The organism is Alteromonas sp. S015, from assembly GCF_036864485.1.
In the GTDB taxonomy this organism is placed as follows: domain Bacteria; phylum Pseudomonadota; class Gammaproteobacteria; order Enterobacterales; family Alteromonadaceae; genus Alteromonas.
The window spans coordinates 115,343-173,013 of sequence record NZ_JAZETO010000001.1 but is presented as its reverse complement, the minus strand read 5'-3'; the positions used below and the strand labels follow the sequence as shown (position 1 = coordinate 173,013).

The 57,671-nt window shown below is 44.6% G+C and carries 48 protein-coding genes and 1 pseudogene (1 of these 49 cut by a window edge); 27 read left to right on the top strand and 22 right to left on the bottom strand.

The window, feature by feature from the left end:
* Positions 1-25: 25 nt before the first annotated feature.
* Positions 26-1,363: a DUF2252 family protein gene (locus V7R42_RS00730; RefSeq protein ID WP_334018346.1), complete on the bottom strand. Its 1,338-nt coding sequence runs from the start codon at positions 1,361-1,363 to the stop codon at positions 26-28.
* Positions 1,364-1,668: 305 nt separating this feature from the next.
* Here V7R42_RS00730 and ahpC point away from each other — a divergent pair, with 305 nt between their 5' ends.
* The 4 genes from ahpC to V7R42_RS00710 all read left to right on the top strand — a co-directional run bounded on the left by ahpC (position 1,669) and on the right by V7R42_RS00710 (position 6,351).
* Entirely contained in the window at positions 1,669-2,226 is a 558-nt protein-coding gene (gene ahpC / locus V7R42_RS00725) for an alkyl hydroperoxide reductase subunit C (RefSeq protein ID WP_425291745.1), read from the top strand.
* A gap of 181 nt (positions 2,227-2,407) precedes the next feature.
* A complete protein-coding gene (gene ahpF, locus V7R42_RS00720; protein ID WP_334018345.1) occupies positions 2,408-3,997 on the top strand; it encodes an alkyl hydroperoxide reductase subunit F in 1,590 nt (529 codons plus the stop codon).
* 322 nt (positions 3,998-4,319) lie between these two features.
* Positions 4,320-4,856, top strand: coding sequence for a hypothetical protein (locus V7R42_RS00715; RefSeq protein ID WP_334018344.1), 537 nt, complete (start codon positions 4,320-4,322; stop codon positions 4,854-4,856).
* Between the two features lie 10 nt (positions 4,857-4,866).
* Positions 4,867-6,351, top strand: a complete 1,485-nt coding sequence (locus tag V7R42_RS00710; protein ID WP_334018343.1) for a PepSY-associated TM helix domain-containing protein — start codon at positions 4,867-4,869, stop codon at positions 6,349-6,351.
* A 314-nt stretch (positions 6,352-6,665) separates the two neighbouring features.
* Here V7R42_RS00710 and V7R42_RS00705 read toward each other — a convergent pair whose 3' ends face one another.
* Positions 6,666-7,244, bottom strand: coding sequence for a demethoxyubiquinone hydroxylase family protein (locus V7R42_RS00705; RefSeq protein WP_334018342.1), 579 nt, complete (start codon positions 7,242-7,244; stop codon positions 6,666-6,668).
* A gap of 215 nt (positions 7,245-7,459) precedes the next feature.
* Between V7R42_RS00705 and V7R42_RS00700 the strand changes: the two genes are divergently transcribed.
* The 3 genes from V7R42_RS00700 to V7R42_RS00690 all read left to right on the top strand — a co-directional run bounded on the left by V7R42_RS00700 (position 7,460) and on the right by V7R42_RS00690 (position 10,860).
* Positions 7,460-8,530: a strictosidine synthase family protein gene (locus V7R42_RS00700; RefSeq protein WP_334018341.1), complete on the top strand. Its 1,071-nt coding sequence runs from the start codon at positions 7,460-7,462 to the stop codon at positions 8,528-8,530.
* 252 nt (positions 8,531-8,782) lie between these two features.
* Complete coding sequence (locus tag V7R42_RS00695) at positions 8,783-10,456, top strand: S41 family peptidase (protein WP_334018340.1); 1,674 nt, start codon at positions 8,783-8,785, stop codon at positions 10,454-10,456.
* Positions 10,456-10,860, top strand: coding sequence for a hypothetical protein (locus V7R42_RS00690; RefSeq protein WP_334018339.1), 405 nt, complete (start codon positions 10,456-10,458; stop codon positions 10,858-10,860). The genes V7R42_RS00695 and V7R42_RS00690 overlap by 1 nt, the downstream gene beginning before the upstream one ends.
* 90 nt (positions 10,861-10,950) lie before the next feature.
* On the opposite strand, the gene V7R42_RS00685 is transcribed toward V7R42_RS00690, so the two are convergent.
* On the bottom strand, positions 10,951-13,299 hold the full coding sequence (locus V7R42_RS00685) for a YgiQ family radical SAM protein (RefSeq protein WP_334018338.1): 2,349 nt from the start codon (positions 13,297-13,299) through the stop codon (positions 10,951-10,953).
* Positions 13,300-13,527: 228 nt separating this feature from the next.
* Here V7R42_RS00685 and V7R42_RS00680 point away from each other — a divergent pair, with 228 nt between their 5' ends.
* A complete protein-coding gene (locus tag V7R42_RS00680; protein WP_334018337.1) occupies positions 13,528-13,992 on the top strand; it encodes an EVE domain-containing protein in 465 nt (154 codons plus the stop codon).
* Between the two features lie 123 nt (positions 13,993-14,115).
* Here V7R42_RS00680 and V7R42_RS00675 read toward each other — a convergent pair whose 3' ends face one another.
* Positions 14,116-14,526, bottom strand: coding sequence for a hypothetical protein (locus V7R42_RS00675; RefSeq protein WP_334018336.1), 411 nt, complete (start codon positions 14,524-14,526; stop codon positions 14,116-14,118).
* Positions 14,527-14,693: 167 nt separating this feature from the next.
* Here V7R42_RS00675 and V7R42_RS00670 point away from each other — a divergent pair, with 167 nt between their 5' ends.
* The 8 genes from V7R42_RS00670 (at position 14,694) to V7R42_RS00635 (ending at position 25,755) form a co-directional block, all read left to right on the top strand.
* Complete coding sequence (locus V7R42_RS00670) at positions 14,694-17,033, top strand: TonB-dependent receptor (RefSeq protein WP_334018335.1); 2,340 nt, start codon at positions 14,694-14,696, stop codon at positions 17,031-17,033.
* A 15-nt stretch (positions 17,034-17,048) separates the two neighbouring features.
* Positions 17,049-19,202, top strand: coding sequence for an FAD-dependent oxidoreductase (locus V7R42_RS00665; RefSeq protein WP_334018334.1), 2,154 nt, complete (start codon positions 17,049-17,051; stop codon positions 19,200-19,202).
* A 5-nt stretch (positions 19,203-19,207) separates the two neighbouring features.
* Positions 19,208-20,197 (top strand): DUF547 domain-containing protein, encoded by a 990-nt coding sequence (locus V7R42_RS00660; RefSeq protein WP_334018333.1) that lies wholly within the window; start codon positions 19,208-19,210, stop codon positions 20,195-20,197.
* Entirely contained in the window at positions 20,184-21,587 is a 1,404-nt protein-coding gene (locus V7R42_RS00655) for an ABC transporter substrate-binding protein (protein WP_334018332.1), read from the top strand. Before V7R42_RS00660 ends, V7R42_RS00655 begins: the two co-directional genes overlap by 14 nt.
* Complete coding sequence (locus V7R42_RS00650) at positions 21,587-23,386, top strand: ABC transporter permease (RefSeq protein WP_334018331.1); 1,800 nt, start codon at positions 21,587-21,589, stop codon at positions 23,384-23,386. The genes V7R42_RS00655 and V7R42_RS00650 overlap by 1 nt, the downstream gene beginning before the upstream one ends.
* Before the next feature lie 55 nt (positions 23,387-23,441).
* Positions 23,442-24,071: an ATP-binding cassette domain-containing protein gene (locus tag V7R42_RS00645; protein WP_334018330.1), complete on the top strand. Its 630-nt coding sequence runs from the start codon at positions 23,442-23,444 to the stop codon at positions 24,069-24,071.
* Between the two features lie 76 nt (positions 24,072-24,147).
* On the top strand, positions 24,148-24,813 hold the full coding sequence (locus V7R42_RS00640; protein WP_334018329.1) for a CDP-alcohol phosphatidyltransferase family protein: 666 nt from the start codon (positions 24,148-24,150) through the stop codon (positions 24,811-24,813).
* A 72-nt stretch (positions 24,814-24,885) separates the two neighbouring features.
* Entirely contained in the window at positions 24,886-25,755 is an 870-nt protein-coding gene (locus V7R42_RS00635; RefSeq protein WP_334018328.1) for a sterol desaturase family protein, read from the top strand.
* Between the two features lie 60 nt (positions 25,756-25,815).
* On the opposite strand, the gene V7R42_RS00630 is transcribed toward V7R42_RS00635, so the two are convergent.
* Positions 25,816-26,589: a DNA/RNA non-specific endonuclease gene (locus V7R42_RS00630; protein WP_334018327.1), complete on the bottom strand. Its 774-nt coding sequence runs from the start codon at positions 26,587-26,589 to the stop codon at positions 25,816-25,818.
* A 141-nt stretch (positions 26,590-26,730) separates the two neighbouring features.
* A complete protein-coding gene (locus V7R42_RS00625; protein ID WP_334018326.1) occupies positions 26,731-27,306 on the bottom strand; it encodes an exopolysaccharide biosynthesis protein in 576 nt (191 codons plus the stop codon).
* Positions 27,307-27,645: 339 nt separating this feature from the next.
* Between V7R42_RS00625 and V7R42_RS00620 the strand changes: the two genes are divergently transcribed.
* Positions 27,646-28,956, top strand: a complete 1,311-nt coding sequence (locus tag V7R42_RS00620) for a sensor domain-containing diguanylate cyclase (RefSeq protein ID WP_334018325.1) — start codon at positions 27,646-27,648, stop codon at positions 28,954-28,956.
* A gap of 121 nt (positions 28,957-29,077) precedes the next feature.
* Here the strand turns inward: V7R42_RS00620 and V7R42_RS00615 are convergent, their stop codons facing one another.
* Positions 29,078-30,127 carry an alcohol dehydrogenase family protein gene (locus V7R42_RS00615; protein WP_334018324.1) on the bottom strand — a complete coding sequence of 350 codons (1,050 nt, stop codon included), beginning with the start codon at positions 30,125-30,127 and terminating at the stop codon, positions 29,078-29,080.
* A 64-nt stretch (positions 30,128-30,191) separates the two neighbouring features.
* Positions 30,192-30,710 (bottom strand): TetR/AcrR family transcriptional regulator, encoded by a 519-nt coding sequence (locus V7R42_RS00610; protein WP_334018323.1) that lies wholly within the window; start codon positions 30,708-30,710, stop codon positions 30,192-30,194.
* Positions 30,711-30,987: 277 nt separating this feature from the next.
* Here V7R42_RS00610 and V7R42_RS00605 point away from each other — a divergent pair, with 277 nt between their 5' ends.
* Together V7R42_RS00605 and V7R42_RS00600 are read left to right on the top strand one after the other, a co-directional pair.
* A complete protein-coding gene (locus tag V7R42_RS00605; protein WP_334018322.1) occupies positions 30,988-31,734 on the top strand; it encodes a hypothetical protein in 747 nt (248 codons plus the stop codon).
* Between the two features lie 50 nt (positions 31,735-31,784).
* Positions 31,785-32,591, top strand: a complete 807-nt coding sequence (locus V7R42_RS00600) for a DUF3307 domain-containing protein (protein ID WP_334018321.1) — start codon at positions 31,785-31,787, stop codon at positions 32,589-32,591.
* 141 nt (positions 32,592-32,732) lie between these two features.
* On the opposite strand, the gene V7R42_RS00595 is transcribed toward V7R42_RS00600, so the two are convergent.
* Positions 32,733-33,638: a LysR family transcriptional regulator gene (locus V7R42_RS00595; protein WP_334018320.1), complete on the bottom strand. Its 906-nt coding sequence runs from the start codon at positions 33,636-33,638 to the stop codon at positions 32,733-32,735.
* Between the two features lie 197 nt (positions 33,639-33,835).
* Between V7R42_RS00595 and V7R42_RS00590 the strand changes: the two genes are divergently transcribed.
* Together V7R42_RS00590 and V7R42_RS00585 are read left to right on the top strand one after the other, a co-directional pair.
* The gene (locus V7R42_RS00590; protein ID WP_334018319.1) at positions 33,836-34,807 is read left to right on the top strand and encodes an NAD(P)H-dependent oxidoreductase; all 972 of its coding nucleotides are present in this window, start codon (positions 33,836-33,838) and stop codon (positions 34,805-34,807) included.
* A gap of 76 nt (positions 34,808-34,883) precedes the next feature.
* Positions 34,884-36,020, top strand: coding sequence for an ankyrin repeat domain-containing protein (locus V7R42_RS00585; RefSeq protein ID WP_334018318.1), 1,137 nt, complete (start codon positions 34,884-34,886; stop codon positions 36,018-36,020).
* Positions 36,021-36,033: 13 nt separating this feature from the next.
* On the opposite strand, the gene V7R42_RS00580 is transcribed toward V7R42_RS00585, so the two are convergent.
* Positions 36,034-36,864, bottom strand: coding sequence for a DUF4437 domain-containing protein (locus V7R42_RS00580; RefSeq protein ID WP_334018317.1), 831 nt, complete (start codon positions 36,862-36,864; stop codon positions 36,034-36,036).
* 188 nt (positions 36,865-37,052) lie between these two features.
* On the opposite strand from V7R42_RS00580, the gene V7R42_RS00575 reads away from it, so the two are divergent.
* A complete protein-coding gene (locus tag V7R42_RS00575) occupies positions 37,053-38,012 on the top strand; it encodes a LysR family transcriptional regulator (protein WP_334018316.1) in 960 nt (319 codons plus the stop codon).
* 62 nt (positions 38,013-38,074) lie between these two features.
* On the opposite strand, the gene V7R42_RS00570 is transcribed toward V7R42_RS00575, so the two are convergent.
* The 7 genes and pseudogenes from V7R42_RS00570 to V7R42_RS19930 all read right to left on the bottom strand — a co-directional run bounded on the left by V7R42_RS00570 (position 38,075) and on the right by V7R42_RS19930 (position 47,889).
* Positions 38,075-40,270: a TonB-dependent siderophore receptor gene (locus V7R42_RS00570; protein WP_334018315.1), complete on the bottom strand. Its 2,196-nt coding sequence runs from the start codon at positions 40,268-40,270 to the stop codon at positions 38,075-38,077.
* Positions 40,260-41,570: a DUF3526 domain-containing protein gene (locus V7R42_RS00565; RefSeq protein ID WP_334018314.1), complete on the bottom strand. Its 1,311-nt coding sequence runs from the start codon at positions 41,568-41,570 to the stop codon at positions 40,260-40,262. The genes V7R42_RS00570 and V7R42_RS00565 overlap by 11 nt, the downstream gene beginning before the upstream one ends.
* The gene (locus V7R42_RS00560) at positions 41,567-43,009 is read right to left on the bottom strand and encodes an ABC transporter permease (protein ID WP_334018313.1); all 1,443 of its coding nucleotides are present in this window, start codon (positions 43,007-43,009) and stop codon (positions 41,567-41,569) included. Before V7R42_RS00560 ends, V7R42_RS00565 begins: the two co-directional genes overlap by 4 nt.
* On the bottom strand, positions 43,006-43,728 hold the full coding sequence (locus V7R42_RS00555; RefSeq protein ID WP_334018312.1) for an ABC transporter ATP-binding protein: 723 nt from the start codon (positions 43,726-43,728) through the stop codon (positions 43,006-43,008). The genes V7R42_RS00560 and V7R42_RS00555 overlap by 4 nt, the downstream gene beginning before the upstream one ends.
* 166 nt (positions 43,729-43,894) lie before the next feature.
* On the bottom strand, positions 43,895-46,144 hold the full coding sequence (locus V7R42_RS00550) for a hypothetical protein (RefSeq protein WP_334018311.1): 2,250 nt from the start codon (positions 46,142-46,144) through the stop codon (positions 43,895-43,897).
* A 215-nt stretch (positions 46,145-46,359) separates the two neighbouring features.
* Entirely contained in the window at positions 46,360-47,118 is a 759-nt protein-coding gene (locus tag V7R42_RS00545; protein WP_334018310.1) for an NYN domain-containing protein, read from the bottom strand.
* Positions 47,119-47,130: 12 nt separating this feature from the next.
* Positions 47,131-47,889, bottom strand: a pseudogene (locus V7R42_RS19930) (DUF2034 domain-containing protein).
* 255 nt (positions 47,890-48,144) lie between these two features.
* Here V7R42_RS19930 and V7R42_RS00530 point away from each other — a divergent pair.
* The gene (locus V7R42_RS00530; RefSeq protein WP_334018308.1) at positions 48,145-48,501 is read left to right on the top strand and encodes a hypothetical protein; all 357 of its coding nucleotides are present in this window, start codon (positions 48,145-48,147) and stop codon (positions 48,499-48,501) included.
* 449 nt (positions 48,502-48,950) lie between these two features.
* Here V7R42_RS00530 and V7R42_RS00525 read toward each other — a convergent pair whose 3' ends face one another.
* The gene (locus V7R42_RS00525; protein WP_334018307.1) at positions 48,951-49,790 is read right to left on the bottom strand and encodes a hypothetical protein; all 840 of its coding nucleotides are present in this window, start codon (positions 49,788-49,790) and stop codon (positions 48,951-48,953) included.
* A gap of 414 nt (positions 49,791-50,204) precedes the next feature.
* On the opposite strand from V7R42_RS00525, the gene V7R42_RS00520 reads away from it, so the two are divergent.
* Positions 50,205-50,426: a helix-turn-helix transcriptional regulator gene (locus V7R42_RS00520; RefSeq protein WP_334018306.1), complete on the top strand. Its 222-nt coding sequence runs from the start codon at positions 50,205-50,207 to the stop codon at positions 50,424-50,426.
* A gap of 470 nt (positions 50,427-50,896) precedes the next feature.
* A complete protein-coding gene (locus tag V7R42_RS00515) occupies positions 50,897-51,571 on the top strand; it encodes an inovirus Gp2 family protein (RefSeq protein ID WP_334018305.1) in 675 nt (224 codons plus the stop codon).
* A 127-nt stretch (positions 51,572-51,698) separates the two neighbouring features.
* Here the strand turns inward: V7R42_RS00515 and V7R42_RS00510 are convergent, their stop codons facing one another.
* The 4 genes from V7R42_RS00510 to V7R42_RS00495 form a co-directional block, all read right to left on the bottom strand.
* On the bottom strand, positions 51,699-52,634 hold the full coding sequence (locus V7R42_RS00510) for a tyrosine-type recombinase/integrase (RefSeq protein WP_334018304.1): 936 nt from the start codon (positions 52,632-52,634) through the stop codon (positions 51,699-51,701).
* Between the two features lie 131 nt (positions 52,635-52,765).
* Positions 52,766-53,251, bottom strand: coding sequence for a JAB domain-containing protein (locus V7R42_RS00505; protein ID WP_334018303.1), 486 nt, complete (start codon positions 53,249-53,251; stop codon positions 52,766-52,768).
* An 81-nt stretch (positions 53,252-53,332) separates the two neighbouring features.
* Positions 53,333-54,307 carry a DUF932 domain-containing protein gene (locus V7R42_RS00500; protein ID WP_334018302.1) on the bottom strand — a complete coding sequence of 325 codons (975 nt, stop codon included), beginning with the start codon at positions 54,305-54,307 and terminating at the stop codon, positions 53,333-53,335.
* 17 nt (positions 54,308-54,324) lie between these two features.
* The gene (locus V7R42_RS00495) at positions 54,325-54,729 is read right to left on the bottom strand and encodes a hypothetical protein (RefSeq protein WP_334018301.1); all 405 of its coding nucleotides are present in this window, start codon (positions 54,727-54,729) and stop codon (positions 54,325-54,327) included.
* Between the two features lie 175 nt (positions 54,730-54,904).
* Between V7R42_RS00495 and V7R42_RS00490 the strand changes: the two genes are divergently transcribed.
* Both V7R42_RS00490 and V7R42_RS00485 read left to right on the top strand, forming a co-directional pair.
* Entirely contained in the window at positions 54,905-55,561 is a 657-nt protein-coding gene (locus tag V7R42_RS00490; protein ID WP_334018300.1) for a hypothetical protein, read from the top strand.
* Between the two features lie 5 nt (positions 55,562-55,566).
* On the top strand, positions 55,567-57,671 hold the 5' portion of the coding sequence (locus V7R42_RS00485) for an McrB family protein (RefSeq protein ID WP_334018299.1). The gene runs 559 nt beyond the window's last position; the window shows 2,105 of its 2,664 coding nt (coding positions 1-2,105); it begins with the start codon at positions 55,567-55,569; its stop codon lies off the right edge, out of view.

The window sequence follows — 57,671 nt, the reverse complement described above, 5'->3', positions numbered from 1 at the left end:
ACAGATTACGCCGGTAAAAATAAGTTTAATGCTGATAGCTTTTTTTTACTTCACGAGCGAACAGTGCGTGGTCATCAACGACTTGTTCTGTATAAAGGTTTGCTATTTTTACCAGCAGGCTTTTTACTTGAGAAAACGATGTAGACGCTGATGAGGCAAATCGTGTGCTCCTTCTATCTCCACGGCAATGGGCTAACGCAAGGGCATATCCGCACAATTCGGCATAGTACTCAAAGCCGCCATTTATCGCTTTATTGCCCATTGCAATGTCTTGAGGATCGACACCCACTTTAGCGTGATGTCTGGAGCGAACCAGATAATGGGCGTCTTCAAATCTAACTTCATCAAGCACTAGGTCAGGTTTCCTTTGCATTCTGCGTTGGCAGCGAGCGGTAAGATGCGCAGCGTTTAGTTTGTTCACAGGATTGATAGACGGGAAGTAGTAAATCGGCGCAGCAACACGCTGTTGTTTCACTTCAACAATATGACAATGAGCGAAACTTGCCGAACTGTGCGGTTTTGATGGCCCAACCAAAAAGTAGTAGCGCGGCATATTCACCGAGCCCGTGCCAGCGTCTAATCGTTTAACAATATCAACCACAGCATCGTCCATATAAGGGGAAAACGCTTCAAGCAGCGTGGTATATTTTTGCGTGCTTAGGGGAGAATACTTCTCACTGTTCGACTTAAACTCGAGTGTTTCGCCATTAAAATGCACCGCTTTAGCCAGTGCACTCTTAACCGTAAAGTTTTCTCCTCCCGCACTACGCGCTTTCGCTTTATTGTAAAGCTTGGCCAACCTGCTTGGCACGGCATCAGGGCAATAGTCTACGGCTTCGTTAAGCACCATGGCGTTTTTTACTACCCGATTACACGTTTCTACGTATCGCTCTATAAAAGCGTATTGCGCATTAATAACCTGCTGATGGCTAACAACAGGTTTAGCGATATCAATGTCATCAATTACGTATTTCCCCTCAACGACGCCAAGACAATGCTGTTGAGCAAGGTGTAATGAAGTGAGGAAGCGAAGTACATCCCACTGCGCATAGCCGACACATGCATCGTCAAAGTCGTTAGGAGCAAAAATGACCGTGTCGCCATGCGACCCCTCTTCTGTAAGAAAACCAAAATTGGAGGTATGACAGTCACCCATTACGCTAGTAAGGGGAATAGTTTCGCACTCTTTAGGGAATTCTATAACGCCTGCCTTTACGTCTGCATAGAACAACTGTGCGCTACCTCTATAGAATATAAAGGGACTGTTCGCCATCTTTACGTGCTTTGACAGAGTGTAAGATGGCGAGCAACCATCGGTACGCATTATTTCATCTGAGATATGTTGTAATCGGGACTTTGTCATAGATTCCTCTTTGGGAAGGTATTAACCCGTGTGACCAGTTAATAGTGCGAAACACACGCTCTATTTCTGGTGCTATTTTCATCGTTCAATTCAATAACCTGATTAAGCGATTCATTTTTACCAATTAGTTTTTTTTGATTGTGCGCGCTATTCTTATCAACAGTTTCGAGAGACATGAATTTCGCAATACGTGAATATCTTCACAAAACTGCAAAACCATGTCGACACAATAAACGTAAAGTTTGTATTCGTATGTGTTTAACGTGCGAAAATAATTTAAACCAAATGGAGAATTAAACATGGCATTGATTAATACTGCTATCAAACCTTTCAAAGCAACTGCATTTAAAGACGGCGAATTCGTAGACGTAAGCAGCGAAGACATCAAAGGTAAATGGGCAGTTTTCGTATTTTACCCAGCTGACTTCACATTTGTTTGTCCAACTGAGCTTGGCGACATCGCTGACAAGTACGAAGAACTTCAATCACGTGGCGTAGAAGTATTTTCAGTATCTACTGACACTCACTTCACTCACAAAGCATGGCACGATTCTTCTGACACGATCAACAAAATCAAGTTTGCGATGATTGGCGACCCAACGGGCGAAATCACTCGTAACTTCGATTGCATGCGTGAAACTATGGGTCTTGCTGACCGCGCTACATTTGTTGTTGACCCAGAAGGCATCATCCAAGCGATGGAAATCACTTCTGAAGGTATCGGCCGTGACGCAGATGACCTAGTACGTAAAGTTAAAGCCGCGCAGTACGTTGCAAACAACCCAGGTGAAGTTTGCCCAGCCAAATGGAAAGAAGGCGAAGCAACTCTAGCACCTTCTCTTGACCTAGTAGGCAAAATCTAAGCAGCACGCTTAGCGCTTAATACTAGAAAGCTCAGCGCTTTGTGCGTTGCATAGTATTAGGCAAATAATTTGTAGGGGGTGGGTCTCCACTCCCTGATATTAATTTCCAATTTCCGCTTATGTTGTTGACCTTTCAAAAGGTCAGCGGGGATCGGCGTGTCGAAAATAAGGCAGAATAACCGTGTTAACTAAAGAAATTTTACAAGCATTGAAATCATATGCAGAGTCAATGCAGAAAAACGTAACCTTTGTCGTGCAGACCGGTGAACATAGCAAGCGTGAAGAGCTTGTAACGTTTCTGTCCGACATTGCTTCAGTAAGCGAAAAATTAACCGTAGAAGAGCGTGACACTAATGGTGAGTTGCGCAGTGCAATCAGCTTTTTACTAGAAGCTGACGGTGAAGATACGGGAATACGTTTTTCTGGTATCCCTGGCGGTCACGAGTTTAACTCGCTTGTACTTGCTATGTTGCACGCAGCGGGTACTGAACTTAAGCTAGACGATAGCGTTAAGTCGATGGTGAAAGCGGTGAATGAACCACTTAATTTTGAAGTGTTCATTAGCTTAAGCTGTCACAACTGCCCAGAAGTCGTACAGGCACTTAATCAATTCGCATTGATTAATCCCAATATCAAGACCGAAATGATCGACGGCGGTTTATATCAAAATCTAATTCAAGAGCGCGACATTCAAGGTGTTCCTAGCGTATACCTTAATGGCGAGCTATTTGCGAACGGTAAAGTTGACGCCTCTGTGCTTATCAACAAGCTCATTGAACGCGACCCTAGCCTTAAAGATGCAAACAAAGGCGATGCGTTACCACTTCAAGACGTAACTGTTATCGGTGGTGGTCCAGCAGGTGTTGCTTCGGCGATTTACAGTGCGCGTAAAGGTCTTAAAGTAGCCATTGTTGCTGAAACTTTTGGCGGCCAAGTTAAAGATACTATGGGTATCGAGAACCTTATCTCAGTACCTAAAACAACGGGCCCTGAGCTTGTTGGTAATTTGATGGAGCACGTACGCGATTACGACATTACGCTTAAAGAGCACGTACGCGTTGATAGCATTGAAAAAGGTAATATTAAAACCATTATGCTTTCTTCTGGTGAACAGATCCGCACTCGCACCGTTATTGTAGCGACAGGTGCGCGTTGGAGAGAGCTTGGTGTTCCGGGCGAAAAAGAGAACATAGGTAATGGCGTTGCGTACTGCCCACACTGTGATGGTCCGTTCTTTAAAGGTAAAGATGTAGCAGTGATTGGCGGTGGTAACTCAGGTATTGAAGCGGCGCTAGATTTAGCAGGTATCGTGAAATCAGTGACGGTATTTGAATTTATGCCAGAACTTAAAGCCGATAAGGTGCTTATCGATCAAGCTGAGAAGCGCGACAATATTACCATTATTAAAAATGCGGCAACGCGCCAAATTACGGCTGAAAATGGCAAAGTGAACGCAATTGAATACCAAGATCGCTCAACTAACGAAGTGCACACCCGTGAACTTGCAGGTGTATTTGTTCAAATTGGACTTGTGCCTAACAGTCAGTTTATGAAAGGCACGGTAGATATGACACAGTATGGCGAAATTATCGTTGATACTAAGTGCCACACATCTGAGCCAGGTATTTTTGCAGCCGGTGACGTAACAACAGTACCGTATAAGCAAATTGTTATTTCGATGGGTGAGGGCGCGAAAGCATCGCTTGCTGCGTTTGAATACTTATTAAGCCACGAAGTGGTTGAATCTGAAAAGGAAAGTGAAGCGGCATAGACATTAGCCTTTCACTACTCATGAGAGTTAAAGCCGAGCTAACGTTGTTAGTTCGGCTTTTTATTTACTTCGCTTTTTTCCTTGAGCGATGGTTGTTTCTTTCCATTATCAGTCCATTAGGTCACTAGCACATAGTTACAGAATCGCTTAAACATACGTGGCACAAATACATTTGGCAGAATAATTCTAAAAATATAAATGATACTGGTTATCATTACGAAAGAATTTTGATAAATTACAACGAAGTAGTGTTGATAGCTATTTCCCCGGTGTGCGCAGAACAGCAAACGCGTCGCTAACCTATTCGTTTTAAGGAATTATCATGCTTTCAGTTGCAGCAGGTGGGTTAACATTTGCAGCCTTAGGAGTTATCTATAAGAGTTGGCGCGCTCAAGCGTCAACGTACCTTTATTTGGGTCTTGTCGTTTGGCTGATTTCAGCAGTGAGCTGGTCTTATGCTCAGGGTTGGGAATTTGGCGTGTTGTATGCACTGTGCATCCCTTCCATATTAGTGTGGCCTTTTATTGCGTTTAACCAAATGCATTTACCCCAGCCAAAAAATGTACCTCAGCCGAGGCGCTTCGACTTCTCGCGACGTACAGTAGTAGGGAACATAGCAAACTACATAGTGGTTTTGGTTGTTCTGTTAGTGGTGAGCGTCTTAATAACGCTAGGTATATGCGCGTTACTACCGTTCTCAATCGCAGGAAAGTTAGCTACAGGTACTGTGATGTTGCCAATATTGTGGGGCCTTATTGTTTACCATTATCTTGCCACTATCCGCAAGTTCAAAGTAATTGCCACTTACGCAATTTTAGCTGCGCTTTGCCTACCAATACTTATTTTCTTCCCTATGTAGGTGAATATTGATGGATAAATTAACAAAACAAAATGCATTAAATGCACATAATTGGGTAGGCGTTTTTCTCAGTGTACTGCTTTTTTTGGTGTGCTTATCTGGGACCGTTGCGGTTTTTCACTTAGAGTTTGAAAGGTGGGAGCAGCCTCATATAGAAGAGATGGAGAATGTAACTCCACAAGCAATCGAAAAAGCTATGGATAGCTTCCTAGCGCAACATACCGAAGAGTCTCACCATCTTTTTGTTGTATTTCCTACATCTGATATACCAAGGCTAGTAGTTGAGAACGACCACGTCGCGTACTTTGCTGATAGCGAAGGTAATTTACTGGAAGAAGAAAGCGTGTCTTTCACCCAGATGTTGGTAGACTTGCATCTTTATTTAAATCTACCGCATAGCTGGGGAATGATTTTGGTCAGCGCTTTGGGCGCTATCATCTGTACTCTTGTCGTCACTGGAATTATTGCTCATAAACGTATAGCAAAAGACGCTTTTAAGCTTCGACGGGGTGGCAATGGTCAGCAAGCACAAATTGATTTGCACAATCGCTTTGGCCTATGGGCCACGCCGTTTCATTTAGTCATAGGTATAACGGGAACTTACTTTGGTTTAGCCGGCATTATTTTAGTTTTGGTTGCCACCGTAAATTATGGCGGCGACAGAGATGCCGTAATAAATCAAATATTTACTCCAGATCCGGTCATCGCTCCACAAGAAGGTAAGCCTGCTATAGGAAAAGCCTTCGCACAAATGGAAACGCTAGCGCCTGAAAAGTCGCCAATATTTTTAACAGTGCACGAAGTTGGTGAACCAGAGCAGTTCATCGAAATATATGCCAAGGCACCCAATAGAATGATCTACGCAGAAGGCTATCGATTCGATACGGCGGGTAATTTTATCGGTGTGGCCGGCTATGAGTTCGGTGAATGGGGTAAGCAGTTGGTATGGGCGATGTACCGATTGCACTTTGGTGACTTCGCCGGCCTTACCAGCAAATGGCTGTACTTTGTTCTTGGTGTAATGCTGACCATGCTTTGCGTGTCGGGTATGGAGATTTGGCTGTCTAAGAAGGCGTATCCACCGCTAGCAAGCAGGCTTTGGTACAGCACGGTGTGGGGTAGTGTGAGTGCGCTTGCGTTAACGGCTGTAGCAGATATGTTTTTTACAGGCTCACTCATCGCCGTTTTTTGGTGCCTTATGCTATTTAATACCGGTATTACAGTGGGAGTTAAGTCACTCACAAAGCCGGTATGGTTGCTTATATCAGGCCTAAGTGTACTGGTATTACTCATCGCCTATGCGTCCGTGCACCAAAGCGCGACGCTATCGGTTGCGTCACTTCAGCTAAATATACCTATGGCGGTATATGTAGCATGGAGTTTATACCGTGCTAATACGCTACTGAAGCGGGCTAAAAATGAAGAGGGAGAGGTTGAATTCATTGCGAATAATAACGCTCCTCAACCAGCGCGGGAAAAAAGAGTTAGCGCGTAAATTTTATTGTTACTATTTGGGGCTCGTAGGAAGCCCCTTAGTTACGCTTCTTTTTTTTCCACGTACCGCCATACATATAGCCATTGCTGGTCTTTGCTTTGCTTTGACACCCTTTGCACACGATTCGCCATGTGTCTTGTTCACTGTATCGAACACGAAACTGTGTGTCGGCATTGATACTGCAGTTGTCACAGGGTTTTGGCAGCCGAACTCTGTCCTTTTTTCCCACTGTAAAAGCGACTCTTTGTTTTCAATTAATAAATTCTCTGATGCCTATTTTTTAATTCCAGGTCACCGCGCATAACCTCAATAACTTAAATCATTTTTGCGATAGCAACGGCAATAGATGAGCCTTTTTCTACGGCTGCGCCCCAGATTTTCATTAATAACGACGGCTTTTTCGTCATTAGGGTTAGCGCTTCATCTCTGTGATGTTGTTCATCTGCTTGGCATTGTCTAAACCGATTTATAACGTATGAAGGGGGGATGGCTAACGCAGAAATGCGCTTACATTGTTCTTCGTAATGCGAATCTACGAACTGCTCTTCTCGGTAAATGGTGTAGTAAAAGCAATTTATACCGCAAAGTCTTGGAATAAAGCCGCTGATAAACCCAGAAGCTATCCATAAAGGTAAAATAAAACTTCCCCTGAAAAGTGGCATTTCGTTTTCAAACACAGCGAGGTGTCGTCTTTCCGTTTTAAGGTGCTCATATATGAAGGGTTGTACCTCGTTTTTTGTGCCAGAAAGTTTAACCAGTCTCAAAACAAATTCGGCAAATAGAGCACCACGGTATATCCAAACGGCCCCGGTCTCTCCCGCGTGGCTCGCACGCAGCTCTTTGTCTACTTGTTTAGCATAATTATCTTTGAGTGTTTTTGCATAAAATGGCATGACGTACCTCAGCAGCATTTTATAATCAAACGATCTGAAGCTGCGAATGGATGCCACCTAACGAATTTGTAATGCTTAGATTTGCTTACTCAAAGTTGTACGATTTAGAAAGCTTTGAATGATAGTGTTCTATTTATAAACGAAAGCAGAGTAGTGAAAGGTTGCTTGCTATGGTTGATAGATTCACGACATGCGTTGCTTGTAGGAGATCATAAATGAAAGTATTCGGTGGAGTTGTCATTCTGGTTTTAGGGTATTTACTTTTTTGGCCAGTACCCATTGAACCAATAAGCTGGAAAGCGCCCACAAGTAACGGATTTTCATGGAAATTTGCTGAGAACACTCGTTTGTCAGACCTTTCGCTCATTGAATTAGGCTCAGATGCCGGGCCTGAGGACTTTGCGATAAATGCAGCGGGAACTATTGCGACTGCTGCTCATTCTGGTGCCGTATTACTCAAGAAAAAAGGTGAGGCAGCATTTACTCCATGGATTAACACTAGTGGGCGTCCGCTCGGTATCGAGTTTGATCCCAACGGCAACTTATTAATCGCCGATGCCCATCGCGGATTGCTAATTGCAGACCCTGAAGGTGAGCTAACGGTATTGGTTAACCAAGTAGAAAACACCAAAGTTGTGTATGCGGACGATGTGGATGTTACCGACAACGGCAATATTTACTTCACTGACGCAACCACCAAGTTCTCTGCCAAAGAGTATGGGGGAACGCTGCAAGCGAGCCTTCTAGAAATTCTGGAACATAGAGGCAACGGCAGACTTATAGAGTACGACCCAGTACGTAGAACGAGTAATGTACTGATGGATGGTTTGGTTTTTGCCAATGGTGTCGCAATAAGCCATGATCAAAATTCAGTGCTGGTCAACGAAACCGGTAAATATCGCGTGTTGCGCTATTGGCTAATTGGGCCAAAACAGGGCCAAGTGGAGGTCGTGATTGATAACTTGCCTGGATTCCCAGACAACATAAGTCAGGCAAATAGCGGCGCGTATTTTCTGGGTCTTGCTTCGCCTCGCTCCGCTCCCATTGACGCGCTATCTGACAAGCCTTTCATTCGTAAAATTGTACAGCGTCTGCCACAGTTCATGCGCCCGCAAGGTCAAGCATACGGGCACCTTGTTAAAATAAGCGAAAGCGGAGAGGTTTTACAAAGTTACCAAGACCCTAGCGGTGGCTTTCCATTTGTTACAGGCGCAATACAGACAGATGAAGGTGTATATGTGAGTAGCTTAACTGCGCAGTCGGTAGGAGTGTTGCAGCTAAACTAAAGATAATGACAGGTATATTGTTGAGGGAGGATAATTAGCCTTCTTCATTGCCGCGATAGCGCTATATGCGTCGTGAATGATACTCTCTCATCGACGTTGCAAAATGTTCTTTTTCACTTCGAAACACTTTAAACTTTTGTTATGTGGTTACGTTTACAAGGATATGTCACTATCCTGTATAGCGATATGCATACTTATTAGCACAAGTTTGATAGTTTTGGGGTAGCCGTACCGAAAGGGTATTTTTAAATCATGAAAACCTATGTTTATTCTCCTGTTGTACTTGCCGTCACGATTTCTCTTCTAGCTGGATGTGGGGGCGGCTCAAGCTCGTCTAATACTTCTTCTGTGGTGACAACGCCTACCACGCCAACAACACCCACAACGCCTATAACAACTGAGCCAGAGTGGGAACCTGGGGTGTATGAACCGCAATCTGAATATTTAGCGAAGTGCGAGAGCCCCAGAAGCGGTATTGATCCTTTTACTAATAGGGCTTATCCAGATACACAGGGTACCGCTATGGATGAAAAGCTGTGGCTACGTACTTGGACTAATGACACTTACTTGTGGTACGACGAAGTAGATGACAATGACCCTGCAAATTTCTCAGTGTTGGGATATTTTGATCAGCTTAAAACCAATGAGCTAACGCCAAGCGGTACGCCAAAAGATAACTTCCACTTTTCACAAGACACTGCCGAATATAACGAACTGTCTCAATCGGGGATTTCATCGGGTTATGGGTTTGATTGGGAATTTGGTTCCACAACCGTGCCGAGAGTACTGACAGTGCGATTCACTGAGCCGGGTTCACCTGCAGCTACTGCTGGCGTGCCTCGCGGTGCAACCCTTTCGCGTATAAACGGCGTCGATTTTGTCAATGACAACACGCAACAGGGCGTCAATGCGATTAATGCTGCTCTGTTTCCGGAAGACGCAGGTACGGTGACAAGCTTTGAGTTTGAGCAGGTTGATGGTTCAACTCTCTCAGTAAATATCACCTCGGGCGATATCAGCGTAACGCCGGTTCAAAACGCAAAGGTACTCGATACCGAAAACGGCAAAACGGGCTACTTCCAATTCAATACCTTTATCGTTACCGCGCAAGAAGGATTAATTGATGCGTTCGATATGTTTGTTGAAGAAAATGTGACCGAGCTCGTTATTGACCTTCGCTACAACGGCGGAGGACGTTTGACGCTAGCTTCACAGCTTTCCTACATGATAGCGGGTCCGAACCAAACCAATAACGCAACCTTTGAAACATTGCGTTTTAACGATAAAAATCCAACCACCAACCCTGTGACCGGAGAGACCATTCGTCCAACACCGTTTTACCGCAATGTTATTGACTATAACGCAGGGCAACTTACCGACACGCTTCTGCCTAGCCTTTCGCTGACGAAGGTTTACGTTTTAGCCACGGGCGCGACATGTTCAGCAAGTGAAGCGGTAATGAATGCACTTCGTGGTATTGATGTAGAAGTGGTGCAAATTGGCTCTACTACTTGTGGTAAGCCGTATGGGTTCTACCCAACAGACAATTGTGGTGAGACCTACTTTACTATCCAGTTCCAAGGGGTGAATAACAAAGGGTTTGGTGATTATGCTGATGGTTTCATGCCTACCACCACGCCTAATTTCGAATTTGAATTGCCGGGGTGTGAAGTTGAAGATGACTTTACCGCAAGCTTGGGCGATCCAAATGAAGGGATGCTGTCAGCCGCATTGGAATATGCTGCAACAGGCTCATGTCCTGAAGTGGTATCGGGCAACGGCACGGCTGATGTAAATGCACTGCGCAGTAATCAAAGCGCGCTAGTGGGTGAAAAGCTTATTCCTATCGACAAGCCTGAACAACGCAAAGAGAACTTTATTTTACACAATAAAATAAATCAGCCTGTTATTCAGGAGCGCAAGTAATGTCGCTTGTTAATGAGAAAGGAAGGCTGCTAGCAGCACCTCTCGCCATACTTTTGCTATCGGCGAGCGGATGCGCTGCAACGAAGGAGGCTGAGTTGCACGAGGCAATAACCAAATCCATCAGTGTGAGTCAGAAGCAAACTATTGAAAGTAAGATCAGCAAATGGTTTGGTGGTCTAAATATAACGATAGCTAATGATGCATTCAGTCAAACTGCGAGTATTACGATTGAGCGAAAGGCTAAGGTCGATAGCAGGGGATTACCTACTGACGGAAGACACAATAACCCTATTTATAGCTTTACACTACTCAGTGATGGAGAGCAGTGCGTTTTGCGAAACGATCAAAATGGGAAACTTACTGAGCTTGAAAATGTGACGTGTTATATCCTGAACGATATATAACTCGTGAGTAATCGACGAAAGCGCAATGTCATCGTTGACAATAGGCCTTAAAAAACGCCCAGAGTATACAAGCTCTGGGCGTTTTTATTGCTATCGTTTGTGCATGCTCGGCTGCTTTTGCGTGCGGCCTCGGCTGTTGCTACCGCTATTATTTCCTTTTGAAGCGTTGCCTCTGTTCTTATTCCCGCTGGCGTCGTTGCGCTGCTGCGCTGTGTTGCCACGACCTTGCTTGTTAACGTTGGAGTTACGTCTGCTCTTATTTACGCCGTTACCGCCTTCACCTTTGCTGTTCTTGCCCAGAAAGGTAGGAGGAAGCCCAGTATGCTTGGTTAGTGCGCGTTCGCCGCGACGGCCTTTTTGCGCTTTTTGGCGTTTTTCATCTGCCGTTTCTGGCGGAACAAGGTGCTGAGGGCCACGGCCTATTAAATCTTCGCGCCCCATACGTTTAAGTGCTTCGCGAATTTGTGCAAAGTTCTTCGGGTCGTGATAACGCAGCATCGCCTTGTGCAATCGACGGTGAATTTCACCTTTTGCAGAAGGCACCTCTTCGCTGTCTCTAGTGACCTTGCGAAGGGAATTCACCTCGGTATGGTACATAGTGGTTGCCGTTGCCATTGGCGACGGATAGAAGTTTTGTACCTGATCGAGTTTAAATTTGTTTTCTTTGAGCCAAATCGCAAGGCTAAGCATGTCTTCGTCGGTGGTACCCGGATGCGATGCAATAAAGTAAGGAATTAGGTACTGCTTTTTACCTGCTTCTTGTGAGTACTTATCAAATAGCTCTTTGAAGCGGTAGTAGCTTCCCATGCCCGGTTTCATCATTTTTGAAAGCGGGCCGTCTTCGGTGTGCTCTGGTGCTATTTTCAGATAGCCGCCTACGTGGTGAAGGGCGAGCTCTTTCACGTATTCGGGGTCTTCTACCGCTAGGTCGTAACGCACGCCTGAAGCAATCAATATCTTTTTAATTCCAGGCAATTCACGAGCACGGCGGTATAAATCAATAGTGGGCTTATGGTCCGTATCCATGTGCGCACAAATGCTAGGGTACACACAAGAAGGGCGACGACAGGTGGCTTCCGCTTTCGGGCTCTTACAACGCAGGCGATACATGTTTGCCGTCGGGCCGCCGAGGTCAGAAATAACACCAGTGAAGCCCGGTACAGTATCGCGTATTTGCTCAATTTCTCGAATAATAGAGTCTTCAGAACGGCTTTGAATAATACGCCCTTCGTGTTCCGTAATAGAGCAGAACGTGCAGCCACCGTAGCATCCGCGCATAATGTTAATGCTAAAGCGGATCATGTCGTAAGCGGGAATTTTGGCATCGCCATACACAGGGTGGGGCACACGCTGATAGGGTAAATCAAATACCGCGTCCATCTCTTCCGTTTCAAGCGGCATGGCCGGTGGATTAATCCAAATATGTCTGTCGCCGTGGCGCTGCATAAGTGCACGGGCGCAACCTGGATTGGTCTCTTGGTGCAAAATACGCGATGTATGTGCGTATAACACCTTGTTGTCTTTTACCGTTTCGTACGCTGGTAGCTTAACGTACACGTTTTCCCAAGGCTTACGCTTTTCTTTTTCTTTCTGCGCAGGCTGAATAACAATGGGCGATGCTTCTGGTGCTTCACTGCTTTTCGCGTCTTTATCCTGCGAGTCGCACTCAGGCTCCATTTGGTAGGGGCTTGGAATGGCGTCTATCTTGCCCGGTCTGTCTAGAGAAGTAGAGTCAACACCTTGCCACTCAGGCAAGGCTTCTTTAACGATGATTGCGGTACCGCGAATGTCGCGCAAATCGGCAATGTCTTCACCTGCCGCCAAGCGGTGGGTTACTTCAACAAGAGGACGTTCGGCGTTACCGAAAAAGAGCATATCCGCTTTAGAATCGAACAGTACTGAGCGGCGTACTTTTTCACTCCAATAGTCGTAGTGCGCAATGCGACGTAAGCTGGCTTCTATGCCACCCACAATAACAGGTACACCTTTAAATGCTTCACGGCAACGCTGTGAATATACGGTAACCGCACGGTCAGGACGCTTACCACCTACATTGCCTGGCGTATAGGCATCGTCGTGACGAAGCTTTTTGTCAGACGTATAGCGGTTGATCATAGAGTCCATGTTTCCGGCTGTTACGCCGAAATACAGGTTGGGCTTACCCAACTTCATGAAGTCGTCTTTACTCTTCCAATCTGGCTGAGAAATAATGCCCACGCGAAAACCATGAGCTTCAAGCACTCGGCCAATGACCGCCATACCAAAACTAGGGTGATCTACATACGCATCGCCCGTTACCAAAATAACGTCACAGCTGTCCCAGCCAAGTGCATCCATTTCTTCCTTCGACATAGGGAGAAAGGGCGCAGTACCCAGACAGTGTGGCCAATATTTAGGGTAAGAAAACAGACCGCGGTCGGCCTTAATGGTGGCTTGCATAGTAATCACATCTAGAAAAATCAGAGAGTTGCTGAGCTTAAATTAGGCTGAAGCTCAGAATTAGTGCGTAATTATAGCAGTGTTGGCCAAGCTAAGGTATAGCACTGTCATTAAATTAAAGCGCTTTGTATACTGGGGTTAGTTAAAAATATAATAGAGCACGTGCAGCGTATGGTTATTTGTATACGCTTTAGTAAGTGTGCAAACATTAAGAGAATGAATAAAAACATGGCGTATTGGCTATTTAAAACAGAACCTGATGCATTTTCTATTGATGACTTGGCAAGCCGTCCAGAACAAACGGAACCGTGGGACGGCGTAAGAAATTACCAGGCGCGTAACTTTTTACGTGACGGCGTTAAACTGGGTGACAAAGTGTTTATCTATCACTCCAGCTGCAAACTAGTCGGTATTGCAGGTGTTGCAGAAGTGGTAAAAAACGGCTACCCAGACACCACGCAGTTTAACCCTGAGTCAAAATACTACGATCCTAAATCCAGCGAAGATAACCCCCGATGGTATCGCGTCGACGTGAAATTTGTAGAGAAGTTTTCAAGCGTTCTGCCGCTTTCAGTGATTAAAGCGATGGACGGTATTACCGAGCTTCCTTTAGTGAAAAAAGGTGGAAGACTGTCAATCATGCCTGTAGAAAAGGGTGAGTGGCAGCAACTTTATACTGCTGCCAAACAATAATTTAAATGCAAAAAAGCGTAGCCACCATATCTCGTTAGCTCGCTAAAGGTAAATATAAGGGCTATGGCTATGCGCCAACTTTCTAGCATGCTGTATTTAACGTGTTTACCTAACGGATTGCCGCTACTTGCCAAAGGCAAATTTAGTGTCGGCATCGCGCAACAGGAAAAGTGCAAAGCACGCGCCCCACATTGGCCATGCAGCAAAAAACAGCAGGTGATTGAAGGCATCTAGATACTGCGGGAATGAAGACAGGGTAGACCCACCGTGAAGAATAAAAATTAGGCCATAGGTGTACTTTTTCGCAAGTCCCGCTAAGAATGCCAAAACCAGCGAAAGCTGCAGGGCGCCCATGACGTAAACGGCCACTTCAGGCACGCCGCCGATACCATAGAATTTTTCAAAAATGGCCATGCCGTGTGCTGGGTTTACAAACTTATCGAGTGTCCATACGAACATAACGATAAATACTGTTACGCGAAGTGAAAGTAGCGACCATTGTAGTCGATTTTGAATATCGGTGTTGTTTTGCATACAAGCTCCAAAAGTATAATAGTGCAAGCCTACTAGAACGACTGTTCAAAATAAAAATTTCAATTAATTTAGTGTTTTTAAATATTTTTTTGAAAATTAAATGTACTGAAATTTTTTGTGACGCGTATCGGTCTTGTCGAACAAGAATTAAAAATACGGATCTGTTAATGAAAAAAGTAATCGGCCTAGCCGTTAGCACACTCGCACTTGCCATCAGTCAATCGCTCTATGCTCAACAAGTGGCAGATATTGAAGTGGTTGAGGTAACAGGAAACCAGCAAAGTGTAGATACGCTAAATCCTGGCGATAACACACTTAAAGGAATTTTCGGGAGTGGTTTAAGTGCTGCCCAGACACCTAGAGCGGTGACGTCACTGTCGGCACAAGCGATAGAGGCACTTAACATTAACGATTTACACGATATCGTAAAAGCGGCGCCCAACGCGTACGCCTCTAGCGGCTTTGGCACGCCAAGCCTGCCCAGTATACGCGGCCAATTAGGTGAGCTTTTTCAAGATGGTATAAGACGTCAAGCGGGCAATAATGGTTTTGGTTTGCCTTTGTCGTTCAATAGCGTTGAGCAAATTGACGTGGTAAAAGGGCCGTCGCCAGTGTTGTTTGGTAGTACGCAGCGTAATGGTGGCTTTGTAAACCTTCAAACTAAGGTTGCGCCTACCACAGAAAGCAAGGGGAAAGTCACCCTTCGCGCTGGTCGCTGGGATCAGTATTCAGCGCAAGTGGACTACGGCACAGCTATAGAAGAAGGTAAAAGTGGTATTCGCTTTAGTGCAGAGTACTTAGACCATGGCAGTTTCTACGATTTTGCCGAGCGCGATAGCACGAACCTGTTTGTAGCCTATCGTTATACGCCGAGCGATACACTGACGTGGGATATCAACGCGGAGTATTATGATACAGACTATCCAGACAACGCAGGTATCAACCGCCCAACGCAAGACCTTATCGATAAAGGCATCTACATTACAGGCCAAGGTATTCAGTCGAATGGCAGTACAGTACCGGGGGCAGGTGCCATTATTACCCCTACCGGAGAAGTGGTTATTCCTCGCAACCGCGTATTCACAAATCCTGACGACATTAACGGTGCCGAAACTACGGTTATTCGAAGCAGTGTCGAATACAAAATGACTGATAACGTGGCGCTTCGGAACATTACTTATTACCAATATCTTGAACGTGAAGAAATTGCACAAAATAGTTTCGTTGAGATTATTGACGGGGCTGACACGTTCGAAAACCGCACTGAGCTAGATTATAAGTGGAACGACAGCCAAACTACGATCGTAGGGTTAGCGCTGCGTTACAACGACGTGTTGGGCTATAGCCAGTTTACCACTGAGGCCGATAATCCGATTGATTTAACCGGGCCTATCTCAAACCGCGTTATTCCGCTTACCGATGCCCAAAAAGCGCGATTAGTTGAGCTGCGTCCTGGCGTATATGTTTCACCGGGTGCGCAATACGACGTAGACGGTGATGGTAACGGCGATTTTAACTTGTCAGACACCACCGACTCGACCGCATGGCAAACAGGCCTGGCGCTTCAGCAGCGCTCTATTTGGACCGATAAATTTTCAACTATTGCTGGCGTACGTGTTGATTACTATGACGTAGAAGCGCGTGATCCATTAGCACCTGTTGGTGTTGAAGCAGCATCAGATTCGTACAGCGATACGTTAACCAGCTACCAGTTAAGTGCAGTGTACAAATTAACGGGTGATGTGAATGTATACGCAGCGTTTTCAGAAAACGACGCGACATCGAACAGCATGGCGGGTGGCACGGTGTTAGGCGGTAATAACGAGATCAACCCGCTTAACTTTGCTACTGAAAATACGTTGTACGAAGTGGGTGTAAAATATGCGCCAAACAGCAGCTGGTACGCAGAGGCCGCTGTGTTTGACCAAACCCGAAGCCTACGTAACCGTGATGGCAGTAACAGTGGCGTGAAAACGCAAGGTTTTGAACTACAAATGTTTTATCAAACAGATGATGTTTGGATCAATGCTGCGTATAGCTACTTAGACGCACGTTTTGATGATTCAGCGGCGTTTCAAGGTACGGCGCAGGTTAATGATGCGTTTGATAATAGTCGCCCTGATATTATTGAAGGTACAGGAGTAGGATCACCTTCTTTTGCCGCGTTCCCTGCATCAGACAGTCGCGTTCAGGGGATCCCGCCACAAATTGCTTCTATTAACGCTGGCTGGCAAATTACGGATGACTTGCAGGTGGGGGCAAGTGGTCTCTATACCAAGTCATTTCCACTAGACTTTCTGCAAACGGTGCATATTCGCGATCAATATACGGTTGACGTAAATGCAGTCTATCAAGTAACAGATGACCTTCGATTACGTTTAGATATCATTAATGTGACCGATGAAGAAAATTGGCAGCCACTGTTTGAAGGTGGGTATTTCGGCGCGACGCTTGTCATGCCAAACGTACCTCGTCACGCTCAAGTTACCATGCAATACGCGTTTTAAGCGCTAAGGATATTTATGTTTAAGAAAATAGCGCTTTTAGGTGTCATTATCGCCGCCATATTTGGCTTTTTTTATTTTGATTTAAATAGCTATCTAACCCTTCAAGGTATGAAGGATTCACTGGATACGTTTCAATCGCAGATTGCACAAAACCCGGTATTAAGTATTGGTGTGTTCTTTGCCATTTATGTTGCCGTAACCGCACTATCATTACCGGGTGCAGCTATTTTGACCTTGGCAGCAGGGGCCTTGTTTGGCTTGGTTCAGGGCTTAGTTATTGTATCGTTTGCCTCAAGCGTAGGGGCAACGCTGGCGTTTTTAGTTTCACGCTTTATTTTGCGCGACACCGTACGAAATAAATTTAAAGAAAAGCTTAAAAAGATTGATGAGGGCGTGGAAAAGCAAGGTGCGTTTTACTTATTTACCCTTCGCCTAGTGCCAGTATTCCCGTTCTTCCTAATCAACCTTTTGATGGGGCTAACGTCGCTTAAAACCAGGACATTCTACTGGGTAAGCCAAGTGGGCATGCTTGCGGGCACCGCGGTATATGTAAATGCGGGTACTCAACTTGCGCAAATAGACAGTTTGTCTGGCATTGTCTCGCCTGGGCTTATCTTTTCATTTGTACTTTTAGGCATATTCCCTTGGATAGCTAAAGCTATCGTAGCAGTAGTCAATCGCCGTCGCGTGTACAAAGGCTACAGCAAGCCAAAGAAGTTTGATCGCAACTTAGTGGTTATTGGAGCGGGTGCGGGTGGTTTGGTTACCAGCTATATTGCTGCAGCGGTGAAAGCAAAAGTCACGCTGGTAGAAGCTGGCGAAATGGGCGGCGACTGTCTCAACTACGGCTGCGTACCGAGCAAAGCCATTATAAAAACGGCAAAAGTGGCCAATCAAATGCGTCATGCTGATAACTATGGTTTAGAGCCGGTAACACCCGCTATGTCGTTTAAAAATGTGATGGCACGTGTGCACGAAGTGATTGCGGCAATCGCGCCTAATGACAGTGTAGAGCGTTACACTAGCTTGGGTGTTGATGTTGTAAAAGGCTATGCGAAAATCATCGACCCTTGGACAGTGGAAATAAAAAAGAATGATGGCGGCACGCAAACGCTAACCACTAAGAACATTGTTGTTGCAACAGGCGCTGCGCCCTTTGTTCCTGAACTGCCTGGCATTGAACAAAGTGGCTATGTCACCTCAGACACGTTATGGACCAAGTTTACAGAGCTTGAAGACACGCCTAAACGTTTAATTGTATTAGGTGGCGGACCTATTGGTTGTGAGCTCGCCCAAGCCTTTTCACGCCTTGGCAGTGACGTAACGCAAGTTGAGCGTGCCCCGCGTTTAATGGGCCGGGAAGATGCGGATGTGGCGGAGTATGCTGAGTCTGTGCTTAGAGAGAGCGGCGTAAACGTATTGACGTCCCATGACGCGCTTCGCTTTGAACAACAAGACGGTGAAAAAGTACTGATTGTAGCGAAAGAGGGTGTTGAATCTACCATTGCCTACGACGAAGTCATTGTGGCTGTAGGACGAAAAGCCCGTTTACATGGTTTTGGTCTGGAAGACTTAGGTATTCAATTTGATAGAACGATTGAAACCGACGAATACTTGCAAACCCTGATGCCCAATATTTTTGCCGCTGGTGATGTAGTAGGGCCTTATCAATTTACCCACGTGGCCTCACATCAGGCGTGGTACGCGGCGGTAAATGCTCTGTTCGGTACGTTTAAGAAATTCAAAGTTGATTATCGCGTTATTCCATGGACAACTTTTATCGATCCGGAAGTAGCGCGGGTGGGCATTAACGAGCGTGACGCTGCCGAGCAAGACATTGACGTTGAAGTAACGCGATACGAGTTTGCAGAGTTAGATCGCGCTGTTGCGGAAAGTGCAAGAAAAGGGTTTATTAAAGTGCTCACACCGCCGGGTAAAGACAAAATACTGGGCGTTACCATCGTCTCGGAACATGCAGGAGACTTACTGGCTGAGTTTGTTATTGCCATGAAACACGACCTAGGATTAAACAAAATACTAGGTACAATTCATGCCTATCCAACATGGGCTGAAGGCGCAAAGTATGCAGCAGGGAATTGGAAACGCGCAAACGCACCTGAAAAATTACTCAGCTATGTAGAGAAATTCCACACGTGGCGCAGAGGGTAGTTAATGTGAAAAAAGCATTAGCGGTGACGAAAGGATTAGCGGTGAAAAACGCATTGTTGATGGCGAGCGAACAAGTAATGACAAGAGTAATCGCGATGTCCAGACGAATCACTATTAGAAAATTTGGTCGATTGGCAGTAAGCAGCGTCATGCTGCTTGCTGCAAGCGTAAGCTTTTCTGCTCTCTCTGATGAAGCTGTGCTAAAGCAATTGAACAGGCTACACGAGCCGTTTAGTGCGTTACTAAGCGAGCATGTGAAAACCATCGACAATGGTGCCAGCACGCAAGTTGATTACCATGGGTTTAAACAAGATAGGGAACGTTTAACTCAGTATTTAAATAGCTTAGCTAAGGTAGAAAAAAGTACCTTTGACGGCTGGAGCAAGGCCGACCAACTGGCGTTTCTCATCAATGCTTACAACGCCTACACAGTTGGCCTTATTCTTACTGAATACCCTAAGATTGAGTCTATTCGCGATTTAGGCAGCTTTTTCTCGTCGCCATGGAAAAAGGAAATTGCGCCGCTACTTGGCAAAACTCGTACGCTGGATGAAATAGAGCACGAACTTATTCGCGGACAAAATAAAACCACGGAAGGATATAACGAACCTCGAATTCATTTCGCCGTAAACTGTGCCAGTATTGGTTGCCCTGCGCTGCGAGAAGAAGCGTATGTTGGCGCAAGGCTAAATAGCCAGCTTGACGCACAAACCAAGCGTTTTTTAGCCGATACGTCTCGCAACAGAATGGACGGTAACACCTTGAAGCTCTCTAAAATATTCGACTGGTACAGCGAGGATTTTGAAAATAATATCAATCGGAAAAGTGAACGTTGGCAAGGCATTAAAAACATAAATACTGAAAATCTCAGCCAATTTTTACTGTTATACAAAGATGCATTAAACCTATCGAGTCAGCAGGTTTCAGTGCTTGAGCAAGATAACGCAGAGCTAGAATTCTTAGATTACGATTGGGCGCTCAATGCTACGCGATAGCGCTTTACTTAGCATGAAAGCGGCTTGTTTACGCCGCTTTGGCAAATTTAGTCGTCTCATTAAGGGGCTGACGCTGGCATCAGCTGTTTTCAGTTCTCAGCTAATCACAGCTTCACATTCATTTGCGGTACCGTTTGATATTCCCAGTGTTGATGGTTCTATTGTTGATGTTTCTGGCAATGAAATACAGAGCCAGCCTCAATCGCCAGTACGTGCGTCAACGGCGCTCAAGCGCACTTCAGCGCAATCGCCTAAAGACGACACACAAAGCAAACCTCTGGTACGTTTTCATGCATGGGGGGGAAGCGCCCAAGTAAATGGTTATTTGCAATGGGTAGCCGCGCAAGTTAGTCAGCGTTTTAACATTGAACTGCAGCACGTTAAGCTTGCTGATACCAGTGACGCCGTGTCACGTGTATTAGCAGAAAAAGCGGCCGGTAATCACGATAACGGCAGCGTAGATTTGATATGGATAAATGGCGAAAACTTTGCGGCAATGAAAAAGCATGGCTTGCTCGCTAAAGACTGGGTTAAAGAACTTGATCATTTCGCGCTAACCCGCCCGGAAAAGAACGCTGCCATGGTAACCGACTTTGGCGAACCCACGCTTGGTATGGAAGCGCCGTGGGGTAAGGCGTCGATGGTGTTTTATTATCGCAGCGCGCACATGAAAGCGCTAGACATTACGCCTGGGCAAACCATTAATGAACTGCTTCGGTTCTCTCAAAAAGTGCCAGGACGCTTTACTTATCCAGTGCCGAGCGATTATTTAGGCATTAGCTTTATAAAATACGCAGCAATTGCACTTAATGGTGATAAGCAGTCTTTGTTTTACCAACCCGTTACCGAATCGTCTCTTCAGGCCGTATTGCCCGCGCTTTGGGCTTATTTGGACCAATTGCATCCCACTATGTGGCAGCAAGGGGAGTATATGCTTCGCCAAGCCTCGCAACTTCAACGCTTGGTTGGCACAGGTGAGTTAACACTCGCGTTTTCATTTACCGCCGCTGAAATTCCATCAGCCGTAAATCGTTTTGATTTACCCGATGATGTTCGTACCTATGCTATGCAAGACGGTAGTCTTGCTAACGTACATTTTGTGGGTCTGACCTACAATTCTAAAAACAAAACAGCAGCAAAAACAGTAGTAAATTTTTTGCTTTCGCCAGAGGCACAGGCCGAGAAGCAAAAGCTGGCGGTGTGGGGCGACGATACGGTTCTTGATGTGACATTGCTGACAAAAGCACAAGCTATGCTATTTAAAGAGGCGTCTGTGCACAGATCTGCCCTCGACAAATCACAGCCCATGGTGCTGTTAGCCGAACCCCATGCAAGCTGGACTGATAAATTGCGCGAAGCCTGGTTTGAACGTTACGGGGCACGCTACTAATGTTTACTCACATTACGCTTGTTGCACGCTGGTGCTTGCTGCTTTTACTTTGTATTCCTGTATTGGCAGGGCTGGTAGGAGTAATATTCCCTGCGTTAGGTTATTTCCCAGCTATCGGCGCAAACGCCTTTTCAACGCAAGTGTTTGCGACGCTATTCGGTCTTCCAGACATTTGGCAAATGATGTGGTTGTCGCTTTTTACGGGCGTAGGCTCAACCCTTTTAGCCGTAATAGCAGCGTTTTGTATTCTCGCCACGTTTTACCAGTCTTCCCTGCTAGGCAAAATTCAGGGTGTGTTAAGCCCGTTTCTGGTGTTTCCCCACGCAGCTGCAGCCATTTCCCTTTTATTTGTCGTTAGCCCTTCTGGTATCTTTGCGGCGATCACCACGCGCTTGAATGCGTATTTTAGCCATGCTTTCACAAGCCCCTTTGTTAATGAAATCAGCGAAATGGCATTGCCCGCTGCAAATGATGGAACGCTACTTTATGACGGTCTAGGACTAAGTATACTTATCGCGCTTAGCCTGAAAGAGCTGCCGTTTATTTTGTTAATGACGCTAAGCGTTATGTCTCAGCCGCTGGTGAAAAAGAAACTCACGGGGTATGTAAAGGTGGGGACAGCATTAGGTTATTCACCTACTGCGAGCTTTTTTAAACTGGTGCTGCCGACAACTTTTTCCCAGATAAAGTTACCGCTTTTAGCAGTGCTAGTTTTCGCCACTTCAAATGTGGAAATCCCACTTATTCTAGGACCGAATAACCCGAGCACTTTAGCTGTCGCCATTATGCACTGGTTTAATCATATTGATTTGTCCATGCGACTGCTTGCAAGCAGTGCTGCTGTGGTTCAGGTGGCAGTATCAGCGGTAGCGGTGCTGTTATTTTTGGGGACAGAGCGATTAGTGACGTACATCGGTAAGCGCAGCCTTTCAGGTGGTAATCGATATTTTGCCGATGGAGCGCTACGCGCATCTGGTTTTGTTATTATGGCGTTTTACATTATCTTGATTTGCGCAGTGGTATACACGGTTGTTGTGTACTCCTTTGCTAAGCAATGGCATTTTCCGCTGTTATTGCCAGAGGGGCTAACACTGCTGCATTGGAATACGGCAATAAGTGCGCTTACAACACCGTTTATTAATACTTTATTGCTTGGCGTGCTGGTAAGTACAACCTCATTAATCCTTGTTCTATTTACCCTGGAAAGCGAACAGTTACAGCCAGCGCGTGCTGTTGCTTCGAATGCATTTTCTGTCTCTCTATTTTTGCCACTATTGGTACCTGGTGTAGCTTTCCTATATGGTCTGGTCTGGTTTCAGCAGCTTATTTTTCAAAACGCCGTATGGTTTCACACCTATGTAGCGCACATGGTTTATGTTGTGCCTTACGTGTTTTTATCGATGGCGGTGGCATATAGGAAGTTCGACAATCGATACGCCATGGTGGCGCAGAGCTTGGGCAAAACGCCGTGGCAGGTATTTTATCATGTTAAGCTGCCTTCGTTGTTCAGCGCCATTATGGTGGCATGGGCCTTAGGGCTAGCGATTAGCTTTAGCCAGTATTTACCTACCTTGCTGGCGTCTGGCGGGACGATCCCTACTGTTACTACCGAGGCTGTGGCGTCGGTATCGGGGAGCAGTACGCGACTTACTGCTGTATATGTCATTATTCAAGCGGTAATGCCGTTAATTGGCTTTATGATCGCTTGGTACATGCCTGTAATTGCTACGAGAAAGCGAAGTAGGCAAATGCTGGTATCAGGTACTCACAGCAATCGTTCCGCAAATCCAGTGCAGTAAAAGCACATGGCTAACATAAAAGCAAAGAACAAAAGCTACAAGGGCGTAATTTATAGTGCTTAGTTTAGAAAACGTCGTTATCTATCGCGATGACAAGCCGCTGTTTCAGTTAAGTGCTGACGTAGCAAAGGGGGAAGTGCTGACCGTTATGGGCCCAAGTGGCGCAGGCAAGTCTACTTTACTTCAAGCTATCGCCGGACAGCTTCAGGCGCCGTTTAGCGTTACTGGACAAATTAAAGTTAACCACGTGGTGATAAACGATATCGATGTGCACCTTCGCAAAGTGGGCATTATGTTTCAGGATGCGCTTTTATTTGAACACATGACCGTGGGCGAAAACATTGCGTTTGCCATGCCTGATAAGGCATATAAAAACAAGCAATTGAAACACGACGCCATTAACACGTTGTTGGTGGCCGTCGAACTTGATGGAATCGCTGACCGCAATGTGAATACGCTCTCTGGTGGTCAGCAGGCCAGAGTGAGCCTTATCAGAACGTTAGCTTCTGAGCCTGATGTGGTATTGCTTGACGAGCCATTTAGCAAATTAGATGTAGCCCTTCGTAGTCAAATCCGCAGCTGGACATTTTCGCAGCTAAAAGCACGTAATATGCCCGCAGTATTAGTGACGCACGATAAAGATGATGCGCTAGCCGCAGGCGGCAACGTCATAGAAATTTTATAGCGGTATTTACATAAGTACTGCCGAAGGTATTACTGAAATAGTAAAAAATACTGCAGAGCGAGTAAAGAGATATGTCATGTTAGATGCCAAAGTCACCCCTTTTATAAAGCCACTTTTACGGCCTTTGATAAAGGCGTTAGATAGCAAGGGCGTTACCCCAAATCAGGTTACGCTTGCCGGGTTTGTTGTCGGTATTCTTGCGCTTCCCTTTATAATTCTTAACTGGTGGAATATGGCGCTAGGCTGCATCATATTGAATCGCGTGTTCGATGGAATTGACGGTGAACTGGCGCGCTATCAACAAAGTAGCAGCAGTGCGGGTGGCTTTTTGGATATTTGCTTAGACTTTCTTTTCTATGCCTCTATTCCTTTAGCGTTTGGTATTGCTAACCCTCAAGAGTGGGGCATACCAGCAATGGTACTGTTAGCTACCTTTATTGGCACCGGCAGCAGCTTTCTGGCGTTTGCTATTGCCGCAGAGAAATTTCAAATAGACAGGCCCCAGTTCGCTAACAAAAGTTTTTACTATATGCAGGGGTTAACGGAAGGTACTGAAACCATTTTAGTGTTTTTGGCGTTCTGCATATGGCCGCAGTATTTCGCAACGCTTGCGTACGTGTTTGCAGCAGCCTGTGCCGTAACAGTCATTACTCGCATAGCAGGGGGCTTTTCTACGCTTGATAGGGTAGAGCGCGACGCTGCAAAGTCAGAACGCACAGTGCCTTCTTCAGGTTATGAATGATGGTGAAAGTTCTCGTAGCATTAAAAGTAATCTGAATTTTGGAAGTAATTAACGTGATAAAGGTAATTTGCTTTGGATAATACCGCGGTTATTCGCTTAAGCGTATTTCTTGGCGTTTTTGTGCTTATGGCAGTACTTGAAGCACTGTTGCCAGCGCGAGAAGCCGTGCTTAGTAGGAAAACACGCTGGTTGGGTAACTTGTCCATGGTGGTAATGGGGGCGCTGGTATCGCGTATTTTGCTTCCGACCACACTCGTTGGTGTGTCTTTATGGGCGCAACAAAAAGGCATTGGTGTGTTCAATGTTTTAATGGATGCCGTGTCGGCTGATGCTACAAGCGCTAATCAACTGCTAAACAGTGGTGAGCTTCTCAATGCTTCTTTAACGTATCTTGTCCACATCGTCATAGTAACGGTAAGCGTTTTATTACTTGATATGCTGATATATTGGCAGCATCGGCTTTTTCACACGGTGCCTATGTTGTGGCGCTTTCATAAAATGCATCACGCCGACAGTCATGTCGATACCACTACTGCTCTTCGCTTTCATCCAGTTGAAATTGCTATGAGTTTGGGTATTAAAGCCGCAGCGGTGGTGATACTGGGCGTGCCTGCTGTTGCTATAGTTATCTTTGAAGTGGCACTCAATGGCTTTGCCATTTTTAATCATGCCAATATTAGGCTGCCGCAAAAATGGGATGACAGAATTGGGCTTGTGTTAATTACCCAGCGCTTACATCGCATTCACCATAGCCAGGCTAAAAGTGAGTCAAATTCAAACTATGGGTTTAGCGTATCGTGGTGGGATAGGCTTTTTAAAAGCTTTACCCCGAGAGCGAAGCAAAGCGACGAAACACTTTCCATAGGCCAACAGGATGTGCCTGCGGTAAAAGAGAATGCTTCAATTCGTGCCTTGCTACTGCAACCCTTTAAAAGCAACTAGCTAGCGAGTAAAAAGGCTGTCTATCAATAATAGCTTTACATTTGTATGCCGAAAAAAGACTTAGCTACAGCCAAGTCGCATAGCTAGCTTACCGAGCATGCCTTCAATGATATCCTCACTTTCATCGGGCAAAACTGGCATAATGTCTAAACCGGTTCTCGCTTCTACTTCATCAATGGTAACTTGCGTTGCGCAGTAATCATCACGGCGAGAAGCATTTTGCTGCATGATAAATGCAGAGGCTTCCATTAAACCGTTAACTTCACTCACGATGACTTTAAAATAACCGCTAGGGATGCTGTGCAACTCGTCAGCAGCTGGTAACGCAGCGAAAAAAGTCTCGTAAAGAGGGCCCGAAACCACATAAACGTCTTGCCCTGATCTCACTAGACTACGCACAGCATTCTCTAATTTAACCCATGGACCTTGGTTTAAATCAGAATCTTGAGGTGTAATATTTGAAAGGTAATTAAGTTCCCGCCAGTCAGGCGAGTTGCTAAAAGAGGCAAGCGGAACTTGATGACCTCTGTCTGTACCTATACCGCGCCACGCACCTTTATAGTCATTTGGCTCTAATGTGCTTTCATCATCCAACTCAGGATCTGCTTTCCAGTTACGGCTTCTAGATGGGCCATCAATAGTCTCAGGCGTAACATGATACGCCACCCAATTAGCAAACTTTGTTTGTGGGTTATTATTCAGTGTATAAATGGAGCGAGTTATGGTTTGTCCACTTAATCCCATAGGGCAGCTGAATACACAGTTTTCAGCAAAGGCTTTAAAAACGGGGAAAACAAATGATACAGCAAGAGATACGGCAATAAGTCTCTTCATTATTTTTCGGCTCTACTCTGATGAAAGTAATAATCTGTACTAAAGTACAGTTGTTTAATTTCACGAATAGTACGTAAAAGCTACCACAAAACAAGTGGTTGTCGCCTAAAGTAGGGGGAACACTATAGCCGGTATTTATTGTTACATCATCGCCAGTGCCTTTACCAACAAGTACCCGGTTCCTAATTGAAGCAGCATACCAATAATAAGAAAGACGCCGTCACGATTCGTTACTCCAAGCGCGGTAACGCAAAGAGCAAAAGCGGGCAAGGCTACCGCAAAGGGCAATACCTCCAGAGGTATCATGCAAAGTGATGCAATCGCGCAATATGCCGCAATAATATTCTTTGATGGAGTATGTGAAAGAAAGGTAAGCCTAGGTTTTAATAGTTTTTCAGCTTTCTGCGCATACGGCTTGGCTTTTTCAACTGCGCTATCTAGTTTGTGAGTAGACACCTCTTTATTTTTAATAAATGTGGGAAGCCACGGACTGCTTTTTCCTATGGCGACTTGTGAACATATAAAAAATAAAGTGATTCCACACAGCGTGGGTACGCCTGGGATGGCGCCAGTGGGAAGCAGAGCGATCAGGGCTGGCATCAATAAAAGGGGACCAAAGCCCCTGTCTTCGAAACGTTCTATTACCTCACCTAGTGACGTAGTGTTTTCGCTCTCGCTGTACATGTTATCCATTAATTCAACAATTGAATTTCCCATATTCGCCTACTAATTCCAGTTTAATGATCGCTATACTTATCATTACGCTTTTTCGTTAAATAAGTTTAATGAAGTGCCGGTGCGCGTCGTGGGATGAATAGATTTTTCACTAGTTAAAGATTAACTGCTACATTTACTGAATAGAAGTTCGTGAGATTCAAATTGAATACGACAGATATACTTTCCATTCTGAGACAAATGCCCTCGAGCATCTTATTCAAGTGCCCAGAGTCCGCCAGCATTTATGTCAGTAAGGGCTTTGAACGGGATTTCGGGATACGACAACCTGCTTTTGTTGATACGCATTCTTTTACTTTTTTTGACCTCGAAACAAAAGAAATGATTTCCCCAGGTAAGTCGCCATTTGCCCTTGCAGAAAAGGGGCAGGCAGTAGCGCAGCACTACAGACTTCAAACAGGTTCTAGGACAATGAACTGTTTTGTTGAAAGTGGCGTGGTAACCACTCCTGTAGGAGATTGGGTTGTGTTACAGATTAAAACAAACTTTACAGCATTGTTTAGCGAGAACAGTAAAAGTTCAGCAGTAAGCAAGCATATAGTTTTTAATCAGCTTCTCACAAATTTTTCATCAAAACTAATTACAGCCAGTGTTCATGAACTCGACGGCATTATCGATCAAGCTTTGGCTGCCTTAGGTAAGTTCTGTGATGTAGATAGATGCTACCTTTTTGAGTTTAGCGATGATGGTGAATGTATGTCTAATACTCACGAATGGGTTGCCGCAGGTGTAACGCCTTTTATTGATGAACTTCAGAATATGCCAACGAGTTCGCTACCCTTTTTCATTTCCCATATTTCTAATGGAATGTTTAAAGTTGATGATGTAACGACACTTCCTGAAGAGGCTGCGGCGGAAAAACTCGTTTTTGAAGAAGAGAGAATTTTCTCTATTTTGTGTGTCCGTATCATGGTGGACGATACTATTTACGGTTTCATTGGCTGTGACATTATAGGCAGCCCATACTCATGGAACGCATTTGATATTGAATATTTGCGCCGAATAGGCGAGATGCTTGGTAACACATTACAAAGTCTACGCAACCGAAAAGCGCTTCAAAAAGCGCAAATCGATCTGCTTGAAGCTAATAAGCAACTAGAACGTTTAGCGAATATTGATGGCTTAACAGGGATTGCGAACAGAAGGTTATTTGAAAATACGTTGCAGCGAGATGTGGAGCGATGTGAAGAACAAGGCTTGGCGCTAAGCTTACTGCTTATTGACGTGGATTTGTTCAAGCAGTTTAACGATGCTTATGGTCACGTGGCTGGCGATGCGGCATTACAAAAAATTGCCGATACATTAACTAATAGCTGCTTAGGTAGTGACGATCTAGTTGCCCGCTATGGCGGTGAAGAATTTGCCGTTATTTTACCTAATACTCGGCTTGATGAACTCCACGCTATCGCTGCACGAATTATTCGGAACGTGAAGTTTCTAGATATCCCACATCGGGCGTCGGACTATGACGGTAAACTTACGGTAAGTATCGGTATGGCGTCCATGGAGCTGAATCCATCACGCCATGATGATGCTCCGCAAAGCAAAGAGAGCGCTTTATCGCTGGTTCAGCAGGCAGACCAAGCCCTTTATCAAGCTAAAGCGTCTGGAAGAAACTGCGCTAAGCTTTAGTCCGTATAAACGTCAAACTCTTACATTTTACGTTACACTTTTGTTTAGCGCAGTCCGGCTCCAAGACACTTACCATGTAAATAACGTTAGCGAAATTGAACCTATCGTACTAGGATTTGTTTTATCCAACTGTCAGTACCATCTTGCCAATATGCTTTTTCTTCTCAAAGTCTTGTTGTGCCTGACAAATTTCAGCGAGAGGGTAGGTAGCAGATACAAGCGGTATAATGCTTCCTTTTTCGATGTGTTTTACCAAGTTTTCAAACACCTCGCTTTCCAAAATAGTGCACCCTAACAGGGTTAAGTCTTTCAAATAGAGAGTACGTACATCTAGCGTTACCTTGGGCCCAGCGATTGCGCCAGAGGTAGCGTAGCGTCCAAACGGTTTAAGGACATCGAGGAGTTCAGGCCAGCGCGGGCCTGCTACAAGGTCAATCACTACATCGAAAGCGTCTCTTTCTGCTAAGCTTGCCCAGTCACCATCGCGCAGCACGGTTTCATCCGCGCCCAGCGCTTGAAGGGTTTCACGTTTTTCTTCACTCGTTACTGCTATTACATAGGCGCCCCTCGCTTTCGCTAGCTGAACTGCCGCCGAGCCTACGCCACCCGATGCACCTGTAATGAATACCCGCTCACCTTCTTTTACATTTGCACGATGCAGTAAGTTTTCGGCTGTAGAATAAGAGCAAGGAAAAGACGCGAGTTCCTCATCTGTCATGGTTGAGTTTACGGCATGGGCATGGCGCGATGCGACCTTTGTGAATTGCGCAAAGCCTCCGTCGCACTCGGAGCCAAAGTACCAAGGCGAATCCAGCTTCTGGCTGTTAACTTCAGTCAGGCATGGCTCTATGATCACGCGCTCGCCAATACGTTTTTGACTAACGTTTTTACCTACAGCAACAATGTAACCACAAACGTCAGCCCCTTGGATAAGAGGCAGGCCTAATGCGTTGCCACCCCATCCGGCATCTTCAGCATCGTTATTGCCCTTTGAATACCATCCTTTTCGCGTATTTAAGTCGGTGTTGTTTACCCCCGCAGCGCGTACTTCAATAAGTACATCGTTGTCGCTGAGTGTAGGCAAAGGTATGTTTTCGTTAAATGTAAGCGCGTCGAGATCGCCATGTTTGGTTAACTGCACGCCGTACATTTCATTTGGCAGTGATTTCATATTGTCCTCCAGAATTTTTGCTTTAGACGAGAAAGGTAATGGTTGATGCAAGTGCTAAGAAGGGCTAATCAAGTAGCACTGTTAGTGCGCCTTTCGCTGCGGTTAACGCTTTATCACCAATCGTTGGCCATGCTGATGACATGCCCTCATGTATTAGGAACACGCTGTTTGAAAGGGCTGGGTCCTCAAGCTTTTCATTCAGCCACGTTAACACCGCGTGTTTGTGGTTGTTCACAGCGGTCTCAATTTGAAGGTTATTGGGGTAACTCGCCAAAGCCTGCAATGACATGCAACCTCTGGGAGCGAATGTCGTTAGCCATACCGACAAGCGTTCAAATATGTAGTTAATTGCTTCGTTACGCGTCGAGGGACAGTTTTCTTCCAGAAACGCGATGTAACGGCTGTGACGATAGTCGAGCGCGCCAATAATCATGTCTTCTTTTGAAGGGAAGTATTTGTACAAGGTTTTTAGTGTGGTGCCAGTGTACTCCTTGAGTTTAGCCACATTAGGCTCTGCGAATCCGTAAAGGGCAAAAGCTTGCTCTAGTTTCGAAGCTAACTCAGATTGTTTGGGCGCGGTCATACCGGGTCTCCTCGAAAACGTTTGTTATTTTCGTCTGCTTGGCACATCGCTTGTTAACCAATTAAACAGATTTCAAGTAGAATGAATATTCTACTCTAGGGTAGAATAAGTATTCTACTTAATCAACAGCCGCTATACGTTCTTTGTTATATTTTGCTTTCCGTTACGCAATTTAGTCACATGTAATTTTGTGATTAATAATAATCACATTTTGCTGTGTGATTGTTTTTGAATTTGAGATGGTAGCGTGTCATAGTGGACCTCTAAACGGAAAAAAGTGTCTATTGAAAGTAGAAAAGACAACGCGGCGCATAGTGAAATGACAAGAAAGAGTGCTTTAACAAGCAATACAAAAAAGCGCGCTGGTGTGATTACCGGTGACGTCTCCAACTCTCAGTCTTATTCTGATGCTGAATTCAGAGAGATAATTGCTACGCTGAGAGAGCGTTTAACATACTACGCCGAGTACTACGGTGGAGACTTTGATATTTATCGAGGAGACGCATTCCAGCTAGTTGTTGCACAACCACAGCATAGCATTGCAGCCGCAGTTGGATTGCGGTTAGCACTTAAGGCGCACGCTTCAGGAATAGATGTGCGAATGAGTGTTGCTGTGGGAGAAGCACAATTTCGCCCTTCAGAAGTAAAAACTGGCACTGGAGACGCATTTGTGTTGTCAGGGCGAGGGTTAGATAACATAAAGCCGCACCATCTTACTTTTTGTAGCGGTGAACAAACACTCGACAACAAAACGCAGCTCTTAACACGTTTTGCCGACGCGCATATCAATGGACTGACACAAACCCAGTCGCAAACCTTACTCGCGTATCTTGAAGCCACGGATAAGAGCCATGAAAGTGTAGCGGCCATACTAGATAAAAATCGCAGTAATGTAAGTCGAATTCTCAATGCCAGTAACTATAAACTGATAGCAGAATATCTCGACTATATGGAGAGAGCGCTCATGTTATGGGTTCAAGAAGGAACCTCATTAAAAACGGAACAATTGACCAAGGAAGACTAACGTGATGACGGGTTATACAAAAAAAATAATGCTTGCAACAGGAGAGCCAAATGCTTGCTGAACCTCAACTGCTGGTGGCAATCGTGTTAGCGCATCTATTAGCAGACTTTTATTTTCAACCGTTTACCTGGGTACAGCAAAGAAACGAACGACACGCACTGGCTTTGCCCTTATACGTACACGCAATCATACACGGTGTACTCGCGGCAGCTGCAATGTTCTTGTTTTCATCAACGATAAGTATCGCAAGTATAGGCGTTGGTGCAATTGCAGTCGCCGTTTCTCACTTCAAAATTGACGTGATTAAATCGTATTGTAAGCAAAACACTACGTCTTTTGTTGTCGATCAAATAGCGCACATTGTCGTGATCTTAGGCGTATTTTTGTATGCCACCAATCAGTGGCGCGAGGCAGTGGGACTACTTCAGCGGGTAGGTACATCGCACCTATTAGTGGTCTTGGCCTATTTGGCGGTACTCAAGCCCAGTTCAGTTATTATTAAACAGCTGCTGTCGCCTTGGAGCGATGAAGTATTAGCAAACAAACCAACGTCTTCACATCCCAACGATCCGCCCACAATAAGTACAGAGGCACAGCAAACTTTATCACTGGCAGGTCAACGAATTGGCTATTTAGAGCGCGTGCTCATGCTTACTTTTGTATTGCTGAATCAGTTTTCTGCCATAGGCTTTCTTATTGCGGCTAAATCTATATTTCGCTTTGGCGATCTCACTAAACACCAAGACAGAAAGCTAACTGAATATGTACTTTTGGGCACCTTCACCAGTGTGGCGATGACGTTTGCCATTGGCTTGGCATGCGCAGCGGCACTAGGGCAGTTACCCATAAAGTCTTAGCAAGGGGGTTATTGCGTTATTATTGTGCGAAAGGCCGCTTAGCGCATCTGCAGCAAGTTAAAAACGATACACTAGCGCACTGAAAGCAAACAAGTTACTAACACCTGTTGAGATTTGATGCACAGGAAAAACCAACAGGCGCTAGCGTAAAACTGCGTGTTTTTCTTCAAGAAAGTCGATTAAGGCCCTAATTCTTTGGGCCTTTTGACTATGTTGCTGAAAATACATAAACAGCCCTGCATAAGGAAACCAGTTATCTTTAAGTACAGGAACAAGCTCGCCCGTTTCAAATAATTCATCCACCATAGGTTCAACAATTCTTCCTATACCTAACCCTTTTTTGGCAGCGTCAATCATCAAATCTGTATCGTTGACTACCATGGCAATCGGCATTGAAACACTAACAGCTTGCTGGTTTTGCCACAGATGAAGTGGCGCAAGTTTGTTAGAGGTAATAAAACGATATTGAATAAGCTTGTGTTGCTGAAGGCTATCAATAGAGGAGGGAAGGCCATACTTTTTAGCGTAGTGAGGTGAACAGAAAAAACATTCTTTAGTGGCTTTAGTTAATCGCTTTGCCACCATGCCTTCTTCTATCCTATCACCAAAGCGAATGCCCACATCCATCCCATCGGTAATCAAATTTACGGCTGCATCGTTTATCGATATCTCAAGCTTTAAGTCTGGATAGCGCTCGCAAAACTCTTGGTAATAAGGCTCCAGTAGCTGTTGGAAGGCGAAGCGGGGAGTGGTAATGCGAACCGTACCCCTAGGGGTATAGCTAAGGGCGTTGACCTCTTCAAATGCAATATCTAACGTGTCGATAGCATGATGAGTTTGCTGTTTAAGTAACTTTCCCGCATCGGTTAATTCAACTCTACGCGTAGTTCGATTAAACAAAGGAATGCCCACACTTGCTTCTAGAGATTTAAGTGCGTGGCTTACAGACGGCGGTGCCATTTCTAACTGGCGTGCAGCACCACTAATGCTACCTTCATCGGCAATAGCATGAAAAATAATAAGTTGTTGAAATGTGGTGCCGTTCACTTGTAGCGCCTCTTGAAAGTCTAATTTACAAATTGATCAAACGGTTTCAAGTCTGAATTTTATCTAGATTTTAATTATTAGCTTTAAACTAATAATCTTTGAGTTAATCATCATCTAAAACTAAAGGTCATTCAAGCATAAACTTCTATCTGTTCACTTTGAATCAATCATAAAATTATCACGCAAAGGTAGAAGTAATGAGTAAAGTATTAGTTATCTCCGGCCATCCTAATTTAGACCAGTCCAATGCTAATAGCGCTATTTTGCAAAGCTTAACTAAGCGCATAAACAACATTGAAGTTAGACGTTTGGACACCCTTTATTCTAACAACCCAATTGATGTAGAGGCAGAGCAAAAAGCCTTGCTTGAAGCTGAGGTAATTGTGCTGCAGTTTCCTTTCTACTGGTATTCTGTACCAGCTTTACTTAAGCGCTGGATTGACCAAGTATTTACTTATAATTTTGCGTTTGGCCCTGAAGGAGACAAGCTGGCGAATAAACAATTTTTACTGTCAATTTCGGTAGGTGGCCCAAAAGAGTCTTATGGACCGCTAGGCTATAACCACTTCAGTGTTGAAGAGTTTTTGCGCCCGCTAGAACAACTCGCTTATCTTGCAAAAATGCAGTACCACAAGCCAATTTACAGCCATCGCATGGTGTACATTGAAGGGGTTTACAACACGCTTTCAGATGTTCAGGCACGCGGTGACCAACATGGTAAGCGGGTAGCCGATGCTATTGATGTTTTGATGAACTCACCAGAATTGCGTATCAAACAGTTTGTAACGACGTGGTTTGGGCAGTTCGATCAATTACCAGCGTCAAGTGAAGCTTTTCTACCGAATCTCAGTGAGGAGGTTGTCTGGTTAGCGCCAGAGGGACGATTTCAAGGCCATGCGGGGTTCAACGACTGGTACGCGTGGGCACGCAAAACGTTTAAACCTAACTGTGAGCATCGAGTAGATCAAATTGATATTGAAGCCGCTACTGACTCAGTGAAGCCCAATGGGTTTATAGTAGACCTCCGAATTAACCTACGCGCTGACACGTTTGAGTCGTCTGACTTTGCTGGGCAGTCGGTTGAGGTACAAGTTAAGGAACGCTGGCATCTGCATATTGATACCGAAGGTAAGGTAATCATCGACATGTACGTTGTTACTCCTTTGTAAGGTGTAATAGCGCGCTTAAAACTAAAAAACAGAATTTTTAAACCTAGAAAAAGCATTTAAAAAGTTAGGCGAGACAATGAATAAACCTATCCCAAATACAAGAAAAGCGTGTCAATCTCTGGCGTTAATTATGCTCTCTGGCATTGGCATTACCACTTCGTTTAGCGGGGCCGCGGCAAACGAAGCAATAGGAGCCCTCTATTCAAGTAAGTTTGAAAGTAACATAAGTCAGAACCTCACACCGCTGCACAAGGCAGTGTGGGATAACGATATACAGCGTGTGATGGCACTTATCGACAACGGCGCAAATGTTAACGGACTTGATAGATTAATGGGTGTAGCACCGCTTCACTTGGCTGTTCAAGGAAGGAACTTAAACCTAGTTAAACTGCTTGTGCAAGAGGGGGCATTCGTAAATTTGCAGTCAGTACGACTCGGCGGAACGCCGCTGTTATTGGCAGTGTGGCACAGAAATATTCCCGCGGTGGAATATTTATTAAGTTTGCCCGACACCGATACCACCGTTATTTCAGCGGCAGGCGCTACCGCCCTTGGATTTAATCGAAGCGGTGCAAAAGCAAACGATAAAGCGTTGAATGACGACGTTACGACCATTAACGCACTATTTGCGGCTCATGAAGCGAAAACGCTGCAGCAAGCGCAAGAAAAAGCAGCCATTTATATGATCGTTGCTAACCAAGCGCTGTCTGAAGAAGAAATGGTAGCTGAAATAAAAGTGCTGTTAGAAAAAGGGTATGACGTTAACGCGATTGCGCCCGTATTGAAACAAGGCAGTGATTTTCACAGCGCGCTGCTGCTTGCAGCGAGGAAAGGCTACCTGCAAGTAGCAAAGCTGTTGCTAGATAACGGCGCAGATCAAACGCTTACCGGCGCCTACATGGCCGCAATTGCGTTACACAAAGCCGCATATTTTGGGCGTGCAGACATGCTGACGTTACTTAGTCAATACCCAGGCTTTTATGAAGTGCTTAACGCGCAAGGTCCAAACAATGGGTATACACCGCTTCATGACGCAGTGTGGCATGGTCATTTAGAGGCAGCAAAAGTGTTGGTGGAAGCAGGAGCTAGGTTAGATTTGAAAGGTTATGATGGCAATACACCAGAGCAGCTTGCAAGGCAAAACGGTTATCCTAAAATTGCTGAATACCTAGAAAATACGCGAAGCAAGAGGGGAAATGCCCCGCGTACGTGAGCTGAAAAACGTACTAATCTGTAACGCTAAATTTTGACGACGTTCTTACGTATACAATGGTTTCGCTCTGGTTTGCGTTTTCAAAAGAATGGCGTGCGGCAGTTGATGATTCAATATAACTTCCTGCGTTTAATTCAATCTGTCTGGAGGTATTGTTTTGGGTATAATTGAGACTACCCTTGATAACCACTGCCTTAAATTCATCACCATTAGATTTTATTGAACCTTTAAATCCTTTTGGAAGCTTGACAAGGGTGCCGTATACACTACTTGTCTCGCCCCACAAATAGGCAACAGAAACACCGTCGGCCGCTATATTTACAAGGTCGCTTTTTTGCAGCCACACCATATTGTCTGCGTGAACGTTGATTGGTCTTTCACCGTTGTCAAAATGTTCTTTTGATGGCTTTACAAGGTATGGGCCTTCATCAATTTCTAAATAAATCAGATTGTTCTTGTCATTTGCTGCAGTCGTGTGATCTTCACCTGCAGGTTGAGTCCAAAACGAACCTGTTGGCATCCACATCTTTGCTGCGTTTGGATCGTCATTGTGCATTTCGCCTTCAATCACAATACCTCTATAGGTTATGTTGTGAATGTGCGGTGGCGATTCAAAGCCTTTGTTAAATCGCACTAACATCCCCGTTGCCGTGTCTTTTGTTCTGTCTCCCCACAAGTCTGCTGCTCCTGGGCTTTTGTCGCCACGGGCTGGATTCAAGTAACCCCATTCGGCATCCTTAGCTGCAATAACTTTGTCTTGTGCGTGTGCGCCAGGTACGAGATAAAAACAGGTGCTCAATAATAGCGATGCTATTGTAAGTTTGTTTCGTTTCGATGGTTTCATTCAAACCTCCTAATTGTTGGTCGTAGGCTTTATTTAACAGACAGGCACAGTCTATTATTTCGAATAAGTCTCATAAACGACCAAAATCAATAAAGACTTTCCTGAAAATGTGGATAATAGAGGTGATCCATTTTGCTTTGTCTTTTTTGCCTTGAAATCAAAAGAGTGAAATAAACGTTGAGGGAAGTATGAAAACCGAAGACCTGTCTGTGTTCGTAAAGGTGGCTGAAGTGGGCTCGATAACCACTGCTGCGATAAAACTTGATATTAGTTCATCTGCTGCAAGTATGGCGGTTAAACGTTTAGAAGAGCAGCTTGGCGTAGCGCTATTCGTGCGAAGTACACGCAAAATTCGATTGTCACCTGAAGGAGAGCAGTATTTGCCTATGGCAAAGCAAGCACTCGACACCTTACAGCAGGGCCTTGCATTAGTAACAGAGCAGAAGCAGAGCATTCACGGTGAGCTTCGCATGGCGATGTCTTCGGAAATGGGGCGCAACCTAATGCGTGAACTGCTAAATAAAGTGCAGCGCGAAAATCCAGAACTTTCATTGCGATTACATGTGAGCGACAGTCGGGTGGACTTCTACCGCGATGGTGTAGATGTAGCACTTAGAGCCATGACAAAAGAAGCGGTTAAAGAATCGCAGATGTATGGTTTTAAAGTGTGCAATATTCCGCATGTGATTTGCGCGTCTCCCGATTATTTAGAAAGAAACGGTGAGCCTACAAGTTTGACTGAATTAGCGCAGCACAACGCACTTCTTTATAAGCTCTACGACCAAACCCACAATACGTGGGAACTTATCAACGAGGGCGAGAGAGTTAAAGTGAAAGTGAACAGTAATCGCGCTGTGAATGACGGTGATATTGTTCGGCGCTGGTGCGTAGATGGAGAGGGGATCGCTAAAAAGTCATGTATAGACGTTTCGGGGGATTTACTGAGTGGAAAGCTGCAGCGTATTTTGACTGGTTACCACGTACCGCTAACTGAAATGTGGCTCATGCTGCCTAGCCGGCATCTTATTACGCCAGCGGTAAGATTAATTAGAGATGAATTAAAACAGGTTATTGAAAGTAGGCGTCAACGTCTTATTCAAAATCAAATAATAAAAGAGAGTGAATGGCCACCGTGTGACAACGCCTAATTTAGTTAAAACAACACTTGAAAATCATAAAAGGAGAGGCTTTAAAAGCCTCTCCTTAAACCTTAAAAGCGATAGGCGGCTGTTAGCCTAAAGCGTTGAGGTGCGCCAGGTTCAACCCACACATCTGCGAAAGAGTTAGTATAAAACTCTTCATCAAACAGATTATCTACTGCAACTTTAACCGATAAGTTTTCTACAGGCTCGATTTCAGCAAATGCACGAACCGTGGTGTAGCTTGGTAAGTAGAAGTCAGTAGCGGTTTGACCTAAACGTTCATCCACATACAACAGCCCTGAACCAATACGTACTGGCATGTCAGCCAATGTAAGACCCTTGCTCAACTGAATGCTCAATTGGTTTTCTGGCACGTTAATTAAAGGGTCGCCAGATTCAATGGCTGCAACAAAATTAGCATCCGCCGCATCGTTTGTACTTTCAGCATCTACGAAGGTGTACGACACCCAAAGCGAAATATCATTTTCAAATTCAGCGTTAATGTCTAACTCAACACCACGGCTGCGCGCTTCGCCAGCGGGGGTTAAGAAGAAGCCGTCAGATGCCTCAGGTCTATCATCATAAACAAGAATGTTGCTTTGCTCGATATTAAACACGGCAAAGGTGATATCACCCCGTATATTATTAAACATTGATGTGAGGTCGGCTTTAACCCCGATTTCCGCAGATTTCGATTCATTAGGTTCAAAAGGGTTTCCGGCGAAATCCGACCCCGTCAGCTGACGGAAACCTTCACCGTAGGTTGCGTACACGCTTGTGGTGTCATCAAACAAGTAAACGCCGCCTACTTGTGGAGAAAAGCGTGTGTCGTCTTGTGATGTGGTACTTACAGGTGACGCCAGTCGATTATCAATTTCCTGCTCGAACTTATCGAAGCGGCCACCCAGTCTAACTTGGAAATTATCCGTGATGTTGATTTGGTCTTGGAAATAGATACCCCACGCTTCTTGAACTTCAAAACGGTCTAAATTGTCAGACAATTCCATATCTGGAAGTGGTGAGTAATCCGGATTAAAAATATCGACCACTAAGTACTGTTCTAAGTCTAAGTCGTTAATGTCAGTATCGCTTGAAAAGAATGGCGGGCGATAGCGCAGAATAATCTGGTCATTTTCAAACTTATCGTAGTCAGCACCAATAATCACGCGATGTGATAGCGACCCAGTATCGAATTGTCCCGCTATTTCGCCGCGTAAAACGAAGTAATCGGTTTGGAAATTACGGTAGCGCTTGAAACGAGACAACAAGGCTTGATTAGGATCGATAAACAACGTTTGGCGACCACCAAAGTTATTTTCTAATGCGTTACCCTCGAAAGTGGTATCGCGCAAGCCAGCACCCAAAAGCAGGTTCCATTCGTCAGCAAGTTTATGAGAAATCTCAATTTGATGACCAACCACTTCAGTATCGATGGTGTCGCCATTAGGATCGCCGGTAAAGGTTTCAATTGGCTGGTGGCCCAATTCACCATCGATGGCAACTACGCCACGGTCGAAAGGAATTTTTTGCTCGGTGTATTCAAGTTCGTACGTAACCGTGGTGTCTGCTGATGCTTCCCACGTAACCGATGGATAAAAGCCAAAACGCTCAGATTCTACTGTATCGCGGAAACTTTCAGCATCTTCATAAAAGCCAACTAGGCGTACGCCGACATTCTCAGACGCGCCTGCAACGGTTTGTATATCAGCCTCAATGCGCTTCTGCTCCCAGCTTCCATAAGTGGCTTTAACTTCACCACCTTCACGGAACTGAGGTCGTTTAGTTACCAGATTAATTGCGCCACCCGGCTCTCCACGGCCAAAAAGCGCTGCTTTAGGGCCTTTCAATACTTCTACATGATCGATGCCGGATAGGTCACGAGGGCCTCCAAAACCACGACCTGCATTAAATCCGTTTACCAAAAATCCGCTAGGTAAGTTTTCGTCACCGGAAAAACCACGAATAGCAAAGCTGTTCCAAAGGCCACCAAAGTTATTTTGCCTTGCTACCGAAGCGGACAAGTCTAAAGCGTCGTTAAGGTTGATAGCGCCTGCATCATTGATGAGGCCAAGGTCGATATCCTGCGCTGCGGCCGGGACTTCTTTATATTCAAATGCCCCTTGATACGCACGGTGCATGCCATGAACGGTAATTTTCTCTACATCCGCTTCCGGTTGAATATCAGTGTTTTGCGCATTTGCAGGCGCATTCAAAAGGGTTGCGATAGAAAGGGCGAGGCTAGATTTTACCCAACTAGTCTTCATTAGTGTTTTCCTGTGTCTTTCTTATTTTTGGTGAAAATTGAGGTAGCTGTTTAAAACTGGCCGATGAAAACTCCGGGGCTTCAAACAAGTGATGATAGTAGAACTTGCGTAACGACGCATGAAACTCGCGAACATTATTTTCGTAGTTAACCATGGCTTTAACATCGGTATCAGCCGCATTCGTTAATAAGCGTTGCGTTAACAAAGGCGGGGATAGCAGAGCAACATAGCTTGCAATTTTATCTTTGCGTAAGGTGGAGGCTTGATAAGCCTCTGAAAGTTCCTTTGCCGTTTGGTCGCCAACTTGTTGAAATGCGTAATACCACTTCCAATTAAACGAACTGTCTCGCTGTGGATCAAAGTCGGTTTTATCCGCCCACAGTGGGTGAGTTTCAATAAACGCTTCCCATGTTTGTTCAACAGGTTTGTCCCATGCACTGTTAACGGCTTCTCGCTGCGTGAGCACAATGTCGCCGCCCTCAGGTGTATCAACCGACGCATTAATTATGGTGTGCCCGGTAACTGGCACAATAACCGTTGTGACAAGCCATACGCCTAACATGATTGACGCTAGATGAGTGGCGCTGAAATTAGCAAAACGCTTAGCAGCACCTATAGCAAGCACAATAGCGCTCCAAACAATTATGCTGCCAATGACGATGGTACAAACCGTTACTGTTTGAAACACAGACGCACCATTCACTACACTAAAGGCAATAAACGGAATAAGTGTAACTAGTGCCAAGGGAACCAGGGTTACCAATACGCGTGATGACCAAATAGCATGAGAATTGCGTGCGGTTACATTGAGCAAGTCAAAACGGCGGGCTTCGCGTTCCTTCGCTTTTAAATCGTAAAGGAGCAAAATGATAAACAGAGGCAACAGCACACTGGTAACGAAAGCAAAGTCAAAACGCCCTAAGAAAGCAAGCTCCGGATTGTCTGTATCGCTCTCATAAATCTGACCTTCTAGCGCTAGCATTCTAATACGGTGCTTCCATGGAAACACATCGCGCTCTCCTACGGCAGCAAACGCCAGCGGCGAGGGCGGGGCATAGGTCAAATGAAAGGCGTAATAGGCTACCATGCCATAATTAGATTGGTGAGTAAGGACAGCGTTGCGTTCTGTTTCATCTTTCTCTAACAAGCGCTCTATAGTGGCTTGCTGCTCTTGCATTTCCGAATAGCCAGACCACAACGACAGCGAGCTTAAAAGAAACACGACCAAAAGCGTTAGTTTTATCTGACGATGGCCAAATACGAAACCCGCTTCTCGTTTAATATCATTAAAACGGATCATGGATTTAATCTCCTAACTGCAGCTTGAAGAAGTAGTGCGGTAAGTCCCATCCAAAGCAACAGCTGAATAAAATAAATCAACGCGTTACTAATGCGTGTGCTTCCTGTTTCTGGTTTAAAATCAAACTCTGCTAAGATCGCCCAGTTATCTGCGCCAACTACAGCTTTGTCTGCTGCTTCTTCACTGGCGTTGCGGTTCATATCTAACTTGTAATCGAGCTTTTCAGCGTGAACCTTGTTCAAAGCCTGAACAAACTCAAGTCTTAGCGTTTCCGCTTCCCTTAAAAAGCGGTGGTGTGTCTCGAGGCTAGTTCCCGCAAGGATCGTAGAAATAGAGCGCACCGCAACCGTAGGCGAAAGCCAGCCAAACTGCCGTGCTATTTGGGCTTGTTCCAACTCTTCAGTCATGCGGGTTTCAGCAAACTCATTAAGCACTTTGGCCTGTCGACCTTCGGAGTACTGGGCGACGATGCCCCTGAAATTAACGGGTAAGTCGTCAACTGAATCTACATTGTATTTAGCTAGTAGATCTTCTTTTAACTTTTTGAATGCAGGGTCATTAACGTCATGACCGTCGCCTAAGCTTCTAAGCTTTTCTTCTACTTTGAAGTCTGCTTCAAGCTTGCCTATAGAAGGGGCTATATTAGTGGCAACGCTGCTCCCTAAACGAGGAAGCAACACGCAAGCGCTCATCCAAATAACAACAAGTACGGTGAAGCTAACGCTGCTTTTCTCAAATATGGCTGAGCACGCAGTGACTACCGTGGCCCACAGTAAAAAGTAAACCACATAACTAAGACAAAAGAGTATTACAACAAGTGCACTTTCGTTTGAAAACGCGACATAAAGACAGGCAAGCAGTAGCGGGAGTAAAAATAGGCAGCTAGCGGTTATAAGCGCTAGAAGCTTCCCTAAAAGCAATTGCCAACGCGTAGTGCCTTGAGAAAGCAGTAAGGTTAGCGTGCCGGCTTCTCGTTCACGAGACACGCTGCCGTAGCCAATTAGAATAATAAATAACGGTGCAAGTACCAACGCAAGAAAGCTAGGAGTTAAACTACTAAAGCGAGTAAGCCCAGCGGATTGGCGCTGCTCCGCGAACATCGCGCTGTTTTGTCGGTGGCCTTCTAAAAATATAGCGTTCCCCGTGTAGGTATCGACACCCGGTTCAATTACGCTCAATGGCGTGGGGGCACGAAATACATAGTGACCATAGTGCACCATGCGATGAGGGTGCTTATCGGGCTGTGCCTCAAAGCGTTGTTCAGCTTCTGTTTGAAGGTGGTCTCTGGTGTGCGCAGCCTCATCGATGTGAAAGGCGTTAACTACCAGTGCAGCTATGGTAAGCATAGCGCCTAGCAATAAAACGGTCGCTGCTACTTTTGTTCGCATCCAATAGCGCCACTGTTCAGCACAAATGATTTTAGCAACATTGAGTATCATACATTACGCCCTGCAAACGCTGCGTGAACGGCTTCAGTATCTATTGGCGTTTCGCCAGCACGCTCGAAAGAACCGGTGAGTTTGCCATTACTTAAAAGCACAATTCGATGGGCAACTTGGCAGGCACCGTAAACGTCGTGGGTAACCATAAAAATTGTAGCGCCACCCGCTGCCAGCTCTGACACTAGCGCATTAAATTCGTCGATGGCTGCTGGGTCTAGCCCAGATGTAGGTTCATCTAAAAACAGAACAGGCGCATTGCGCAGTAGCGCCAGGGCAATTGCGGTCTTCTGACGCATGCCTTTTGAATAATTAGATAGCGCTTTATTCCACGAATCTTCTTGAAGTGCGACCTTGCGAAGTGCCGCGAACATATCGTCGTCAGACTTATCGACTCCAGCCACTGACAAGAAATAACGAATGTTTTCTACGCCAGAAAGATGGCCATATAAGGTGACAGATTCGGGTAAGTAGGCAACAGACTTTTGAACTTGGTTTGGCTGGGTAGAGGCATTATGCCCTAATACAGTAGCGCTACCGCTATTTGCCTTCATAAGCCCTAAAAACGTTTTAAGGGTAGTGGATTTACCTGCACCATTTCCACCTAAAAGTGCAAATACTTCGCCTTTTCCTACATTAAAATTGAGATTGTCTAGAAGCGTGCGCTCGTCAACACGCACGGTAAGCGCATCCGCGCATATCACTGAATTTGTTTGCATTGTTTGGAGAAGCTATACATTAGAATTGTGCTGCAATGTTATAATATAACCATCTAAATGGGAATAGCTTTTATTTAGGTGGTATGTGTTTTGCGCTGATTAGTGGCAATCTGCACGTTCGTCACTCAGTATGACGGCGCAGCATATTAAGTGTGCCTATATATATTTAAAACAGTTTAATTAAATTCGTTTCAAAGACTTTTATTTCCGGGCTGTCACAGGAAAATTTATTAAAAATCTGGTCAACGCCAGTTAGCGATAATTCCCTTAAATCCTTTTCTTTTTGACCTGCTAGAAAGCTCGTTAGACGAGCGGCTACGCCCTGAGGTTGCATTTTCCCTATTTTCTGAAATACCCCTGTAAACTCAGGGTTAACCTGATATTTTGTTTTGGTTACGCCGCCATAATGCCGAGCAATTTCTACTCCAAGCAAATTAGTTACAACCATGTCAGGTTGGTAGCCTGTTACATAGAAAGTGGCAGGGGATTCTGACAGGCACCGGCCAAAGCGTTTTTCGTATTCAAAAAGGTATTTTGCGGCGACAGAGTCTTCTATTTTTACCTTCTTATGTAAGTCTGCGACGGCATTGGTCATGTCATTTCCATACCTGCCAAAAAATGCCTTTAAGCCGTCAGCCTTTTTGTTGGCATAAACACGGTTAAAACGCTGTACTAGTGTTTCATCGCCCCGATAAACCGCGTTGAGAAAAGCAGAACCTGGCAGACCATCAAACGGTCCAGTGACAACAGGCAGACGAGCCTCTCTCGCATGATGACTATCTACTGACTTACGTAATTTCGTTTGGTGAGCGGCGGTCCTATACTTTTGTTCTTTCTCTAATCTAACTTTCTCCCGTTTTTTCATTTCGATTTCTTGTATTCTTAGCCGTTCCGCCTTTTTGGCCAATAATTCTGCAGAATCCTGCATACTCTGAGCATGCTGCTTTTCCAATTGTTCATCTGGTACTTGTGCGGCAATCATCAACGTTGTCATTTCCTCTTGCGGTAGAGCAAAACGCTGCCCTTGCTCAAATGTAAGCAGTGACATGAGGTAAGGAGTAGGTGTTTTCCGCTGAAAAATACCATAGGATGGTTTAACGCGATTACGATCGGTTCCAGGCTCTAACTTGAGTAAGTTACGCTCTGCGTTCATAGAGGCTAAATAGAATCGGGGAAGAACAAGACTAACCTGTTCTTTATTACAAGTGTTCCTTAAACGGCTTTTTCGAGTCGACAAAGCCGCGCTACCCTTGTTGTCTCTCAACCGCATGGTGAAAAAACAGGTTTCAGATATTGTAAGATAACCCAGTATTTCGCTTTGCTCATCAGAGCCGGAAAGCCATAAAGCCAGTGCCGCTTGTTCTAATTGTTGCTCTGGTCTGTCTGGTTGGCTAAACCGGATATAACCCTGCCAAGCCCCCATAAATTTGGCGCCGTATTGAGATATAGACAATTCTTTAGCAATGAGATCGTCCACCTGCTTTAGAACAGATTTTCTTTGATCCAAAAATATTGACGCAATTTGGGATAGTGTTTGTGAGTCATGATGGTTATTGTACACATCTTGTAACTGCCACATTAAGCCAGTAAGTGGTTCGTGATACATCTGAGAAATTTCTTGATCTACTAACACCTTTGCACTGGCATTCGCGGCTTTTGGGTGCCAGACAATTTTCAGATTATTCTCGGTATTAACATCAAATTGTCCAGCAGGTAAGATGTCACATTCGGGGTTTTGCAAAAGATAGGTAAGATTATTATCTACGCCGTCCTGATAATAGAGCGAATTTGTGCATTCACCTAAGCCCTTAGGCCCGATTTGGTCTGCTAAAACATAAAAATGGTTTGGTGAAGCGTAGCCTGATGGGAATAAAAATTTTACCACAGCAGTATTCAATACAGCTCGCCACTGCTTCGGTGCTTGTTTTTCCTTCTCTACCAATTTTGCAATTAGTTTAGAGCGTTCGGAAAAATCACTTTTTCTGGTAAGAACACTTTCCTCAGCGTTAATCATTTGCGACAAAAGCGTGCCTTTTACCTTTAATTTACCTCCTGTCAAAGATAGCCCTAGCCCATGAGTTACCTTTTTAAACTGACATCCATCCAAATAGCCTGTTAGCGCACTTTTTTCGAGTAGGTCTACACGCGGCGGGGCATTACGGCCAGGTATTTGAACCTGCCCTTCAACAGCAAAAACACAGCTATCTGTATCGTAAAAGACATAGCCCTGTACTTTACCATCTTTTGTTTGCTCTAATTGCAAAGCGACAGACTTAGTTACAGAGTTGGAGCCTAGTGTTTGAATTTCACCTTCCCAGTTTCCAGAAACGTCGATTTCCTGTCCACCAGAGCAAACAAACGAGATCGTTACCATGCTTAGAGCAGCACACTTCTTGAAATATCCAGTAAGTTTCATTACAAAGCTCCTTCTTCTGTATTAGAACAATAATACATTTTTCTGGTGCTTTTTTAACCACCTTAGAGGCGATTATTCACTTTGCTGTGGAACATTCATCGATGTCATAGTGTTGTCTTGGGTACAGACTTGCGGGTTTAAGTTAAGGCTGAAAGGCGTGCCTTTCGACGTAAGGCCAAATTGTCATGAGCGAATTGCTTTTAATGGACGGGAATTTATTTGAGCTCTATTGTGGCAATTCTGGGGCGATAGAAAATTCCTTGTGTCGAACCTTTGCCTTTTAGTTTTGTCATTTCGAAAATAGATGAAAGCCCCGCAACCACACCGGTTACCTTGGCTGAACCATAAGTGCGAGGATCAAAGTCGGGTTTGGCTCGTTTGAGAAAACTACCAGCAGGACCAACGTTAACCCAACCATCATCATTCTGATATAGCTCCCATGCCTTTAAGAGGGCTGGGATCAGCTCTTCCGCACCATTGGTAGTAACCGCATTATCCGCCTTTGGTGAATCGGTATTTGATACCGGCTCAGCGCCTAAGTTTTCGGTAAAGATAAAATCATCACAGGCATTACGAAATGATACCGGTGTTTTCTTTTCTCCTACACCAAACACAAATTTCTCCGATTCACGTAACCGTGACGCCAGCTTGGTAAAGTCGCTATCACTGGAAACCAATGCAAAGGCATCAATGCGATCGGAGTAGAGTAGGTCCATGGCATCAATAATCATCGATGCATCGGTGGAGTTTTTACCGGTGGTATAGGCAAACTGTTGAATAGGCTGGATTGCCAGTTCATTAAGCGGCTTCTTCCAGTTCTTCAAGGTGTCGGCAGACCAATCACCGTAAGCTCGTTTTATTAGCACGTGGCCGTGCGCTGATATCTCATCCAAAATGGGTGATAGCTTGGCTAACTGTGCATTATCCGCATCAATCAGTACGGCCACTTTCTTATGAACATCCAGGTCTTTCATCTCTATCCTTACTTATTCGGTGTAACGGCATTTTGGAAAGCTGGAACACCCCAAAAACGTATTGCCGGCATTAGGGCCGCGTTTCGCCGTTCTTTCTACTAACTCTTCAGAACATTTTGGGCATACCTTAGGTTTTTCAATAGTTACCTGAGGTGAAACCTGAACACCGTTTACCAATGCCAATAGTTTAGTGCCATCAATCAACTCAATAGATTTGCCTGATGCAAAGTCGATAGCTTGTTGGGTAAAGGTGCCAGAACTAATGATAATACAGTCGTTAGCTTTATGCGCTGTCAGCACGCCAAACATTTCCCGCACCACATTTACACCAACCTTTTGCGTTTTCCATTGTTTGCATTGCACCAAGGTAAGCAGGTCATCTTTTCTAAGCTCTAAATCAATGCCGCCATCGGCACCATATCCGCCTTCAGTTACAAGGTATCCTTGCCTACGATAGGCTTCTGCCACCAGCTCTTCAAAATTACGCTAATGAAGAGCGCGAATAGTATTTATATTGCGTTGCTTATCTAACTGATTAGCTTTTCGGCGTGAATTAAAAAACGCAAACGGTGCAACGAGTAAAATCATTGCGGCAATGAAAGGGGCAGGGATTGCAAACGCGTTAAACACCATGTCAATCATCGGGTTATCGGTTTGTACATTTGGTAACCCATGCGCCAAGGTCACATAGGTAGCTGCTGAAACTATTACCGACACCCACAAGGGTAATTCAACGAGCAAATCTATAAGATTGGATCTGTTTTTAGGCATGTACTACTTCCGTGTTTTACTATTCTCACCGTACACTAATAATTGAAAAGCTTAGGTATTACCGTTCATCAAGAAGTATAAAACTGGCATAACCGGTTTGGTATCACAAACTCTATCACTAAGTTCGCCTTTCAAATACTCACGCTAAGCAATACACTGATTACGATTTGCAAATACTTTCCTCGAGATGGATTGGCTGCCTTACGCCTGAATTACCTTTTCGCGACATTTTTCAATGAAAAGGGGGGGTCACTTATGTCTCAACATGTGGCTATTCTTATTGTAAATATACTCACAGGATATTTGCTCCTAAATAGCAGTAATAGCTATGGCACAGCGCCCCCACCTTCAAAGTCATCATATCTACTTAACGAAGCACTTTCTTATCATAAAGCAGGTGAGCATCGGAAAGCGTTTATCTTATGTAAGGATTTACTCGATAAGTTTAACGGCCTAAAAGTGTATAGATTAGCTGCAGAGCTGGGCCATATCGAAGCACTGCACTACATTTCAGAAATTTATAAGAACGGTGAAGGTGTTGCCGTTGATCATGTGAAATCAATTTCATATTTAACAACTGCGGCTGAGCTTGGTGACGCCGTCGCTGTTTGAAGCACTGGTTAGCGACAGTAAATCATCTCCTACCTCAACAACTAGTTTAGTAAACCCGATAATTGCCAAGAAAGAGCATTGCAGCAAATTTCAGATTGCTCGGTTAGCTTTAATCAAGAGTTTGGTACTGGTGAAGTTTATAATATCGTTATCAACTGCCGAGGAGGGAAGAAGGCAAGAGCTTGCGATAAGATAGCTTACATGGCCTTTTACGCATTTATTAAAACTTATAGAGATTAAGTTACTGAATTTATGCAATAAAAAAGACGTCCTAGGACGTCTTAGTATTTGAAAGTGGTGGAGCTGGCGGGATTTGAATTAGGGAGTTATTTATTTGAATTTTATAAACTTACCTGATCCAGCTTTGTGGTTTTTGTTACATTGGTTGTTACAATGACTTCCTGCTTAAAAGGCATCTGAGCCGCCGTCCTGAAATTAAATTTAATGAGTTAATCACTCGAGATTTCATCATATTCTTTCTCTATCAACTCTTCTACCAATTCGTTTAGCTTCATTCCTTTTTTTGCTGCCAATCTGTCTAACTTTAGCTTAACTTCTTCACGAAGTATCATGTTACAGGCTTTTTTACCCTTGCGGTTATCCCGCAACTTTTTCTGGTTCCAAGCTTTATTAAAATCGCTTAGAAAAAGTCGCTTTGAGTCATAATGAGCATCCCAAGAGTCATATGCGGCTAATATAGCGAGATACAGCTCATGATTTCCCGTAGGATTGAGACTTCCAATATCAGTACGTTCGCAAACCTGATGTTTATGAAAATATTCCCAGGACCATCGACATTGAATTTCATCACTTTTATTTAACCAAGGAAAAGGCTTACGAGCGGAGTAAATTTTCCCCCACTCATGCCCAAGATATTCAAGTAGCTGTTTTTGCCAGTTAAGCGGTTGCTTAACATAATCAAAGAATTTGATAATTAGTTCGACTCGTGCATCGTGGCTAGAAGGGCTTAAATTTAGGCCTAGTTCTATGTAACGGAAAGCAATTGGTTCGTTAGAATTATAAAATCGGATAGGATGCAACGGACCAGAGTTGTAAGAGCAATATACAATTTTCATCCAAACAAAGTAGCAAGCACGTTCGTCCGTCTTTATCCATGCAAAATCGTCATACGGCAGTATATATTCCTCTGCTTCTTTCAGAAGAGTTTGCAAGCTTTCTTGGGTTTGCATTTTCCCCGGGGATTTTTGTGAGAGTACGTCATAGAGAATCTCTTCGCCTTCCTTAGCTGTATTGACTCTGTCGGGTATTTTCCATCCGTGCTGACACATTATTCTTAAGCCGGACTCAATTACCCGCTTATCTGGTTTAGTGTTTCTTGGCCGAAGAACTTTAATAACTCACCTGAATTACTTAGTAGTATTATTAGTACTCATATAGTAGCTATGTTGTAAAAATATACAAGAGATAACGTTTTAATATAGTATTTATATAGAGTTTAGTATCTTCATTAATAACCTATGATGTAAGGGGCCGAAGCTATATCTTAGTGCTATGTAAGTTAATTTAAGGTGAAAACTACAAATGTCATACTCGATCTAAACGGATGTTAGAGTTTTCTGACTTCCCCAATTTAGTATCGCAGCAGGAAAGTCAAACGCACTGTAATGATCCTGAAACTTATAACTAAAATTTAATTTTAACTAATGCCCTCAATCCCATGAGCAAACACAGGAGACATTGCCATGAGATTGATTAGATTAAACGAAGTCCTGCACTCAACTGGACTAAGTCGGTCCACTGTATACAAATACGTGGCTGACAATTTGTTTCCCAAACCGGTGTCTTTGGGAGATCGAGCCGTAGGCTGGGTTGAACAAGAAGTGAATGATTGGTTATCTGCACGTCTATTTGAGCGTGACCACGGCTTAGAGCCATTGAGTATACGCGCAGAGGAATTGCATTAGTCAGCCAGAATAATGCCAAAAAAATGCTGGGCAATCCCCTTTCTTGCCTGTAGCAGCCATCTAATGTCGGAGTAAAGCACTAACCCAACGAGCTTTATTTTACTAGGTTTATATCAAAAGCATCTACGCATATCAGTGAGCTGCAGTGTCGGTAAATAGATATATATAAAAAGACTAGCGCTACTCTACCTGAATATAATCAGCTTACTTACCTTAGAGTAGTAGTGAATGTAGTTAAAGACTATCCCAAATAGTCTTTAACTATTGAATATAGAGGGTATAGCTATAACAGATTTAAGACTACATAGTCATACTAGCTAGTCGATTCAACGCTTGTTATACACAAACCCGTATAGTCACACTCGCTTCAATAGAAGATACGACTCTACTTAAATCATATAGTGCAAATCTTATGGTCGGTATCAGTTCGAAGCTTTGGTATGAACTCCTTAATTCCCTTAGGAGATTCCATGAATCCAAATAACACCCCTTATACTTCAAGCCAGCTTATCAAAGAGGAAAAACATCAAGGCTATTCTGTGCTTACAAGCAAAGGTGACCTGGCGCAGGTGCAGATGGACGCAGCCATTAGCGTCATCGAAGGTTTTGTTCAGTGGCACCCTCGAACTCTCGCAATTCGTGTTGATCTAAGATACCCCTCTTCTTACAGTTTGGAGGCTCAGTGTTGTCGCGGTGCAATGCGTAGTTTTTTTGAATCACTAAAGAGTCAGATAGCAGCAGAGCGTCAGCGAGCAACTAAAAAGTCTACAATTCAGCGAGCTCATGACACCAAGATAGGTTACATATGGGCAAGAGAATATGGTCAGCAATCACATCGACCTCATTTTCATGTTGTTATCCTGCTTAACCGTGATACCTACCGAGCATTGGGGAAGACTGACATACAGTGTGACAATTTGTATAGTCGCATTGTAAAAAGTTGGGCTCGTACACTAGGAATTAGACCTGAGGAAGCGGTTGGTCTTGTGCATATTCCAAATAATGCCATTTACAGAGTAAATGAAAGCGAGCCTGAGACTATTCATGTGCTCATTACGCGAACAAGTTATCTTTGTAAATTGGAAACAAAAAAATTTAGTAATGGCGAACGTACCTTTGGTACCAGCCGAGCTCTAAAAATATAATAGTAGGTGTGTTCGGATTAGTTGACTGAGACGTGAATATTGATTTGCTTGATGGCGCAAGTTTGTTTGTCGTTTGGTTAACCTACTGACACTGATTCCAGGATGTTTAGTGCAGAATGTAGCCTGCTTACCCCAATGATAAGCAGGCCACAATCGATTTAGAAGAGTTTTCGTTTCTTTTGTCATAGCGAATCGTTGTGCTGATATCACTATGTCCAGCCATCATCCGAACGGTATTCAAATCAACGTCCTCTTCCAGTAGTCGCGTTATAAAGGTCCTACGTAGGTCATGAGGTGAAAAGGGGGGAATGTTGGCTTGTTTCCGAAAGTTTTGTAGGAGGTGTGTAATCCCGTTAGGTGTGAGCGGCAGCATAGATAAGTGCTGACCTTTGAGGATCCGCACAAATAGTGGTCCAGGTTTGTTTGTACGAATAGCCAACCAGGCTTGAATAGCTTCAGTAGCTTGCCGGTTAACATAAACGATACGTTGTTTCCGGCCTTTACCGCTTGCCACTAACAATCGTCCGGTCTGTAAATCAATATCCGCAATGGTTAATGTGCAGAGTTCCGAGCAACGTAAGCCCGCGCTAAGTGCTGTCAGTAACAACGCCTTATTGCGAATGCCGCTGGGCTCTGAATGCTTCTCACAGGCTCTAATAAGCGCTTTTACCTCTTTAGCGGAAAGTACTCGTCCCTGGCGTTTTTGCGCATTACCTTTAACAGGCTTTACCGCTTTGATTCGAGCTAACCTATCAGCATTAATCAGCTCAAGGTTAAACGCTGTCTGCATTACCCCTTTGAGCGCTGAAATCGACATGTTGATGGTATTGATGGCGTAATCGGCTTGAAGCATTGCACTTCTAATCATCATGGCTTTGGCGTAGGAAAATGATGGCCAATCGAAGTCCTCAGCTTTACCTGGGTAACTGAGTAATTTGGTGCATGTATTCAGGAGTGAGGCCATTGAGCGACGTCCTGTTGGAGACAGAGTTTGTAAGTAGAGATGGTAGGGAGACGTTTGGATTGACGGGGAGGGGATGAGCTTAAGTTGTGCATTAGGCATAAATAACCTCCTAAGGGGTAAGGTTTTCAATGGGGTTAAAGCATGCACGAACGGAAATAACTGTTGTTAATACACATTAATCACAGCTATTCCGCTCGATGAATTTATTGAGTTCAGAGCTATAAGCCAGCTCAGAGTAAGCCGCGTTCGGCAAAGCTGGTGATCCTGGTACCACCGATGATGAAATGGTCGAGCACACGAATGTCGACGACCTTTAAGGCTTCAACAATTTTAGTTGTGATCTGCTTATCCGCTTCACTGGGCTCAGGGTGACCACTGGGATGGTTGTGTGCCAATATGACCGCAGCGGCGTTATGCTCAAGCGCTATCTTTACGATTTCTCGTGGATACACAGCGGCACTGTCGATAGTACCTTGAAAGATCACTTCACAGTGCAATAGACCGTGTTGGCTGTCCAGTAGCAGCAAAGCAAACTGCTCGCGTTCACTTCTGGCTAGGGAGGCTTGTAAATAAGCACGGGTAGCGTTGGGGTTAGTAAAATAGTGACTGCGTTTAAATTGGTCCTCAAGAATTACCTGGGCCCATTGAAGAACCTGAGATTCCGAGACGCCAACGGGTAAACGCGGCATGGGAATAGTGTGATGGTTGTGCAGCATAAAGTTCACCTGAATAATAGAGGGCAGGGACGCGCATTCAGCGCGTAACCCTGACAAAATGATTAATGTTGAGTGTTGTGGTTAAGCGACTAACGCTAAGGCGTTGTCAAAGGCGAGATTTTTAAGCTTCGCACCCTGACCAAACCAGGCCGAGTTGAGGCGATTGTCATTAGAATGAGCGCGCTGCTCATGATCCACAAACTGTGTCACGGCATTGAGAAGGCCGAATGCCGTGTTATGGGCTGAGGATAATTCAGCCCCTTTTCCATGACCTTGATAGAGCTTGAGTATACTGGCCATATTGCGGTCTCGGGTTTTCGCAGATACCGTAGTGGTGTGGTTATCAAAAAGCGTTGTCAGGAACTTAGATACTCCTCGTGAGGTCATCTTGCGTTCAGACAGGGCTTTCATTTGATAACTAAACTCGTCCCAGCCAGATACTGACAGACCGAGTTTTTGTTTTACCTCAGTGGCATCAAATTGAGTGCTGTGCGGTACCTTCACTGCACCACGATTATCGCGCGTTGCAATGGCCAGGGTGTTATTACACACCACGCGGACACTGGTAAATTGTGCCGTTGTGGCCATCGTGCCATCGCAAGCTGTGGCGAGCAGGACATATCCATGAACGGTATCTTTACCCTTCACATGAGTTGTTTGCCCAGTCTTAGCCAATGCCCATAGTTTTCTTCCGCCCTTTAAAACGCCAGCGGTTTCCATCTCAAAGCCGAATTGTTCGGTTAAGTCACGGTAAAATTCCATGATGGCTTTGGGCTGTACTACCTGATAGCGTTGACTAACAACAGACAAAGGGGAGTGAGTATCAGAGCGATACAAAACCTTATATCCCTGCGCCTCTCTTGTTAAGGGTAAGCGCAACGTGGGAGAGCCTGGTAGTGCATTGCAATCAAACAAAACAGGTGCTTCGTTAATTTGCCAGTCCATGCCAGCGGCGATTATCCATTCATCTAAGGGCCGGTTTGCCGGTATTAGGTGACCAAGTCCATGCCAGGGCGTTTCACCCGTGTAGGCCATATTTTCAACTAAATGTGCCATGATAGTTTCCTTGGATGTTATTGAGAGGTGGTCGAGAGAGGATGAAACTCATCGTCGTCATCTGAAGGTGTTGAGTGTTCATAAATGTACTCATTGCCCTTGCTTGCAGTACTGTCACTAAAGGTGTGTTTACAATCCAGGCATTTGTAGTTGTTAAGAATCTTGTCATCAATCATTGAGCCGAGTTGCGTGCCTGTGCTACCGCCCAACATGGCACCACTTATCCCGGCAATGATGAGGCCAGCTGTGCCGCCGATAACAATGCCTGGAGGACCAAAGAAGCGACCAACCGTGGTACCTACCCGAATGCCTTGCATGGCAAGGTGCGCTCCAGCAAGACTCCCAAGTGTGCCGCAGGTTGAACGGCCATAGTTTCGAACGCCAACTCGTGAAGAGCGGCAATTTGGACAAAGTAAAGTCATATCAAACCTCATTAAAGTGCATAAAAAAGACGCGCAGGATGGCGCGTCTATGAGGTGATATAGGTTTTCAAAATTATTGAAATGTATTCACAGTGAAGGTGAATAGAAAAACAATAGTTAAATATGTTGGATGTGATATGTTTATTGCCCTGTCTTAGTGCAAAGGAATATGTAGATGTCTAAGTCTCTCGTTACAAAAATGGACAAATTGGCTCGTACTCGCCTGTCTAAACACTTTTTTCTTCGCGACTTCCTGTACTCAGAAACTGCTGTAGTTAACGGTATAAATAACATTCCTGACGACTTATCATTGGCGGTTGAGGCTGGTTCAAACTTATGTGAAAAGGTACTTGAGCCCATTCAGGATGCTTGGGGCCGTATTCATATCCGCTCTGCCTTCAGGAGTTGTGAGGTAAATCAGCTGGGGAATGAACTCGGCGCTAATTGTGCGTCGAATGAACGAAACTTTGCCGGTCATATATGGGACCGCAGAGACGAACACGGCTTTATGGGCGCAACAGCCTGTATCGTGATCCCTGCGTATTTGGAGTATTACGAAAAAACGGGAGATTGGGCATCGTTAGCCTGGTGGATACATGCAAATATCTCAGGTTACGCCAGTATGACCTTTTTCCCTCCGCTATGTGCTTTTAATATCTCTTGGTATGAAGACGCAAAACGAACAAAAAATATTAGCACCTACGTTGTTGACCCTAGAACAGGGCATCGAAAGGCGATATTAAAAGACGGTATAGAAAGCGAATATTACAGGTCCATGCTGCCGTCAGTACGTTACGCGGCTTGCGAGTCAATATTACTGAACAATAGATAGTCATTATGCCAAGAGACTACACGAAATATCAGTTTGAAGGCACAACATACTCTAAAAACCGTTTGGTGTTAGAGGTGATAAAAGAATACTTAAAGCGGCATCAAGCGACCTTGCCAGCTTTACAAACAGCGTTTCCCAAAGAGCTTCAAGGAAGTGCTGGTGTCTTTTGTACTTATGAAGAATTCAACACCAAGAAACAGCAATCCAGAGATGTCGAAAAACGCTACTTTTCTGCAGAAAATGAACGGCTCGTTACTCACGACGAAAAGGAAATAGTAGTATCTAATCAGTGGGGGTTAGAAAACACCAAGCGGTTTATCGCACATGCAGCTTCACTAGGGTTAGATATTCAGCCGCAAGTAGCAACGTTAACGAATGAAGAGATTATTCAGCAGTTCGTGCATAAGCCAGCATTCGCCCGAAGTTATCAAACATGGCCAGACGAAACCTTAAATGCCTTTTGCGACATTATTCGCTTGGCAAATAGTAGTGAATTGGATGTCTTTATCGTAAAAATGGATGCTGGTAATGCATTTCGGATAGGAAGGCGTGAACAGGGCGATTTCAAAGCAAAATCAGTCTTTGCCACTTTTGACCCGGTAGCCAACAAAATAAATTTTGAGCAGCGATTTGGGTATAAAGAGAATTACTTAAAAGAAGAACTTAGCCCGACTACTTTTAATCGGTTAAGCGAAAAGTCTGATCTACAGCAGTTTAACCTCGATTATCCAATAACAAGAGAGCCATATTGGCCCACTGACTATATAGATAGTGATAATACTGTTATGAATGCAAGAATATGGAAAGTCTCCCACAGTCCAATTTCATTTAAAGAAGAAACGCTAAAGTGGCTTACTGATAATAGCCTCCTCGCGGTGCATCAAAATACTGGTAATGGTAGTGCAAACTGTTTTCGCACAATAGAAACCGGAGATATTGTAAACCTTGGGCATGGTAACACTGTTTACCGGTTGGTTAGAGTGACTTCAGACATTGAATATATTTCTGGCTCTGAGTTGGATAATCAATGGATGATGCGCCGGTATGAAACTATAAAGAGTTTGGAGCAACCGGTTAAATATACTTACGAAGATAAGTACAAACGGTGGTCGCCGCGCTATAACGGCACATCATGGGAAGTTCCCGTTAAAGAGTATTCGTTGTTTGAGCAGGATATCTTAAGACGGTATTACGATTTAACGTTATCTGATTTGGGTATTGAAATGGAACATGCTAGCGATGAAACGCAAGAACCTACTGCTTCGAGCCAACACTTGGACATGCCTTTAAACCAGATCTTATTTGGTCCGCCTGGCACCGGCAAAACCTATCGAACAATAGAGTTAGCAGTCCGAGCCGCTGAGCCTGACTTTACGCCTCACGGGCATAACCGAGATTTACAGCGTCAGTCCTTTAAAGACAAATACGATGAATTGGTTTCGCAAGAACGCATTCGCTTTGTAACATTTCACCAAAGCTATGGGTACGAAGAGTTTGTTGAAGGCCTCAGTGCTAAAACTGAGGGAGATCAGATCAGTTATTACGAAAAAGACGGTGTTTTTAAAGCCATTTGCGATGACGCCAAAAAATACCGTGTAGCGAATAGCACATCAGCTGTTGCAGAGTTTGAAGCGCGATGGCAACAATTTTCAGAAAAATTAGCCGAGTCGGAAGCTGGCATACGGGTAGACACCCTGAGTGGAAAAACTTTTTTCACGATAACGGATGTGAACAACAACACCATTCGATTCGATAAGAGCCAGGGGAACTCGGTTCACACGATGACAGTTAAAACGCTAAAAGCAGCGTATAACAAAGAGAAGGTAATTAATGGGGGATTGCAGCCCTATTATGGAGCGCTGATAAAATACCTTTCTGAGCTCTCAGTTGAATCTGTTGAAGGTAAAAGTAAGCGCAAAAACTTTGTTTTGGTTATCGATGAAATCAATCGTGGTAATATTTCCAAAGTCTTTGGTGAGTTAATAACCTTAATTGAGCCGTCAAAGCGACTTGGCAGCGATGAGCATATTGAAGTAACGTTACCTTATTCTGGCTATCCTTTCTCTGTACCCGACAACTTGTACTTGATTGGCACAATGAATACTGCAGA

Coding starts and splice junctions, on each gene's coding strand:
- V7R42_RS00730 (WP_334018346.1), bottom strand. CDS start 1,363: ATGACAAAGTCCCGATTACAACATATCTCAGATGAAATAATGCGTACC.
- V7R42_RS00715 (WP_334018344.1), top strand. CDS start 4,320: ATGCTTTCAGTTGCAGCAGGTGGGTTAACATTTGCAGCCTTAGGAGTT.
- V7R42_RS00710 (WP_334018343.1), top strand. CDS start 4,867: ATGGATAAATTAACAAAACAAAATGCATTAAATGCACATAATTGGGTA.
- V7R42_RS00705 (WP_334018342.1), bottom strand. CDS start 7,244: ATGCCATTTTATGCAAAAACACTCAAAGATAATTATGCTAAACAAGTA.
- V7R42_RS00700 (WP_334018341.1), top strand. CDS start 7,460: ATGAAAGTATTCGGTGGAGTTGTCATTCTGGTTTTAGGGTATTTACTT.
- V7R42_RS00695 (WP_334018340.1), top strand. CDS start 8,783: ATGAAAACCTATGTTTATTCTCCTGTTGTACTTGCCGTCACGATTTCT.
- V7R42_RS00690 (WP_334018339.1), top strand. CDS start 10,456: ATGTCGCTTGTTAATGAGAAAGGAAGGCTGCTAGCAGCACCTCTCGCC.
- V7R42_RS00685 (WP_334018338.1), bottom strand. CDS start 13,299: ATGCAAGCCACCATTAAGGCCGACCGCGGTCTGTTTTCTTACCCTAAA.
- V7R42_RS00680 (WP_334018337.1), top strand. CDS start 13,528: ATGGCGTATTGGCTATTTAAAACAGAACCTGATGCATTTTCTATTGAT.
- V7R42_RS00675 (WP_334018336.1), bottom strand. CDS start 14,526: ATGCAAAACAACACCGATATTCAAAATCGACTACAATGGTCGCTACTT.
- V7R42_RS00670 (WP_334018335.1), top strand. CDS start 14,694: ATGAAAAAAGTAATCGGCCTAGCCGTTAGCACACTCGCACTTGCCATC.
- V7R42_RS00665 (WP_334018334.1), top strand. CDS start 17,049: ATGTTTAAGAAAATAGCGCTTTTAGGTGTCATTATCGCCGCCATATTT.
- V7R42_RS00655 (WP_334018332.1), top strand. CDS start 20,184: ATGCTACGCGATAGCGCTTTACTTAGCATGAAAGCGGCTTGTTTACGC.
- V7R42_RS00650 (WP_334018331.1), top strand. CDS start 21,587: ATGTTTACTCACATTACGCTTGTTGCACGCTGGTGCTTGCTGCTTTTA.
- V7R42_RS00640 (WP_334018329.1), top strand. CDS start 24,148: ATGTTAGATGCCAAAGTCACCCCTTTTATAAAGCCACTTTTACGGCCT.
- V7R42_RS00630 (WP_334018327.1), bottom strand. CDS start 26,589: ATGAAGAGACTTATTGCCGTATCTCTTGCTGTATCATTTGTTTTCCCC.
- V7R42_RS00625 (WP_334018326.1), bottom strand. CDS start 27,306: ATGGGAAATTCAATTGTTGAATTAATGGATAACATGTACAGCGAGAGC.
- V7R42_RS00620 (WP_334018325.1), top strand. CDS start 27,646: ATGATTTCCCCAGGTAAGTCGCCATTTGCCCTTGCAGAAAAGGGGCAG.
- V7R42_RS00615 (WP_334018324.1), bottom strand. CDS start 30,127: ATGAAATCACTGCCAAATGAAATGTACGGCGTGCAGTTAACCAAACAT.
- V7R42_RS00610 (WP_334018323.1), bottom strand. CDS start 30,710: ATGACCGCGCCCAAACAATCTGAGTTAGCTTCGAAACTAGAGCAAGCT.
- V7R42_RS00600 (WP_334018321.1), top strand. CDS start 31,785: ATGCTTGCTGAACCTCAACTGCTGGTGGCAATCGTGTTAGCGCATCTA.
- V7R42_RS00590 (WP_334018319.1), top strand. CDS start 33,836: ATGAGTAAAGTATTAGTTATCTCCGGCCATCCTAATTTAGACCAGTCC.
- V7R42_RS00585 (WP_334018318.1), top strand. CDS start 34,884: ATGAATAAACCTATCCCAAATACAAGAAAAGCGTGTCAATCTCTGGCG.
- V7R42_RS00580 (WP_334018317.1), bottom strand. CDS start 36,864: ATGAAACCATCGAAACGAAACAAACTTACAATAGCATCGCTATTATTG.
- V7R42_RS00575 (WP_334018316.1), top strand. CDS start 37,053: ATGAAAACCGAAGACCTGTCTGTGTTCGTAAAGGTGGCTGAAGTGGGC.
- V7R42_RS00570 (WP_334018315.1), bottom strand. CDS start 40,270: ATGAAGACTAGTTGGGTAAAATCTAGCCTCGCCCTTTCTATCGCAACC.
- V7R42_RS00565 (WP_334018314.1), bottom strand. CDS start 41,570: ATGATCCGTTTTAATGATATTAAACGAGAAGCGGGTTTCGTATTTGGC.
- V7R42_RS00560 (WP_334018313.1), bottom strand. CDS start 43,009: ATGATACTCAATGTTGCTAAAATCATTTGTGCTGAACAGTGGCGCTAT.
- V7R42_RS00555 (WP_334018312.1), bottom strand. CDS start 43,728: ATGCAAACAAATTCAGTGATATGCGCGGATGCGCTTACCGTGCGTGTT.
- V7R42_RS00550 (WP_334018311.1), bottom strand. CDS start 46,144: ATGAAACTTACTGGATATTTCAAGAAGTGTGCTGCTCTAAGCATGGTA.
- V7R42_RS00545 (WP_334018310.1), bottom strand. CDS start 47,118: ATGAAAGACCTGGATGTTCATAAGAAAGTGGCCGTACTGATTGATGCG.
- V7R42_RS00530 (WP_334018308.1), top strand. CDS start 48,145: ATGTCTCAACATGTGGCTATTCTTATTGTAAATATACTCACAGGATAT.
- V7R42_RS00525 (WP_334018307.1), bottom strand. CDS start 49,790: ATGTGTCAGCACGGATGGAAAATACCCGACAGAGTCAATACAGCTAAG.
- V7R42_RS00520 (WP_334018306.1), top strand. CDS start 50,205: ATGAGATTGATTAGATTAAACGAAGTCCTGCACTCAACTGGACTAAGT.
- V7R42_RS00515 (WP_334018305.1), top strand. CDS start 50,897: ATGAATCCAAATAACACCCCTTATACTTCAAGCCAGCTTATCAAAGAG.
- V7R42_RS00510 (WP_334018304.1), bottom strand. CDS start 52,634: ATGCCTAATGCACAACTTAAGCTCATCCCCTCCCCGTCAATCCAAACG.
- V7R42_RS00505 (WP_334018303.1), bottom strand. CDS start 53,251: ATGCTGCACAACCATCACACTATTCCCATGCCGCGTTTACCCGTTGGC.
- V7R42_RS00500 (WP_334018302.1), bottom strand. CDS start 54,307: ATGGCACATTTAGTTGAAAATATGGCCTACACGGGTGAAACGCCCTGG.
- V7R42_RS00495 (WP_334018301.1), bottom strand. CDS start 54,729: ATGACTTTACTTTGTCCAAATTGCCGCTCTTCACGAGTTGGCGTTCGA.
- V7R42_RS00490 (WP_334018300.1), top strand. CDS start 54,905: ATGTCTAAGTCTCTCGTTACAAAAATGGACAAATTGGCTCGTACTCGC.